The organism is Lyngbya sp. CCAP 1446/10 (assembly GCF_026130175.1).
In the GTDB taxonomy this organism is placed as follows: domain Bacteria; phylum Cyanobacteriota; class Cyanobacteriia; order Cyanobacteriales; family Microcoleaceae; genus Microcoleus.
The window spans coordinates 1-43,686 of record NZ_JAIGNI010000050.1 but is presented as its reverse complement, the minus strand read 5'-3'; the positions used below and the strand labels follow the sequence as shown (position 1 = coordinate 43,686).

General features: G+C 45.2%; 38 protein-coding genes. 22 read left to right on the top strand and 16 right to left on the bottom strand.

Features of this window, described 5'->3' with window-relative positions:
- Positions 1–308: 308 nt before the first annotated feature.
- From K4039_RS19730 to K4039_RS19715, 4 genes are all read left to right on the top strand, one after another.
- On the top strand, positions 309–1,526 hold the full coding sequence (locus K4039_RS19730) for an ABC transporter permease (RefSeq protein ID WP_265237746.1): 1,218 nt from the start codon (positions 309–311) through the stop codon (positions 1,524–1,526).
- On the top strand, positions 1,504–1,710 hold the full coding sequence (locus tag K4039_RS19725) for a hypothetical protein (RefSeq protein WP_265237744.1): 207 nt from the start codon (positions 1,504–1,506) through the stop codon (positions 1,708–1,710). The genes K4039_RS19730 and K4039_RS19725 overlap by 23 nt, the downstream gene beginning before the upstream one ends.
- Positions 1,697–2,917 carry an ABC transporter permease gene (locus K4039_RS19720; RefSeq protein WP_265237742.1) on the top strand — a complete coding sequence of 407 codons (1,221 nt, stop codon included), beginning with the start codon at positions 1,697–1,699 and terminating at the stop codon, positions 2,915–2,917. The genes K4039_RS19725 and K4039_RS19720 overlap by 14 nt, the downstream gene beginning before the upstream one ends.
- A gap of 337 nt (positions 2,918–3,254) precedes the next feature.
- Complete coding sequence (locus K4039_RS19715; RefSeq protein WP_265237740.1) at positions 3,255–4,982, top strand: phosphatase PAP2 family protein; 1,728 nt, start codon at positions 3,255–3,257, stop codon at positions 4,980–4,982.
- Between the two features lie 157 nt (positions 4,983–5,139).
- Here K4039_RS19715 and K4039_RS19710 read toward each other — a convergent pair whose 3' ends face one another.
- Complete coding sequence (locus tag K4039_RS19710) at positions 5,140–8,211, bottom strand: glycerol-3-phosphate acyltransferase (RefSeq protein WP_265237739.1); 3,072 nt, start codon at positions 8,209–8,211, stop codon at positions 5,140–5,142.
- A gap of 135 nt (positions 8,212–8,346) precedes the next feature.
- On the opposite strand from K4039_RS19710, the gene psb35 reads away from it, so the two are divergent.
- The 6 genes from psb35 to K4039_RS19680 all read left to right on the top strand — a co-directional run bounded on the left by psb35 (position 8,347) and on the right by K4039_RS19680 (position 13,389).
- Positions 8,347–8,541, top strand: a complete 195-nt coding sequence (gene psb35, locus K4039_RS19705; RefSeq protein ID WP_265237737.1) for a photosystem II assembly protein Psb35 — start codon at positions 8,347–8,349, stop codon at positions 8,539–8,541.
- Between the two features lie 688 nt (positions 8,542–9,229).
- Complete coding sequence (locus K4039_RS19700) at positions 9,230–10,645, top strand: HD domain-containing phosphohydrolase (protein ID WP_265237735.1); 1,416 nt, start codon at positions 9,230–9,232, stop codon at positions 10,643–10,645.
- Positions 10,646–10,739: 94 nt separating this feature from the next.
- A complete protein-coding gene (locus K4039_RS19695) occupies positions 10,740–11,333 on the top strand; it encodes a pentapeptide repeat-containing protein (protein ID WP_265237733.1) in 594 nt (197 codons plus the stop codon).
- 127 nt (positions 11,334–11,460) lie between these two features.
- A complete protein-coding gene (locus tag K4039_RS19690) occupies positions 11,461–12,216 on the top strand; it encodes a DUF2993 domain-containing protein (RefSeq protein ID WP_265237731.1) in 756 nt (251 codons plus the stop codon).
- Positions 12,217–12,452: 236 nt separating this feature from the next.
- Positions 12,453–12,740: a DUF1816 domain-containing protein gene (locus K4039_RS19685; RefSeq protein WP_265237729.1), complete on the top strand. Its 288-nt coding sequence runs from the start codon at positions 12,453–12,455 to the stop codon at positions 12,738–12,740.
- 373 nt (positions 12,741–13,113) lie between these two features.
- The gene (locus K4039_RS19680; RefSeq protein WP_265237727.1) at positions 13,114–13,389 is read left to right on the top strand and encodes a DUF1816 domain-containing protein; all 276 of its coding nucleotides are present in this window, start codon (positions 13,114–13,116) and stop codon (positions 13,387–13,389) included.
- Between the two features lie 162 nt (positions 13,390–13,551).
- On the opposite strand, the gene K4039_RS19675 is transcribed toward K4039_RS19680, so the two are convergent.
- The 5 genes from K4039_RS19675 to K4039_RS19655 all read right to left on the bottom strand — a co-directional run bounded on the left by K4039_RS19675 (position 13,552) and on the right by K4039_RS19655 (position 18,291).
- Entirely contained in the window at positions 13,552–14,568 is a 1,017-nt protein-coding gene (locus K4039_RS19675; protein WP_265237725.1) for a J domain-containing protein, read from the bottom strand.
- 95 nt (positions 14,569–14,663) lie between these two features.
- Positions 14,664–14,816: a hypothetical protein gene (locus tag K4039_RS19670; protein ID WP_265237724.1), complete on the bottom strand. Its 153-nt coding sequence runs from the start codon at positions 14,814–14,816 to the stop codon at positions 14,664–14,666.
- Positions 14,803–15,087, bottom strand: a complete 285-nt coding sequence (locus K4039_RS19665; protein WP_265237723.1) for a hypothetical protein — start codon at positions 15,085–15,087, stop codon at positions 14,803–14,805. Before K4039_RS19665 ends, K4039_RS19670 begins: the two co-directional genes overlap by 14 nt.
- 801 nt (positions 15,088–15,888) lie before the next feature.
- Entirely contained in the window at positions 15,889–17,178 is a 1,290-nt protein-coding gene (locus K4039_RS19660; RefSeq protein WP_265237722.1) for a glucose-1-phosphate adenylyltransferase, read from the bottom strand.
- A 975-nt stretch (positions 17,179–18,153) separates the two neighbouring features.
- Positions 18,154–18,291, bottom strand: a complete 138-nt coding sequence (locus tag K4039_RS19655) for a hypothetical protein (RefSeq protein WP_265237720.1) — start codon at positions 18,289–18,291, stop codon at positions 18,154–18,156.
- A gap of 62 nt (positions 18,292–18,353) precedes the next feature.
- Here K4039_RS19655 and K4039_RS19650 point away from each other — a divergent pair, with 62 nt between their 5' ends.
- From K4039_RS19650 to K4039_RS19625, 6 genes are all read left to right on the top strand, one after another.
- Complete coding sequence (locus K4039_RS19650) at positions 18,354–19,820, top strand: glycoside hydrolase family 13 protein (protein ID WP_265237719.1); 1,467 nt, start codon at positions 18,354–18,356, stop codon at positions 19,818–19,820.
- 525 nt (positions 19,821–20,345) lie between these two features.
- Complete coding sequence (locus K4039_RS19645) at positions 20,346–22,166, top strand: DUF389 domain-containing protein (RefSeq protein ID WP_265237718.1); 1,821 nt, start codon at positions 20,346–20,348, stop codon at positions 22,164–22,166.
- 199 nt (positions 22,167–22,365) lie between these two features.
- Positions 22,366–23,922, top strand: coding sequence for a sodium:proton antiporter (locus K4039_RS19640; RefSeq protein WP_265237716.1), 1,557 nt, complete (start codon positions 22,366–22,368; stop codon positions 23,920–23,922).
- A 343-nt stretch (positions 23,923–24,265) separates the two neighbouring features.
- Positions 24,266–25,879: a mechanosensitive ion channel family protein gene (locus K4039_RS19635; RefSeq protein WP_265237714.1), complete on the top strand. Its 1,614-nt coding sequence runs from the start codon at positions 24,266–24,268 to the stop codon at positions 25,877–25,879.
- A gap of 146 nt (positions 25,880–26,025) precedes the next feature.
- Positions 26,026–27,138 (top strand): mechanosensitive ion channel family protein, encoded by a 1,113-nt coding sequence (locus K4039_RS19630; protein WP_265237713.1) that lies wholly within the window; start codon positions 26,026–26,028, stop codon positions 27,136–27,138.
- Positions 27,139–27,145: 7 nt separating this feature from the next.
- Positions 27,146–28,798 carry a mechanosensitive ion channel family protein gene (locus K4039_RS19625; RefSeq protein ID WP_265237712.1) on the top strand — a complete coding sequence of 551 codons (1,653 nt, stop codon included), beginning with the start codon at positions 27,146–27,148 and terminating at the stop codon, positions 28,796–28,798.
- On the opposite strand, the gene K4039_RS19620 is transcribed toward K4039_RS19625, so the two are convergent.
- Positions 28,791–29,213: a DUF2358 domain-containing protein gene (locus tag K4039_RS19620; RefSeq protein ID WP_265237749.1), complete on the bottom strand. Its 423-nt coding sequence runs from the start codon at positions 29,211–29,213 to the stop codon at positions 28,791–28,793. The two genes, K4039_RS19625 and K4039_RS19620, sit on opposite strands and share 8 nt — an antisense overlap.
- A gap of 58 nt (positions 29,214–29,271) precedes the next feature.
- Here K4039_RS19620 and K4039_RS19615 point away from each other — a divergent pair, with 58 nt between their 5' ends.
- Entirely contained in the window at positions 29,272–29,850 is a 579-nt protein-coding gene (locus K4039_RS19615; protein WP_265237710.1) for a hypothetical protein, read from the top strand.
- Positions 29,851–29,880: 30 nt separating this feature from the next.
- Here the strand turns inward: K4039_RS19615 and K4039_RS19610 are convergent, their stop codons facing one another.
- The 8 genes from K4039_RS19610 to gor form a co-directional block, all read right to left on the bottom strand.
- On the bottom strand, positions 29,881–30,276 hold the full coding sequence (locus K4039_RS19610) for a VOC family protein (RefSeq protein ID WP_265237708.1): 396 nt from the start codon (positions 30,274–30,276) through the stop codon (positions 29,881–29,883).
- Positions 30,277–30,329: 53 nt separating this feature from the next.
- Complete coding sequence (locus K4039_RS19605; protein ID WP_265237706.1) at positions 30,330–31,523, bottom strand: histidinol-phosphate transaminase; 1,194 nt, start codon at positions 31,521–31,523, stop codon at positions 30,330–30,332.
- A gap of 328 nt (positions 31,524–31,851) precedes the next feature.
- Positions 31,852–32,559, bottom strand: coding sequence for an ROK family protein (locus K4039_RS19600; RefSeq protein ID WP_265237704.1), 708 nt, complete (start codon positions 32,557–32,559; stop codon positions 31,852–31,854).
- Positions 32,560–32,591: 32 nt separating this feature from the next.
- A complete protein-coding gene (locus tag K4039_RS19595) occupies positions 32,592–33,284 on the bottom strand; it encodes a YqiA/YcfP family alpha/beta fold hydrolase (protein ID WP_265237702.1) in 693 nt (230 codons plus the stop codon).
- A 279-nt stretch (positions 33,285–33,563) separates the two neighbouring features.
- A complete protein-coding gene (locus K4039_RS19590; protein WP_265237700.1) occupies positions 33,564–34,052 on the bottom strand; it encodes a Spy/CpxP family protein refolding chaperone in 489 nt (162 codons plus the stop codon).
- Between the two features lie 19 nt (positions 34,053–34,071).
- Complete coding sequence (locus K4039_RS19585) at positions 34,072–34,506, bottom strand: hypothetical protein (RefSeq protein WP_265237698.1); 435 nt, start codon at positions 34,504–34,506, stop codon at positions 34,072–34,074.
- Positions 34,503–35,093, bottom strand: a complete 591-nt coding sequence (locus tag K4039_RS19580) for a sigma-70 family RNA polymerase sigma factor (RefSeq protein ID WP_265237696.1) — start codon at positions 35,091–35,093, stop codon at positions 34,503–34,505. Before K4039_RS19580 ends, K4039_RS19585 begins: the two co-directional genes overlap by 4 nt.
- Before the next feature lie 245 nt (positions 35,094–35,338).
- Positions 35,339–36,682: a glutathione-disulfide reductase gene (gene gor, locus K4039_RS19575; RefSeq protein WP_265237694.1), complete on the bottom strand. Its 1,344-nt coding sequence runs from the start codon at positions 36,680–36,682 to the stop codon at positions 35,339–35,341.
- A gap of 600 nt (positions 36,683–37,282) precedes the next feature.
- Here gor and K4039_RS19570 point away from each other — a divergent pair.
- The 5 genes from K4039_RS19570 to K4039_RS19550 all read left to right on the top strand — a co-directional run bounded on the left by K4039_RS19570 (position 37,283) and on the right by K4039_RS19550 (position 42,948).
- Positions 37,283–40,486 (top strand): NACHT domain-containing NTPase, encoded by a 3,204-nt coding sequence (locus K4039_RS19570; RefSeq protein WP_265237692.1) that lies wholly within the window; start codon positions 37,283–37,285, stop codon positions 40,484–40,486.
- Between the two features lie 27 nt (positions 40,487–40,513).
- Positions 40,514–40,768, top strand: coding sequence for a hypothetical protein (locus tag K4039_RS19565; RefSeq protein WP_265237690.1), 255 nt, complete (start codon positions 40,514–40,516; stop codon positions 40,766–40,768).
- A 7-nt stretch (positions 40,769–40,775) separates the two neighbouring features.
- Complete coding sequence (locus K4039_RS19560) at positions 40,776–41,219, top strand: HNH endonuclease (RefSeq protein ID WP_265237688.1); 444 nt, start codon at positions 40,776–40,778, stop codon at positions 41,217–41,219.
- Between the two features lie 62 nt (positions 41,220–41,281).
- Positions 41,282–41,962 carry a Uma2 family endonuclease gene (locus K4039_RS19555; protein ID WP_265237686.1) on the top strand — a complete coding sequence of 227 codons (681 nt, stop codon included), beginning with the start codon at positions 41,282–41,284 and terminating at the stop codon, positions 41,960–41,962.
- A gap of 221 nt (positions 41,963–42,183) precedes the next feature.
- Positions 42,184–42,948: an ABC transporter ATP-binding protein gene (locus K4039_RS19550; RefSeq protein WP_321161633.1), complete on the top strand. Its 765-nt coding sequence runs from the start codon at positions 42,184–42,186 to the stop codon at positions 42,946–42,948.
- Between the two features lie 80 nt (positions 42,949–43,028).
- On the opposite strand, the gene K4039_RS19545 is transcribed toward K4039_RS19550, so the two are convergent.
- Positions 43,029–43,409 carry a hypothetical protein gene (locus tag K4039_RS19545; RefSeq protein WP_265237684.1) on the bottom strand — a complete coding sequence of 127 codons (381 nt, stop codon included), beginning with the start codon at positions 43,407–43,409 and terminating at the stop codon, positions 43,029–43,031.
- Between the last annotated feature and the right edge of the window lie 277 nt (positions 43,410–43,686).

Genomic DNA, 43,686 nt, shown 5'->3' with positions numbered 1-43,686 from the left:
TGGTATTTATGTAAGTCTTTTAAGATAATTAAATTTTTGTTTGAGTTTTTCACAAACGAACATAAATTTGATTTCCCCAAAATCCATCAATACACCTATACATAGAAAATGATTTAGGATTGCTATAGCGGTTTAATGCTTCTTATGTGCTTCAGATTTAACACATTGACTTTCTTTGACATTGTGCACCCAAGATGATTAGGTCGTCAGTCCTGATTTCCTGAAATTTAGTCAGCCGGCGCTTATTGCTTATCCGATCAACTTAACCGGTGCGCAGTGCGCACCCTACAAACTACTAAAATTGAATTATGGATATTTTTGAAAGTGTCAAAATGGCTGTCACAACTTTGACAGCAAATAAGTTACGCAGTAGCTTGACGATGTTAGGAATTATCATCGGTAATGCTTCTGTAATTTCGATGATTGGTATCGGTGAAGGAGCACAGACATTTATTGCGGGACAAGTTAACTCTCTGGGTTCAAATTTGCTGTTTATCATTCCCGGAAGTCCTGAAGCGCAAAGTCGCCCGGTGATTCCGCCTCAGACGTTGGTGTTGGAAGATGCAGATGCGATCGCCTCTCAAGTTGCTTCTGTCCAAGAAGTTGCACCAACTCTCAATGACAGTCAACTCGTTACTTACCGCAATAAAAACGTTTCATCTTCCATTGTCGGAACTACTCCCGAATTTCTGACAGTCAGAAGCTTTGATGTTGGTAAAGGTCGATTTTTAAACAAATTAGATTTAGAAAGACAGGAAAATGTAGTTGCTTTAGGTTCAGAAGCTGCTGAACAATTGTTTGGCAATACGCAGCCGATTGGTCAATATATTCGGATCAAAAATTCTACTTTTCAAGTGATTGGAGTGATGCAGTCAAAGGGTTCGAGTTTTGGCGACAATCAAGATATGAATGTCTATTTGCCGCTGACAACGATGGCTAATCGGATTGTCGGGCGCTCGTCTCCCTACGGTACTAAGGTGACATTTATTTCTGTGTCTGTGAAAGATGAGAAGTTGATGCGGGCGGCGCAATTTCAAATTGAAAATTTGCTCAGATTGCGCCACAATATTACGAAAGAAGATGATTTTACTGTCCGAAATCAGAAGGATTTAATGAAGACTTTGGGCAGTATTACTGGGGCTTTGACTCTAATGTTGGCTTTTGTGGCGGCAATTTCGCTGTTTGTGGGCGGCATCGGGATTATGAATATTATGCTGGTTTCTGTGACGGAACGTACTAAGGAAATTGGACTGCGAAAGGCGATCGGGGCTTCTCCCCAAGATATTCTAATTCAGTTTATGATCGAGGCTGTAATTTTGTCGGCTGCTGGTGGCGCGATCGGTACTGGATTCGGTATCGGCGGCGTGTTTTTGGTGTCGGCTTTTACTCCTCTGCAAGCTAGCGTGTCTCCAGTGGCGATCGCCCTTGCAGTCGGCGTTTCTGGCAGCATTGGCTTATTTTTCGGCATCGTACCTGCAAAACAAGCTGCGAAATTAGACCCGATTGTGGCACTCAGAAGTGCTTAAGAAGGAAGAAGGAAGAAGGAAGAAGGAAGATGAAAGAAGGAAGAGGGAAGATGGAAGAAGGCTTTACTTTGTAACTTTCCCAATTCCCAATTCCCAATTCCCAATTCCCAATTCCCAATTCCCAATGCCCGATGCCCGATGCCCAATTCCCAATTCCCAATTCCCAAATTATGAATTTTATTGAAAGTGTTAAAATGGCTGGCCAAACACTGCTAGCAAATAAAACTCGCAGCAGTTTAACGATGATTGGGATGATTGTCGGAAACGCTTCGGTAATTGCGATGATTGGTATTGGAGAGGGAGCACAAAAATTTGTAAGTGGACAAGTTCAATCCCTTGGTACAAATGTATTGATCGTGAGGCCAGGAGTTCCCAATGCTAGGCGAAGTTCGATCGCCAGCGCGCCTCAAACATTGATAGTAGAGGATGCTAAGGCGATCGCCTCTCAAGTCCCTTCCGTCCAAGGTGTCTCCGCAGAACTCAACAGTTCAGAGATTGTTCGCTACAGTAACAAAAATGTTTCGTCTCTAATTTTTGGCACGATTCCAGAATTTCTCACAGTCAGAAATTTTGAAATGGCTAAAGGGCGATTTTTGACTGAACTCGATGTTAAGCAAAACAATCAAGTTGTAGTGCTCGGTTCAGAATTGGCCGAGCAACTGTTTGACAATGCTAATCCCCTCGGCGAACAAGTGCGAGTTAAAAATGTCAGTATGAAAGTAATTGGAGTATTCGCGCCCAAAGGCACATCTTTTGGTACGAATTATGATAACTCGGCTGTTGTGCCGATCGCCACAATGGCCAACCGCATTGTCGGGCGGAAATCTCCCTACGGTTTAGCTGTCACTTCGCTGTTTATTTCAATTCAAGATGAGTCGAAAATGGATGCGGCTCAATTTCAGGTAGAAAACTTGCTGAGACTGCGGCACAAAATTAGCACAGAAGATGACTTTACGGTCAGAAATCAGAAAGATTTAATGGCGACAATGGACTCGATTTCCGGGGCCCTGACACTGATGTTAACTGCTGTTGCTAGCATTTCCCTGTTGGTAGGTGGCATTGGGATTATGAACATTATGCTTGTGTCTGTGAGCGAACGGACGCAAGAAATCGGGCTCAGAAAGGCGATCGGGGCTTCCCAACAAGATATCCTGTTTCAATTTATCGTCGAAGCTATAATTTTATCGGCTGCAGGAGGGATAGTCGGTACTTGCGTAGGTGTCGGCGGTATCTTGCTTGTAGGTAATTTTACGCCATTGCAAGCTGGTATCTCCCCTGTGGCGATCGCCCTTGCTGTCAGCGTGTCCGGCACAGTGGGCCTCTTCTTCGGCGTTGTCCCCGCGCGTCAAGCCTCCAAACTCGACCCGATCGCAGCATTAAGAAGTGCTTAACTAATAATCACACATATAATATACTTAAGTAAATACCGAGATCAGTAAATACCTAATGTTACAGTTTGATTCTAACCGCGATATATATATCTTTAAATATTAATAAAACCAGTGGGATTGTACATAGTGAGCAAAATTCATGTATGAGAAATTACAAATAAATCCGGAAACTTTATAAAAATGAGTGAAATATTAAAGATTCAATAAAGTTGTAGTCCGGGTATTTACGTAGTAAGCGGAAAGTCTAATAATATAAATGAGAAGCAAACAGACATGAGCACTTATCAATGCTATGATTCTTTGCTATAATTTAATGAAAAATATCACATAAATACCAATGGCTTCTATTACCAGTAGTCCTAAATTCGACTTTCTCGAAGGAACTTCAGCAGCAGACACAATTAGCGGCTTGGATGGCAACGACATAATTTATGCCAAGGGCGGAGATGACTTTCTTGAAGGCGATCGAGGTAAAGACAAAATCTGCGGCGACCAAGGCAACGATACAATTGTCGGCGGCGCAGACGAGGATATCATCTGGGGTGGCAAAGGCAACGATCTAATTTTGGGCGACTCTGGCAACGATACAATTGTCGGCGGCGCGGGTAGCGATACAATGGCCGGCGGCCCCGGCGATGACATTTTTGCGATCGCGAAATTGAACGGTGGCCCAACGGTAGCAACAGCCGACTACATCAACGACTTCGGCAGCGGCAACGACAAAATTCAATTGCTAGACGGCCTGACATTTAACGACTTAAACATCCAGCAAGGCACAGACGCTAACAGCAACAGCACCGTAATTCAAGACAAACTCACGGGCGAATATTTAGCAGTATTGCCAGCAGTCAACAGCAGCAGTGTCAACCGCGACAACTTCACAACTCACTTATCGGGAAACCCGATCCTCGATTGGAACGGAGTCATGCTCAATGCAGTGCGGACAGCCAACAGCGCGCCTCCCCAAGCCTCCCGCAACATGGCAATGGTTCAGGCAGCCGTTTACGACTCTGTTAACTCCATCAGCAAAAAATACAGCCCTTACCGGATCAGCATCGATGCACCAGCAGGCACATCACCAGAAGCAGCCACAGCAGCCGCTGCCCTCCGCGTCTTAGTCAGCCTCTACCCAGCCCAAGCAGCCACATTCAACGAAGCATACGCATCGTCTTTAGCCAAAATTCCTGATGGTAAATCTAAAGAAGACGGCATCGCCCTCGGACAACAGGTGGCCGACCAAATTATCGCTTTGCGGAGTGCAGACGGCACAAAGACAGAAGTGCCGTACATCCCCTCAACCGAGCCCGGTCTCTGGACGCCGACTACCCCCGGTTTTGCTGTAGGGCTGGCGCCGCAGTGGCCCGGCGTTACTCCCTTTGTTATGACTAGCGGTCCTCAGTTTCGCACAGAGGGCCCCCTCGCCATTGACACCGCCAAATACGCAGAGGAAGTTAACTTCGTCAAAGAAATCGGCAAAAGTGACAGCCTGACGCGCACCCCAGATCAAACTGCGATCGCCAACTTCTGGGCCAACGGTGCAGGTACTTTTACGCCTCCGGGCCACTGGAACCAAATCGCCCAAGATGCAGCGGCTATGGCGGGTAGCTCTCTGGAAGATAACGCCCGGTTGTTCGCCCTGCTAAATTTTGCCCTCGCCGATGCTGCTGTTGTCTCTTGGGATACCAAGTACAAGTACAATTTGTGGCGGCCGGTGACAGCTATCCGCGAAGCTGACAGAGACAACAACCCCAACACGACAGCCGACCCCCTGTGGACTCCGCTGCTAACGACTCCGCCGTTCCCAGAGTACACGTCGGGCCACAGTACCTTTAGCGGTGCGGCAGAGCCTGTTCTGAATGCTGTATTCGGTTCGGATTACGGCTTTGCGGACAAGGGAGATAAATCTGTCAACAGTTTGCGAACTTTTGACAACTTTGCCCAAGCTGCTGAAGAATCGGGGATGAGCCGCCTTTACGGAGGCATCCATTTCATGACTGCTAACCTAGATGGTTTGAGTTCTGGTAGAAATCTGGGGAACTATGTTGTGCAGAATTTCTTACTTTAGGACAGTGGCGAGTCGATCGGGAAATGGAAAATGGAAAACTTGTTATTTTCTATTTTCTAAGTGGGTGCATCTCTAATTTTGCAAATAAAAGAAAAAAGCATTGCACACCTTACCGCTACAAGTAGCGCGTCAAGCCACGCTTTGCGTCCAATACTTACTATTCGAGCAATTCTACAGTGCCGAGATATCCGTCTACCCGTACTTTTTGACCGTCTCGAAAGCGCGTTGTAGCTTCAGCAACATTCATGACTGCGGGAATTTTGTACTCGCGAGCGATAATTGCTCCGTGAGAGAGTTGGCCGCCAACTTCGGCGATAATTGCTGTTGCTCCTAATAATAGCGGTGCCCAACCTGCATCGGTGTAGGGTACGACAACGATCGCACTTTCGCCTAATTCAGTGGTGACACTCCGGCAAATCTTGACAAAACCTTCGACGCAGCCGATACTTGCGGGGATTCCCTGCACGATAGCGGTTGTTGATGTTGCGGGTGCGATCGACCTTTTGGAAGAATTGGGCAGTAAATTGCCGTAGACTACAGGAGGAATCGGGCGATCGCGATCAGTCAACAGTCGATCGCGCCTTTGGCTAATCGTATCTTGAAAACAAACATTTGCAGCGCTGCGAATCCACTGCTGAATCTCCCCAAATTCCAGATAAAAAATATCCCCCGGTTCCTTAAATACTTGCATTTCCAACCCGCAGGCTTCAATCTCCAGAAAAGTCCAGCGCAGGTGAGCCAACAAACGAGCGTAAATTTCGCTAATTTGGCTTTTGACTATAGCTCGTTCCTGACATTTATTTAAGCGCCATTTTTGAGCAAAAGTCAAGCTTAATTTATCAGTTGCTGCCAAATTAGCAACAGCAGGTTTTTGAGCCAGATTTAACAGCAACTTTCGGTAAAATTCCGGCTGTTCCCGCCAAGTAGGAACAGCAATATCCGTTCCCACCTCGCTCAAATATCCGTAAGTATTAAGCCACTGTTCAAAGTTTGCTTGTAAAACCGAATTTTCAGCAAAAAATTGTGCTAACTGTGCGGTTGAAACAGTTTCGCCCAATTGCAAAATAGCACTTGTTCGCAATTTTTCAGCCAACTGCTGTAAAGCTCGCACCGAAGCGATTTCAGGAGCAGTATCATTGTCTAGCCATTCATCGTCAACTCGAAAAATTGATTTGCGAATTGCCAGCCCGATCGGCCCTAATATATTGTAGTAAGTAATCGGCTTCAGCCACTCCTGAATTTGCTCAGATTTATCCAATAACTCCGACAAATACTGATAATTGGGCATTGGGCATTGGGCATTGGGCATTGGGCATTGGGAATCGGGAATTGGGCATTGGGCATTGTTACTATTATCAACTGCCAACTGCCTACTATCAACTGACTTCTCCAGACTTTGGAGTGCGGGGATAAAAACAGAAGTGCGATCGCCCTCAAAATCTGCATTTAGCGCCCGCTCCCGCTGCAACAAACGCCACAAACCGGGCAAATTGGGCAAAATCTTCCCCAAAGGCGGCTTACCCATCTTCTGCCCTCTGAGCAAAAATTCCAAACCCTGCTCCGGCAATCCCATCATCCGAAAAATTTCGCCCAACAAAGTCGCGTTAAAATAGGCGTGGGAACCAAGCAAAGTTGCTGTTTCATTAAAATTTAGATTGGCAGCTCTTTCCCCTAAAACAACCTTAAATATTTCTCCCCAAACCCCGCAAGTCAGCGGCCGATTAATCGACCAAGTTAGCGGGCGAATTGCACCGGGAATCACTTCTGCCGCAATAGTCCGCGTCCAAAACGGCTGCAAATTAGTAATCGGGCGGCTTTGCAAAATCCAAACTTTTTCCCCATCCCAACTCCACTCAATATCCTGCGGGATGCCATGAAAAAAGGCTTCGATGGCTTGCGCTTGTTTGACTAATTCTGCGATATTTTTTTTATCAATAATTGAACTAAATTCTAGGGCGCTTAAATTTTGATCTAAAGTTTCAGGTTGGCTAAAATCCACTTCCAAATGAACCGGAGTAACTTGCCCGCCGACAACAGATTCCGCACCTCCCGGCAGAGCTTCAATAATAATTTGAGAACCGCCATCTAAAGGATTGCGGCTGAACATAACTCCGGCAATTTGGCTTTCAATGTAAGGCTGAATCAAGACAGCCATTTGAGTATCGGGGAGTTGTCGCTGGCGGCGGTAAGCCACAGCTTCGGAAGTCCAATAAGACTGGCGGCAGCAATTAATGCCGTCGAGCAATTCTGCTTCAGTGAAAACAGGCCCGATGGTTTGATATTGTCCGGCGGCGGAACTAAAATCGCCATCTTCTCCCGCAGCAGAAGAGCGCACAATTATGCGGTTGGGGATTTTTCCTTTGAGGTTTTGGATGACAGAATTACTGATTGAATGGCGATCGGCATTTTCCTCATTCCCTTTTCCTTCTTCCCTCTTCCTTCTTCCCTCTTCCTTCTTCCCTCTTCCTTCTTCCCTCTTCCTTCTTCCCTCTTCCTTCTTCCCTCTTCCTTCTTCCTTCAAAAATGGCAAAATCCAGCCCGAAGGAACATTAAAACCAGCGCGTTTTAGCTGAGACAACTTAGCCGCTTTATCGCCGCAGATTGCGGCATCCAACGAGTCATCTAGAGAAAACAATTGTTCCGATTTAGATAAAGCCATATCATCACCCTGACGGATATTAATCGCTGCTAATAAAACTCCCAATCCTGCCGCTGCTAAAAATTCCGGCAAAGATTGACGCCACACCCAAACCCAGATGGGCGTGCACAGACAGCCGCAGCGGGAAGCAAATAGTCTCGCCCGATCGCCCTTTTGCCACCACCGCCGTGCCAAACCCCACACCAGCAGCCCCCAGATGCCCGACGAGACAGCCACCGGCGGCGAAAATACCAAAAGACCCCAAACGGCATTAGTGACACCTCCACCTCCGGCGATCGCATATCTAGCAGCGACTAGAGGAATCAACAGGGCGATCGCAATTTCCGGTGCATCCGGGAAGTAAAATCGGCCCGCCAAAACCGGCAAAATACCCCGGCCAACTTCCGCCAACACCGCAGCAATCCCCGCCAATTTCCCGCCGTGAATGAAAGCAGCCGAAACACCAACATTCCCCGTGCCCAACCGCCTCAAATCACCGCCGCCCAACAGTCGCACCGCCCAGCTAGTAAGCGGCAAAGCACCGAGGGCAAAACTGGCAGCTAACAGCAATGCCATTGTCAACAGCACCATAAACCAGCCCTCAAATTCCCATGTCTAAGTATTATGGCTGCAATTCACTCGCTTTTTCAGCCTTCAGATATATTGCGCGATCGCCCAAAGCACCTAAAATGATAAAGAAGTAAAGTAAATAAGGATTTAAACCTAATGGCAGAACCCAACCTAATTATTCCCATCTCAGTTCTTGGTGTTGGATTTGTAGCTGCGGTTAGTATCGGCTCCATTGCGTGGTACAACTCCAAGCGTCCCCCCGGCTGGGAATCCAAAGAGCGGCCTGATTTTGTTCCGAAAGTTGACAAAGACGATTTGATTGCTGATGTTTCTGATTCCAAAGGTAAGTAAAATCTAATTTCTTGAGACTGAAAAAAGATTTCCGAGGACTTGTGCATCAATGAAAAAACTTTGTGATTGCCAGCCGCAGCGCCGCAGTTTCAAGGGTTGAATTTTCCATTTTTTGCACGAGTTCTACCCTTAAGTAGCAGGCTGCATCAGTTCCAACAATTGCTCGAATTCAAAAAGTGTTATTTGTGCGATCGACAAAAAAACCGATACTGTGCCACCGAACCCCGTCGCGAAAATATCTAATTTTTATAATTTTGTTGCAACTCCCAAATTTGTCTGTGGAGTAAATCTTAAAAATTTAAATTTTAAACTGTTTTGAGTCAAGTATAAAAATCTCCAATCGACGCACCGCACGAGAAAACAGAATTGAGTTGCACTCAACAAAGACAAGATTCAATTATCTGCGTCCATCTGTGTTTATCCGCTTGAAATCTGCGGTTAACAGATCGAATATTCATGCACATAAAGTCTAAACTCCTTGTTGACAGAAACTGGCAATCCAGAGTTTTAACGTTTATTGTCAGCAGCAACTTTTAAATTTTTGAGTTTGCGGCTGATGTATTCAGATAGCGATTTTTCTGAGTCTGGGAGTGGCAAACCATCAAAAATAGGGATTTTTGGCCAAAAGTATTTTTGAGAAGCCCGATCGCCCGCTACAATAAGTTAAGAGCCGGCACCGCATTTTGCAATGAATCCAGAATCAACTCTCGCCAGACTACAAGCTACACTTCCCGATGGAAAACTGCCTTCTAGCTACGGGGTTTACTTCAAAAACACCCTAGTAGCCCTGTGTCACGCCCTAGAAGACCACATCTTGCAAACCAGCGGGGGGGAGGACGATCTCGCACTCAAACCACTGGTATTGGTGACATTTCAGCAGGGAAAATGGTATTTGCAAGAAGCCGATCGCTACTTCGATATTGCTAAGGCTTCTCGACAGGTTGTCATCGGTGCAGTAGCCGACAGCGGCTTCGCTACCCACAAAACAGGTCAATTAGAAAATGTATCTTTAATAGAACTCGATGAGATCGATCCCATCATCCAAGAATGGAATTTAATCATCCTCGCCCCGACTTATAAAGCAATGGTGCTTTGTCGCGAACTTTCCACCGAAGAATATTTGCCAGAGGGCAAGCCAGAAGTTGATACAGAGCGAAAATTCTACGGTTTGTGGTCGTTTGACCAGTCCTTGGTGTCGGCGTCTGCAGAAATTTTTATAGCACAAACACGACATTATAATTCTTCCCTAGCCGACAGTTTGCAGGAAATTTACCAATCCATTTTGGCAACCAAAGGCCCGCCCTTGGCAGACATTAGCGGCGTAGTATCGCGGATCGTCACTTACCTGCAAAGTTCTCAGCAGCAAATGGTGGCAATTAACCGCCAAACCCGCGATTTGTGGGAATTGGAAGGTCAAGCTTTGCGCGTCAGCCGCAATTTGAACGCTAACAAACTGCAAGCTTTCCTGCGGATGGCCCAGCGCGTGGACGAACGCGATAGCTCAAATCCCGCAGCTTCTTTGCAGGTAGCGGCGCTGTCCGAAACTTTGGGTCAATTGCTGGATTTGCCCGCTTTGCAGTTGCGCCGGCTGCGGCTGGCCGGATTGCTGTTTCGAGTCGGCTTGGTTTCGGCCCCAAATGAAGTATTCGATCGCACTCCCGATCAATTCGACCAATCAACTCTATCATTTTGGCGCGATCGCAGTTTCATCGGTTGCCAACTTTTGCAAGCAATGCCGGAGATAGCACCAGTAGCCGAAATTGTCAAGCACGAACTCGAAAAATGGGACGGCAGCGGCAGACCCGAAGGTTTGCGAGGCGAAGAAATACCTATAGCATCGCGGATTTTGGGATTGGTAGCTTATTATCAAGAACTGACTCAACCGCGGGGCGATCGTCAGGCTTTAAGTTTGAGCGCAGCTTTGGAACAGTGCCGCGAACAGTCTGGTACTCGTTTCGATCCGGCTTTGGTGGAAACTCTCAGTAACGTCGTCAGACTCACAGAAATGGGTTTGATGGAGTTACCGAGCCGCCCCAGCCAATTGCCGAATGTCTGGTTGGAAGAATCGGGCGATCGAACGACCGCCGCCGTCCCGGCATTATAGTATCACTGGACTGTTGACTGTTGACTGTTGACTGTTGACTGTTGACTGTTGACTGTTAACCAACAACTGACAACCCACAACTGACAACTGACTAATGACTAACGACCTCGAAGCCATACGCAAAGGCAAAATTCTCATGTTGGCCGGCAGAGATTTAGCCGGCACAGACTTAGCGGGAGCCAATCTCGCCGGCGCCGACTTGTCTCAAGCCAACTTAGCAGGAGCTAATCTCGCGGGCGCTAACTTGCAGCGGGCGGTACTGCGAGCAAACCTCCGCGGCGCTGACTTGAGTGGTGCAGATTTGCGGGGCGCAGATTTTCGGAATGCCGATTTGCGCGGAGCTTCTTTTGCTAATGCTTTAGTGCGCGAGGCAAGTTTTGGCGGTGCTTTTTTGACAGGCGCTTCGATCGGCAATTTGGATTTGAGCGGTGTCGATTTGCGCGGGGCAGATTTGCGGGGCGCAGCTTTGGCTAGGGCAATTTTGCAATCCGCCGATTTGAGCCATGCTAATTTGTCCGGTGCTGATTTGTCCGGCGCTGACTTGGAAGAAGCCATCTTGAATGGAGCCGTACTGCGCGGCGCTAACCTAACGGGGGCTAATTTGCTCTGTGCTGCGATCGAACAAACCCTTTGGGATGGAGCGTTGCTCGATCGCGCCTGTCTCCAAGGCACTCCCCTGAACCCTTAAATTTCAAAAATATTCCTTTCTAGGCATACCCAAAATAACATCACCTTATAAAGTGAATAAGCACAAGCTATTTTAACATTTCTTAATGGGAGGTTATAATGGCGACTGTAGATCAGCAAACGCATAAATGGTAGCAGCTTTGTTTAGCGGTACATCCTTTCAAGGTCAAAATGGCGATCGCCTTGTCAGCAAAGTAGCAGGAGCTGCGATCGCGGCCTTATTCAAAAGTTCGGAAAAGGCCGAAGCCAACATCCGAGTCGAACCAGTAGCCAAACTCTTGCAGGGAAGCATCGACGGTTTCGACTTCATTGGCAAAGGTATGTTGATGTACAACGGCCTTCGCATAGAAGTGATGGAACTCTACCTGCAAGCACTCTCCATTGATTTTGGGGCGATTTTTGCAGGAAGCGTGAAATTGCGGCAGCCTACCCAGGCAAATATGCGAGTAGTTTTAAGTCGATCGGATTTAACCACCTCATTCAACACACCTTTTGTAGTTGAAAAACTCCAGAAGCTGAAATACCAAGAGCAATCTTTGCACTTTCAAAACACAGAAGTCAGCTTCGGAACAGACAAATCAATTCGGCTTCAGTCTGAAATTGCCGTAGGCGATGCCAGCGAACCCGTCAACATAGATATTACAGCTCAATTGCAAGTAGAAGACCGACGCAAAATCCAATTTGTCAGCGTTACATACGGAGGCGACCAGCAAGCAGTAGACTTGGGTCAAGCTATAATTGCCCACGTAAATAACCTGCTAGACTTAGACAAATTTGCCTTAGAAGGCACTCAACTGCGAGTAGACCGCTGCCGAGTTCAAAACGACGAGCTAGTTTTTTACGGTTGGGCTGGCATCGAACAGTTCCCCAAAGGCAAGCGTTAAGCCTCAGCCTGCTCAGCTTTGCCCAACAATCTAGTTGGGAAAGAGAAAATTTTTTAGTTAGCAAACAACCCGCGGATGCGGGTTTTGCTTTGGATTTTAGATTGGAGGAAAAATTTCAGATCTAAAATCTAACATCTAACGTCGATCGACTCAAAATCAGCACTGAGGTTGATTCGATCTGGCAAATTATTTTGATACATTTAAACGATCGATTAAATCACCCCTCAAGAATAAAGATGCTCGGATTTTATTTGTTTTGTATCTACGTAGCAGTTTTGTCCGTGCTTGCTAGACCCAGCCACAGCGGGTCTGAGAAATGGTGGGTAGAAATTGTCACCGATTTGCCCCACTGTACCTACTATTTTGGCCCCTTCGACACCGAGAAAGAAGCTTCCAGCAATACTCCGGGCTACATCGAAGACTTGGAAAGCGAAGGAGCCAAAAGGGTTAGCATCCGCATCAAACGGTGTCAGCCTTCCGAGCTCACCATTTGTGATGAATTCTCAGAAGGTGTCGCTGCTTAAGAATTTTGATATTCCTGACCACAGAAACCGCGTTTTTTGACGAAAATACTCCGTCTATCGCGAGGGGTATCGGTTAAACAACCTGGTTTCTGAGCGTCAAGAGTGCGTAAGTTCTGTGTTAGTTTTTCATTAACTGAAGCCTCAACAATAATATTAAGCATCATCTTGTCCTAGTCCTTACCGTGCGGACTTTGTATTTGTAGTGGTGGTTTAAAAGTCGGCTTCTTCTCCACCAAAATGCTGATTGTAAGCAGAATTAACTGTCAAAAATTACCAGGGCTAAATCAGCACAGAGTACGATCCGATCGATCCCGTTGCGTTGATAAATTGAGATAGAACAGTAAAAACTACTTAAATCTTCCCAGAGGTAAATATGTTTGAGCTCTCTATGTTCGGTATGTTTTTCACGGCATTTTGGGTGCTAACTCAACCTGCTAGCAGCACTCGACCTAGCGAATGGTGGGTAGAAGTTGATACAGATTCGCCAAAGCGTACCTATTACTTTGGCCCCTATGACAGCAGACAGGAAGCTTCTAACAGGTCGAACGGCTACATCCGAGACCTGGAGAACAAAGGAGCTAAAAAAATTAGCATCAACATCAAACAAGGTAGCCAACCTACTCAGCTAAGAGCTAGCGAAGAGTCTTGAGAAGTTGGGAAACTGCCAATTACGGGCGAATAAAATTTGACTTGTTAACAGGTTTTTTTTCAAATGAGATCGCGCTTTCATACAGGAGGGACACAGCATGGTTGTGTCCCTTTAAAATTTTTAAGAACTGGTATTATTTGCGCCCGGTAAATGCAAGTTTTTTCAAGGGAGCATTTGGTTGAGATTACTGCGAGGATTAAAAGTACGATTGGCTTTGATTTTCTCGTAAAACTCTCGTTCCTCAGCGGTGAGTTCTTTCGGCGGGACGATCGCAATTTTGACCAACAAATCAGTCCGTTCATCCTTCTTCGGTTTCGGCCATCCTTTCCCGCGCAACCGCAAAGACTGACCCGATCGCATCCCGGCTGGAAATTTTACAGTTATCATACCTTCAGGCGCCGGCACTTCAATCGAAGCTCCCAACACCGCTTCATCGGGAGTTATCGGCACTTCGCAGACCAAATTTTCTCCCTCAAACTGGAAGAAAGCGTGGGGTAAAACTTCTAACTTTAAGTACAAATCTCCCTGCTGCTTCGTGTACGGGTCAACTTGACCTTTACCTTTTACCCGAATTTTGCTGCCAGTTTTCACTCCCGCAGGAATCGAAACTTCGCCCGTGGCGACTCGCTTGGAAGTTCCCCGAAATGCTTCCCCCAGAGTCAGGGAAATCGTCACCTCAGTGTCGCGAGTGCCCCCTGCGCTGCGGTTTTCGTACCCCGCAAAATCTTCAAATCCGCCAAAACCGGTCGGCCCGCCGGCGCTGGTGCGCTGGTTGCTATAATTCCACTTGCTGCTACGGCTACTACTACCACCCGCACCACTGGCCGCGCGCCCCAGCAAGGCATTGATAAATTCGTCAAAACTACCGTACTGGCTGAAGTCAACACCACCAAAGTCTACATTCGTGGCGCCCCCTCCTGGCCATCCGCTGGGAGTTGCAGCCGCTTGCTTCCAGTATTGACCGTATTGGTCGTATTTTTGGCGTTTTTCTGGGTCGGAAAGCACTTCGTAAGCTTCGTTTACTTCTTTAAAACGAGCTTCGGCTTCTTTGTTCCCTGGATTCATATCCGGGTGATATTTGCGGGCTAGTTTGCGGAAAGTTTTTTTAATTTCATCAGCGCTGGTGGTTTTGTTGAGTCCCAAAATAGCGTAATAGTCTTTAAAATCTGTTGCAGCCATTAAGTAATCCTCTCTTTATTAGTTATTAGTTGTTAGTTGTTAGTTGTTAGTTGTTAGTTGTTAGTTGCTAGTTGTTAGTTGTTAGTTGTTAGTTGTTAGTTGTTAGAAAGAATAAATCCCAAATTAGCAGGATGGCGAATTATAGCAACCGCACCCGACAGTAAGGACGTTCTCGCGTTGCACCTCTTCCTTCTTCCCTCTTCCCTCTTCCTTCTTCCTTCTTCCTTCTTCAAATTATAGGTTATCAAAGGTTTGGACTCGATCGAGTTCGGTTGTTGCTTTGCGGGACATCGCAATTTCCGCACCCCGCTGCTGTTGGAGATTTTGACGAGTTGTGCGTCTTCGCGATTTTGGTGTGGCTGCGAGATTAGATGAGAGTTGAGGCGGGCCGGAGAAAGCTGCTGCGGTTGTGCGATCGCCCGTTGGGTTGACTGGCCCTGGCGATCGATCTTTTTTTGGGGTGCGCGGTGCGATCGAACTTTTCTTCTCTAGCTTTTCACCCAATGCAAATCCTAGCACGTTCTCATCAGCAACTCCAGTCCAATCTGCTACCTAAATTTTGACTCAATTATACCCTAAAGTGCGCAGTAATTCAACAACCCTTCGAGATATCTTTTCCTCCCCAGACTGGTGCTATACTATTTATTTTGAAAGCCTCTGCATAGATTTATGTCACAAAAATATAACATAATCTCTCTGCTTTTTGTTAACTAGAACACACACTTTTAGAAAAATTAAGATAGGATGGTAGCTCAATAAGTTATTAACGTTACGAGAGTGCAGCTACCATGAATTATTTGCTAAGTTGGCCTTGCGGCTGCTGCGACGATTGGAAAGAAAATTCCGAGAGTTGTGTTGTACTCAGAAACGGGCAGCGCATTTGTCAGTCGTGCTACGATCGCAAATACAATAATCAGAAGCTATCGGCCCGACGCAGGCGATCGAACATATCTGTATCACCGCAGACCGTAACAGAGACTGTCCCTTATTAATGCGCCTGAGTTTGAATAAAGCCAAGTATTTCGACAGCCTTGCACCAGAAGTTGCCATTAATAAGCTGTTCTACATTTAAATTGTGTGTGAAAAATTAATAAAACTCTTGTGGTACGTTGCTCCGACGCCGTTCCAAATATACCATTCAAATGCGCGACAGCTTAATGAACTCAAAAAATAATTGCGTCATCAGTCATCAGTCATCAGTCATCAGTCATCGGTAATCTGCCACTAATTTAGTTATTTATCATCAGTCACTTGAAAAGCAGGTAACAGATTTTAACTTAAAAAACTAATGACTGACAACTAATGACGAATGACTAATAACTAAATGATAGTTCCATCAAGAATCGTGGCATTTTTCAGGACTACGACAATGCCGCTGCGGATATAAAAACCTTGGTTTTCGCGGTTAGCTTCTTCCACTCGGTCTTTATTAATGATTTGAACATTGCGGCCGATGCGGGCATTTTTATCCACAATCGCGCGGCGAATTGTAGTATCTGGGCCGATACCGAGGGGAACTCCGCCATTGTCTAAACTCGAATGCCGTTCAGCGTCTGGTTCGTAGAAGTCAGCACCCATAACCAGGGTATCTTGAATCGTACATCCAGCTTCAATGCGCGATCGAACTCCCAACACAGAATGGTCGATGCGGCACTGCTTGAGAATGCAGCCTTCAGCAATAATCGATTCGGTGATGTGAGTATCCAAAAGCTTAGTTGGCGGCAAGAAACGCGGGCGAGTGTAAATCGGCGCCTTTTCATCGTAGAAACTGAAAGGAGGCTTAGGCTGTTTTGTCAGCGCCAAGTTAGCATCGTAAAAAGCCTCAATGGTTCCGATATCTTCCCAGTAATCGTCAAACAAATAAGCTTGAACGTTATGATTTTTTGAAGAATTCGGAATAATCTCTTTACCAAAATCAGTTTGGTTTGGAGATTCTTTCAGGAGTTTAATCAAAACTTCTTTTTTGAAGACATAAATCCCCATCGAAGCAATGTAAGGATTTTCTTGAGCCTGCTGCGCTGTCAGTCCCAGTTTAGTAGTATCCACCTGCATTTGTTTGAGCGCATCGCCTTTTGGCTTTTCGCTGAAAGAAGTAATGCGGCCGTTGTCGTCGATTTTTGTCAAACCAAAATCCGAGGCCCGCTTCTCGTCCATTGGTAAAACCGAGAGAGTGATATCGGCGTTGGTTTCTCGGTGTCTCTTCACAAACTTCTCGTAGTCCATGCGGTAGAGGTGGTCGCCTGAAAGAATCAAGTATTCGTCAACATCCCACTGTTCTAGCAGCGAGAGATATTGGCGAACTGCGTCTGCTGTCCCTTGAAACCAGTTGGGGTTTTCCTGGGTTTGCTGGGCGGCGAGCACTTCGACAAATCCCTCGGTAAAGCCAGAAAACTGGTAGGTACGAGAGATGTGGCGGTTGAGGGATGCCGAGTTGAACTGGGTGAGAACGTAGATTTTGACTATTTCGGAGTTGATGCAGTTGCTGACAGGAATATCGATGAGGCGATATTTGCCTGCGAGGGGAACTGCGGGTTTGGCTCGCAGTTTGGTTAGGGGGTAAAGGCGGGTGCCGACACCGCCACCGAGGATGATGGCTAAGACTCTTTTCAAGGAACTTTCTCCCTAGGATCTATTAACTCTCCAAGTCCAGTGTCCGATGGTGAGGGCTTCTTGACAAGGGGGGGAAGGAGGAAGTTTTGAGTGAGGAGTTCAGTCGCTTGCGCAGAAACCGGGTTGTTTAATCCAAATACTTCGTTCAAACCCTCAACAAAACTTAAAAAACCAGGTTGATCAGAGTTGGAGTGCTTCTGGGACTGGAGTTATGAGTTTTGAGTTTTGAGTTAAAATACTCATCAAGGAATAATGGATATTTAAAAAAGTTTTGAGTTGTGAGTTAAAATACTCATCAATAAATTAAGGGCAGTTTATTGAAAGAATAAGGTTCGGGGTTTTGGTTGTTAATTACAAGTTGTCTGGGTTAATTCCCCGTTATTTGACATCCTCCCCAGGGCTAAAGCCACGGGGATTCCTCACGACGCCACAACATATAAATAGGAGAATGGTCGCCGAATGGGGTTGACGATTCATCGGAGATTGCTACGTTTAAAAGTAGTCTGACATCGCCTCCACGTCCGTTTTAAGTCTCGGAATGTCCTTCCGCGACTGAGTAAATGAAAATGAATTGGTTTGTTTTTGCTTCCAGGTTGGACTTTCACCATTGCCCTTGCAGCTTTCTCTACGCCTGCTCTCACGCCTTGCTGTTTCAACGTGTCTTGAGCCTAGAGGGGGTATTTTACGCCAATATTATTTTAACATAAAGTGCCAATTTGTAGCGCACAATGCGGCTAAAGCCGTGGCATTGCTCTCAACGGCGACTGAAGTCGCAGCAGGCTCGACCCCACGCATGAATGCGGGGGCACGGCGCCCCGCTCTTCGGTCAATTTCTCGATCGAGCCTCGATCGCACTTATTGTTTTTGTTGTAGACCGATCGCACTTTGTCAAGAGCGCTCTTGTTATGCTTGAGTTTGATCCCGTGGTTTTTGCTGGCGCTCCTCTTCTCACAGGCGAGTCCAACTCCACAGCAGTCAGGAAGCGCCACCCGTCGCGACGATCGAGTTATAGGGTAGAATCTGTTTTAAATTTTGGATAGACTGCAAATTTGTGTGATATTTGGCGATCGGTCGATCGACCAAACTTGACAAGCCGTGTCTATTCTCTACCAAAAGCTAGATCCACTAGAAACCTCTGATACTGTAGCCTAAGCCGTAAAAGACAGGAAAATTGTATGCAAATCCAAACGCCAGACTGGGTTAAACACGCCGTATTCTACCAAATATTCCCCGATCGCTTCGCAAAAAGCAAACAGCCCCGCAAACGCCTGCTGCAAAACTTCATGTGGGAAGAATGGCACGAATCCCCCACCCTCCAAGGCTACAAGGGCGGCGACTTGTGGGGCGTTATGGAACAGCTAGACTACTTGCAAGACTTAGGCATAAACGCGATCTATTTCACCCCGATATTTCAGTCAGCGAGCAATCACCGCTACCACACCCACGACTACTATCAAGTCGATCCAGTGTTGGGCGGGAATCCAGCATTTAAAGAGCTTCTAGACGCCGCCCACGCTCGCGACATCAAAATCGTCCTCGACGGCGTATTCAACCACGCCAGCCGCGGCTTTTTCTTCTTTCACGACATCCTGGAAAACGGGCCCCATTCTCCTTGGCTCGATTGGTTTCAAATTGAAGGCTGGCCGCTATCCGCCTACGACGGCAATTTCCCAGCTAATTATGCCGGTTGGGACGGCAATCGAGCGCTACCTGTATTCAATCACGACAATCCTGAAGTGCGAGAATATATCATGGAAATCGCCGAATATTGGATTAAATTCGGCGTTGACGGCTGGCGGCTGGACGTTCCTTTTGAAATTAAAACAGAGGGATTTTGGCAGGAATTTCGCGATCGAGTGAAAGCGGTTAATCCTGAAGCTTACATTGTCGGCGAAGTTTGGGAAGATGCCAGAGAATGGCTCGACGGCAGTCAATTTGACGGAGTGATGAATTATCTGTTTGCTGCGCCGACTATTGCTTTTGCTGCCGGCGATCGAGTAGATCTGAACCAATTAGAAGGTCGCTCTTATTACCCCTATCCGGCGCTGTTTGCCAAGCAGTACGGCGAGAAGATTCAGGAAGTTTTGGAATTATATCCGTGGGAAATACAGCTAACTCAACTAAATTTGTTGGCCAGTCACGATACTGCGAGGTTGCTGTCAATTTCTGGAGACGATCGAGCTAGTGTAGAAATTGCGACTTTGCTGCTGTTAACTTATCCCGGAGCTCCCAGCATTTATTACGGTGATGAAGTTGGTTTACCCGGTGCTTTAGATCCTGATTCTCGCCGCAGTTTTCCCTTAAATGCTCACTGGGAACTTGATGTTTTAGACTATCACAAGCAGTTGATAGCTTTGCGCCACAAATACGCCGCCCTCCGCACTGGGACTTACAAAATTCTGTTTGCTGAAGGCACGGTTTACGTTTTTGCCCGAATTTTGGAGGATGAGGAAATAATTGTGGCTGTGAATGTGGCAACTCAAGAGGTAAAGCTGAGTTTTGAGACTCCCAGTTTGAAATCTCCTCACGAGAAATTGCTGTTCGGTAAAGGAGAATTTGTTTGGAAAGGTGAAGGGGAAACTCGGCAGTTAGAATTGAGTCTGCCGGCGCGATCGGGTTTAATTCTCGGTTCAGCTAATTAGTGCTTTAGACATTTGAAACCAAAGAAACCGGGTTTTTGACCTAATTTATGGAAAACCAAATATTGAAGTTAAAAACCCGGTTTCTGATATTGATCCAAGATTTCTGATTGATGAGATTGCTGGGCAAAGTGAAACGTAGGATTCGTTTCTCCTGATATCAATTCCGGTAACAACGGAATGATATGGAGGAGACGGCAATGCCGTGTCCCTACCCAAAATAATCTTGTAGGGACACGGCACTGCCGTCTCCTCATTTTGGCGAATAATTGCGATGCAACCGGAAACGATATGACATCTTGCACAACAAACAAAAACTGGAAATAGGATTAAAAATTTAGGATAAAAACTTAGATATTTGGTCTTATTCCCGGTTTTTATAAGTTTATTGAAAATAGTGCAATATCTCAGTTCCTCTCAACCCAACCTACACAAACTGCCTCTTGTTGATGCTCCCACCACAAAGACAGGCATCAATGCACTACACTAGGTTATTGAAAAATATCTATTGTTTTCTCAGGATATGTAATGCAGCGCCTAAAGATATTAGCGCAGTTCTCTCGGTTGAGACGCTGGTTTGCTCAGAATTTAGGGGTGAGCACCCTTCGCAAAGAACAAGTCTATTTGGACATTGCTCAATCGGTGACGCTGACAGATGCCAGCTATTGGATTCAAGTGTTATTTTCTGCTGGGATTGCTACCCTGGGACTGGTGTTGAATAGTCCGGCCGTCATCATTGGCGCGATGCTGATTTCACCTTTAATGGGGAGTATTTTGGCAAACGGGCTGGCTTTGGCTGCTGGGGATGCGATTTTGGCGCTGCGGGCTCTTGTTAATTTAATTTTGAGCTGCGGGCTAGCTATTTCCTTTGCGGTTGTGTTGGTATTGATTTTGCCATTTCAGGAAATGACCGACGAAATTCTGGCGAGAACTCAGCCAAATTTGCTGGATTTAGTGATTGCGCTGTTTTCTGGGGCTGTGGGGGCGGTGGCTATTTGCAAGGAGGCTAAGGGGGTTGTTACGTCTATTCCGGGGGTTTCGATCGCAGTGGCGCTGATGCCGCCGCTTTGTGTTGTGGGTTATGGTATTGCAACGGCGGTGAGTGTGAGTCCTGGAAGCGGGTTGGCGGTGGCGCGGGGGGGAGGGCTGCTGTTTTTTACCAACTTAGTCGCTATTACGTTTATGGCGATGCTGGTGTTTTTGGTTCTGCACATTGATAGTTTTCCGGTGCGCGAGCGAGTGCGTTTGTGGCGGGAAACCAATGGAGAAAGCATTTGGATGCAGTCGTTGGTCGCTCGAATTCCGGCGTCGGAACGATTGAAGCGCATCGGTAGTTTGCCAAGTCGCCTGCTGCTGATTTTGATGACTATTTCATTGACTTCGATTCCTCTATATCAATCTTACAATCAACTTAGCGACGAAATCTCTCGCAAGCAGCAAGAAAATCAACTGCGTAATAACGCTACAGAAATCTGGCAAAAAAACTTTGGTAACTTTGCTGATGGCAAAGTGCGATCGTACATCAGTCAACTTTCGTTTCGAGAACAAAAGCGTAAATTGGTCGCTCAACTTCAGGTGGTTACTAGCCAGGTTTACACGGAAGCGGAACGAGAGCAATACAAGCAATTGCTGTCAGCGAAGCTGGGGAGGCCGTTGGAGTCAATTTCTCTGAATCTGATTCAAATTCCTATAGCTTCTAGCGAGCTGTTAGCAACAAAGGTTTCTGAAAAAACAATCAAGCCGGAGCCTCCTCCGACGGTTGCCCAATTGCAATCGAGTTTTTTGAACGCTGTGGAGTCTGCCCTTGATTCTCTGATTTTGCCTCTCCCGGCTCAATTGATCAGTTATCAGGCGATTACGAGCCAGGTGACGCCGTTAAGGATTCAGATTGCTTACTTTAGTCCGCGGGATCTCGATCGCGACGGCCAAGCGCTGCTGGTGGAGGATATCCGCAGTCAATTAAATTACCCGACAGCGGAGGTCAATTTCAATCGGATTGCGCCGATCGCTGGAACGGTTACTTTTGCGCTAAATCAAGCTCAAATTGCAGCAAATCAAGTTCAATTGCTCGATCGACTGGGTAAGACGGTACAGCAAAATCCTAAATTGCAGATTGAAATGAGTTCCGGCCAAGCGCCCTCGGAAGTTGGAACGCCGGCGATCGGGCGATCGGTGGCGGTTCGCAATTATTTGCAAACAAAATGGCAAATTAAGCCCGATCGCTATATTACTAAAACTGCAACTGCAACTCAACCAATTGTCCAGTTGAAAACAGTTCTCCAAAAAACGCCCCAAAATTCCTCACCTTCTGTTCAGCAGGATTCAGTCGAAGGAGAATTGACGCGCTGAATGTTTTTAACACTGGTGTCGAAAAGACGGTTCGTAGTGCGGACTTCAGTCCGCGACAAGACAGCGGACTAAAGTCCGCACTACGAACCAATCTGTTAGTAGTGGGGACTTCAGTCGGCGACAAGAGAACGGACTAAAGTCCGCACTACGAACCAATCTGTCTATGCAATCCGATCATTACAAATAGGAATTTTTTTAAATGATAGAAACGAGTCTACAAGAAGTCGGAATTGAAGACAATTTGAAGCAATTTTTACTGGTGCTTTCAGTGTCTTTGAGTGTGGCAACTCTGCCACAAATTGTTAGTTGGTTGCGCCGAATTCCCTATACGCTGCTGCTAGTAATTGTGGGAGCTGGGCTAGCTTTGGTCGATGTGCGATTGGTGAATCTTTCGCCTGAATTGATTCTGTTGATTTTTCTGCCACCCCTGCTGTTTGAAGCTGCTTGGAATTTGAAGTGGTCGAGTTTAAAACAGGATTTAATTCCTATTTGTCTTTATGCTGTTTTCGGTGTGCTGATTTCCATTGCTGGTGTGGCAATTGGTTTGAATCAATTTGCCGGTCTTTCTTTGGGAACTGCGCTGATGATTGGGGCTACTCTTTCAGCTACCGATCCGGTTTCGGTGACGGCTTTGTTTCGGGAGTTGGGGGTTGAGAAGCGTCTCAGCACTTTGATGGAAGGCGAAAGTTTGTTTAATGACGGAATGGCGGTTGTAGCGTTTGGATTTCTGGCTGCTTTTGCTCAGGGAACTGCTAAGTTATCGCCGGGGCCGATCGCGCTTCAGTTGATAACCGTGGTGGGGATTGGGCTGGGGGTTGGCGGGCTGATCGGGTTTGCGATTTCTTATCTGACGCAGCGGTTCGATTTACCTCTGGTGGAGCAGTCTCTGACGTTGGTTTCGGCCTACGGTACTTATTTGATTGCGGAGGATTTGGGCGGATCGGGGGTGATTGGGGTGGTCACGACGGGGCTAATTTTGGGCAATTTTGGTTCTCGCATCGGGATGAATCCTCGCACTCGGATTATTGTGAGTGAGTTTTGGGAATTTTTAGCTTTTTTTGTGAATTCGATTGTGTTTTTGCTGATTGGGGATCAGATTCGGTTTGGGAGTTTGGGCGAAAATTTGGATGCGATCGCGGTGACGATTGTGGCGGTGATTGTAACGCGGGCGATCGCCATTTACGGACTGGGGAGTCTCAGCAACCGTTTTGCGGCATCCGCCATTCCACTACAGGAGCAAACGGTGCTGTGGTGGGGAGGGCTACGGGGTGCGGTGTCGGTGGCTTTGGCTTTGAGCGTACCTGAAGGTTTACCGGGCCGGGAGGTGGTGATTGCGACGGTTTTTGGGACGGTGTTGTTTACTTTATTGGTACAGGGACTGACTATTCAGCCTGTTCTGAAAAAACTGGATCTGCTGGGGGATGGGCCGATGCGCGCGGAGTATTTGGAGGCGATCGCGCGTCGGGCCGCCCTGGGTAGGGTGTTGCAACGGTTGGCTGAGATGGAGGAACAGCCGGGGATCGATCGGGAGTTTTATGAGTATCAAGAATCGCTGGTTAAGGGCGAGTTAATGAGGATTGAGGCGGAGGTCGATCGGCTTCAAGATGAATATCCGGATCTCAGTACGTTTATTGCTGAGCAAATTCGAGCGGAGTTGCTGGCGATCGAGGCTGACACCTATGCTGAGTTTGTGCGATCGGGTCGCTTAAATCAAGAACTGTCTCTATTTTTGGGAGTTGAGAATATAGGGGAGTAATTAGCGAATCGCTCAAGTTATTTAATTGCCATTCCTAACAGTGTTAAGGGAACTGAACGGGTAACTGAATCAGTTCAAGCCGTTATAATGCAAAAGTAATCTGAGTATCAAGTACAAAAGTGCGCTGGCTGGGTATTCCTCAAGCACTGCCGCGCCGTTAATCCTTCTGATGGTTGCACTCATGGGCTTTGTCATCAATAGACCTCTTGCAATTCCCTTATATCTCTCCAATGATTCTTGTAAAACGGGCATCCAGCTTGTTCAAAAACTTGCTTTGCGGTGAGGTGTATTAGAAGCGTAGCATCGCGGAATATCAGAAGTGAAGCATTGAAATCGGTAAAATATGTTAAATCGTCGGCAATTTTCATCTGTTCGTTACCAAATACTGGGAATCATCACAGCCTTGGCGCTGACCATAATTTTGCTAGCTGGGCCCGTTCAAGCCGCTCGGACGGCGACATCTATTGTAGTAGATGGTCGTCCGCTTTTTAGCGTCAGCGATGCTGACTCATTAACAGCCGTCGAACGTGCCGATTTGCTCAATTTGCGACTCAAACAAATTGAGCAATCTCAAGAAACAGTTGAAGTCACAACAGAAGTTCGCAATCAATACCCCACCATTCTGGTTAATGGCAAATACTTGCTGACAGTGACTCAATCGGATCTGCAAGAAACTCGCACGCTTACCGAACAAGCTAATCTTTGGGCTGAACAACTCCGTCAAGCTTTGCAGCAAGCTCAAGAAGAAAAAAGCGCCGAATTTATCAAAAATATGCTGCTGCTGACAATGGCGATTGTAGTGCTGGCGATCGCCCTTCACAAAGGATTGGGATGGCTGTGGCGATCGGTAAAACAAGCAATTATCCAGCGATTTGTAGAGCCATCAACAGCAGAAGCTGCGGTTGCTGACTCCCCCAAATCTTTGAACTTATTATTGATCTTGACTTTGCTTGCAGCTAGGACTGCGCTTTGGATTGCCACCGTCCTTTACATTACCAATTTGTTTCCAATAAGTCGGAGTTGGAGTTACACTCTGACCAGCGGTTTAATAACCAGTTTCATTTCTCGATCGCTCTCTGTAGGGCGCAACAATTACTCCGTCACTGATCTGTTGTTTTTAGCTGCTCTCATCCTAGGATGGGTCGCCCTGAGCGGTACTATTTCAAATTTCTTTAAACTGCGAATTTTGCAAGTCACCCGCATCAGTCGAGGGAGTCAAGAAGCTGTTGCTGTGATTTCCAAATACTTGCTGATTGTTCTGGGAACGATCGTTTTGGTGCAAGTATGGGGAATCGATTTGAGTTCTCTAACAATAATCTTTAGTGCGTTGGGAGTTGGTATCGGTTTTGGGTTGCAGGACATCGCTAAAAACTTTGGTAGCGGTCTGATTTTGCTGTTTGAACGTCCGATTCGGGTAGGCGATTTTGTGAGTGTAGGTAAAATTGAAGGCACTGTTGTCCGAATTGGCGCTCGCAGTACAGTGCTTCGCAACCTCGATCAAGTTTCCATTATTTTGCCAAATTCCCGTTTCTTAGAGGATGAGGTAACTAACTGGAACTACGAGAATGCTGTTTCGCGGATCAGAATTCCGGTTAATGTTGCCTACGGCTGTGATATCAGTGAAGTTAAGGCAGCGCTGCTCAAAGCTCCGAAGGGGCATTCTGATGTATTGAATACTCCAGAACCGATTGTTTGTTTCTTGGGTTTTGGTGAGAGTTCCTTTAATTTTGAACTCCGGGTGTGGATTGCTGAACCAATGGTACAGTATCGCGTCAAAAGTGATTTATTGTTCCGTATTGAAGAACTGTTTCGAGAGCGTGAAATCGAAATTCCGTTTCCTCAACGAGATCTGCACCTCCGCTCTGGGAGCATCCCTTTGACTTTATCACCGCAACTAGAGGCAACCTTACGAAACACTTTACTCAAGTCGGAAAATAACTCAGTTGCCCCTAAATAACTTAAACTAAATTATTCCTTCTTGCTTCTTTTTTCTTCCTAATGACTAATGACTAATGACTAGATTCGCGAGATTTTAAGCTCGCACTAATAGCAACTGTCAACTGTCAACTGTCAACTATTTATTATAATACAGTTAGTTTGACCATGACAACAACAATTAATGCGCTATTTATGTTCGCACAACTGCCTTTAAATAATGGCGATCGCTTTTTGCAAGTTATCCTGATTTTTCTAGCCGGAGGGATTGGGGGATTAGCTGGAATGATAGCGATCCCAACCTTGAGATTAATATTAGCTTGGTTTGCCCCAAGCTTATTGACAAAAACTTATATTGGTGTATTGCTTGCATCTAGAAACCTAATTTTAATATTATTAACTCTGTCGGCGATGGAAGTCATGTTAGTTGTAATCCCTCACACTCAATGGCTAAAATTGATGGAGTTTTGTTTTAGTGCCGGCATCACTTTCTCTGCCGGTTGGCTAGTGTCAAGTTTATTTCGAGAAGTTTTTAATAGCACAATTTTAGGCGCAACCTTTGACTCCAACCCTAAAGTAAGAGGCGAGTCTATCTTTTTAATTCGCTATCTGGGAGATTTTGCGATCGCTGTAATAATAATTTTAGTCTTTTGCATTAGCCATAATATCAATGTTGGAGGCATACTTGCTAGCTTGGGGATTGGAGGTGTTGCTATTGCCTTTGCTGCTCAGAAAACTTTAGAACAATTTTTAGGAGGAATTGTATTAACTCTCGATCGCCCTTTTCAAGTTGGAGACTATATTGGTTTATCCGACGGGCCTATGGGCAAACAAGGCACTTTTGGACGAGTAGAAAGTATTGGTTTAAGGTCAACAAAAATTCGTACCTCTGGTAAAGGTACTCTCACAGTTATTCCTAATAATTACCTGACAGAAGTTACCATAGAGAACTATACAAGCGCCAAGAAAGTCATGTCGATTATGATGCTAGAGTTTCCCGAACAGGTATCTGCTCAGGAGCAAGCACTAATCCGCCAAACCGTGATGGAGAGCACGATGGACATTTTTGGTTTAGACTGGCGCAGCACGGAGGTTTCTTTCAGTAACAACCAAGCCCAAATTTCTTTTTTCATTTTGGGTTCTAATGAATTATCTATGGACTTGAGGCGGCAATTGCTGGATCTAACTACCCAACAAATCACCAAACAACTCCAAAAACATCATATTTCTTTTACCATTAACCAACCAACGATTTATGTGGATGCTCCAATTCCTATTTAAGCGACCAATGAAGCTAATCTTCTTATTTGTAATGGCTTTGTTTTTGGCGACTTTTCCGATGAGTTTTTCTCTAAGTGCTGACGGCCCTCATTCTCCTGTAGTAGTTGATGGCATTCCGCTATTTTATTTGCAACCTGTCGATCGGTTTTCAGCATTAGATCGTACCGAATTTGCCAATAATTTACTGGCTGATGCGATCTCTAATGATAAAGTCATAAATTTCGATGTGCGTAACGATCCTAATACAAGCGCTACCTCAATTTCTTTAAACAAGAATTACCTGTTGACAGTTACAGCCAACGATGTTTTACCAAACTTTTCTTTGTCTCAACAAGCTAAGGAATGGGAAAATATTCTAGAAAAGGCGGTCGCTAAGGCTAAAAAAGAACGAACTTCACAATACATTTTACAGCGAAGTTTGTGGATTTTAATTGGCATAGGAATTATTATAATATTGCGCTTTTTGTTGGTAATTGTCGCCAAAATAGCTAAGTGGGAAACTGGTATTTTTACAAAGGTTTTTTTTGGTTTGGCCTGGTTAGCGATCGTCCTAGTGAGTTCGGAATGGTTCCCGGTATTGCGAAGTATTCGTTATCAGATTGTTTCCCCATTTTCTCAGCCCCAGTGGCTGATATTTTTAGGAGCATTAGGAGGGTCTTTTGTATTTAGTCAATACGCTCCAGCCTTACTGAGATTTGCCATCAAAAAGCTAGATATCCAATCAGCAGAAAATATTTATCTGGAAATTGTTCAACCGAGCGATCGCCTTGTGCAATTTTCAGTCCTCTGTATTTGTATCAGTTGGTCTCTGAACTTACTGGAAACATTAGTACCAGTTGTGTATGGGCTGCTCAAACCGATTGCTAATTTATTTGTAGTTGGCTGTTTGTATTGGTTATCCACAAAACTTACTAGCCGCTACCTGCGTACCTATGGATTGAAGTTTGGGGGGAAATTTAATCCCAGTAGCGATGATGCAATTTTAGTATTTGAGACTGTGTTTAATGTCTTTATCTTTATTGTAGCACTGGTGGCATTTGCCCGCAGCGTAAACTTTGACTTGATTGGTTTGGTTGCTAGTTTGGGGTTAGTTGGTTTAGCCGTCGCCTTTGCTGCCCAAAAAATTCTTGAACAACTCATTGCTACTTTAGTATTGTATTTAGATCGCCCTTTTGTTACTGGTGACTATATCCGTCTACCCGCTGGAGATTTGGGGAAAGTAGAAAGTATTGGCTTGCGATCGACAAAAATTCGTTCCCTCGGTACGGGTACAATTATTGTGATGCCCAACTCTATCTTAGTCAGTGTAGAAATTGAAAACGTTACTCTTGCCAAAAAAATTATGGTGTTACTGTATATGGACTTTGCAAGTGCTTTAGGAGAACGAGAATATGCCCTAGTGCAGCAAGCTATCATGGAAAAAATTGCTTTTTTATCAGGAATCGATCCTAACAGCACAAATATTGCTCTCGCCGATGGATCGGGAAAAAGATTAAGGGTGAGTTTGGCAATTTTAGGCTCTCAGGATAATGCGATCGAGGTGCGTAAACGCCTACTAGAGTTAGCAAGTGCTGAAATTGCTAAATCTCTTGCAGTCCACGGTATTGTGTTTACGATGGAAAATCCTACGGTTTATGTGCAGTCCCCTGCTACTATTTGAAGACAACGCTGCCCTTACGGAAAAACTGCTTTAAAATTTCTCCGGGATTTCTGTCCCAAGTGTCGATATGTTGGTAAATTAAGCCGTCCTCATCCATTTTGTAGGTAGAGTAGCCGTTAAAGAAAATCTGAGCTTTCCAGGGTACGCGCAGTGTCCCGTGCACAGTCCAATTTGCCACAATAGTATCAGGGGCTGTCTGGCTTACGTCGTGGAGGTCGAAGTAAATCTCGTTAAAAAATAGCTGGCCGTGAAATCGCAAAGTCCAAAAGATAATGCGGTAGTTGATTTTTCCTTTAAATTTGTTGACTGGATCTTGAAAATAGATGGCTTTTGTGTAGATGTCGTAGGAGATGTCTTTCTCAAACAGCGTCGGGAGATCCGCTTTCAGGGTGTCTACTACTTGTTCTACCTGCATTTGATATTCGATCGCGCTCAAGCTACCACCTTGTGACAGTATTAATTTATAAGTTTAAATGAATAATCTCGATCGATCGCTGGAGTATCGCAGATTTGAGATTTCATCCAGTTCTGATTTTAACTCTAGCGGTATTGTCCGAGCCCACCTTTCTGCTGACCCGGACTTGGGACATCGAAACCTTGGCACAGATTTGAATGAACACCCCCACTCCTCTGACATTCTCGCAGAAATCAACAGCGGCAAGCTGTTGATGGTAGATAGCCGTCGCCGGAACGGTCTAATTTTGATTAAACGCTTTCACGCAGAGTTTGCCGGGCCGGGGGCTGCGGTTGGCGGTGCTTTTGATGTTGATTCTGTGCGGGCGATTCCGGTGGGGGATTTTTGTTTGGTTTGTCCTCAATCTCCCGAAGAAAAACAGAAAGCTTTTGAAATTCGGCGGCATTGGGTGCGGTTAACGGAACAGTTAACGGCAAAGCCTGTAGCTTTGGAACGGGCACAAATGATTTTAACTCAGTTTGAACAATATTTTGATGGGGAAACAGTGGCACAAATTCCCGATGAAGCTTTGGCACTTTTAGTAGGCGTATTTCCCCAAACTATTCGCGCGGCCAGACAAGGAAATGATGAGTTATAAATTGGTGTACATACCTGATGCGGCGCGCTGCTACAAGCTCCACTCGGCATTTTGCAAAACGACTCGATAGCCATCTGGGTCTTCAAAAGTCACTCCATTTTTGTCCCAGTAGGGGTTGTATGAGTTTACAGGCTCAAATCCAATTGCTTTCATTCGCTCAACAGCCTGCTGCCATTCTTGTTGGTTAGGAAGGTAAAAGACAATAATATTGTCTTGAGTTGGAGCGCCACCTACAATATGTCCCCGTTGATGGATGAATTCAAGGTGGTGGCTTTCTCCTGGCATCCCAACCATTACTCCGTCAAAACCTTCATGGTTTTCAAAACTATCGAGGATTTGCAGCCCTAAACCCTCTGTGTAGAAATGAACAACTTGATCAAGGCAATCAGTTGGACGAGCAACCCGTAAAACCTTTCCTTTAAGCATATATATCTTCTCCAAAGTTATTTTTGTGTTAAGCAAAAACTGGATACCGAATATTATGAGTTGTCAAAAATTTCTGCAATGCGATCGCAAGTTCGCTGATTTTCATCGGGACTCCCTACCGTAATTCGCAAACCTCCGCCTGTGTGCCGAATCAAAGTACCTCTAGCTTTTAGCTGCTGCATGATTTGTTGGTGTGCCTTTTCTGCCGATTCGCCCTCAACCGATTTAACCCGCAGATAAACGAAGTTCGCCGCACTTGGCCAAACTTGCAATTTTTGATACTGAGTTAGGGCTGCAATTAATTTGGCTCTTTCTGCAATGATTTCGGGAATTACTGCTAGCAATAACTGCCGCTGCGCTAGGGCAAACTCGGCCGCGGTTTGCGAGAAAGTGGGAAGGTTGTAGGGGAGGCGGATTTTTTCTAAGGTGGCTGTGAGTTCGGGATGGGCGATCGCATATCCGACTCTCATTGATGCTAGTCGAAATGCTTTGGAAAATGTTCGCAAAATTATCCAATTCGAGTGTTGGTGCAATCTGTCTGCTAAAGTATTTTGACTGAATTCAAAATAGGCTTCGTCAATTACTACTAAAATATCTTCGGGCAAACTTGACAACCATTCTATTTCATTGGTTGTTAAAGCATTGGCGGTGGGGGAATTGGGATGGACGACAAAGACGACGCGCACGGGGGGATTTTGATTTTGGTCGTTAGCGCAGCCCTCGGAGAGGATCGCTCTTTTTGCCGCCTCAATATCAATTTCAAAATTATCCTCTTGTCGGGCAACACTGACAACGGGAATGCCGAGGGTTTGGGCGATAATTCCATACATCGAAAAGGTGGGATTGGCGACTAAAATTGAGCCTTGGCCACCCAGACAGGTTGCAATTAAGAGCGATCGAATTAGTTCGTCGGAACCGTTGCCGACAGAAATATTGTCGGCTGTAATGGCGGTTTTTGGCTGTGTAACGCCCTCTGGGCAGATATTTTGAGATGATTCGTTGACGTATTGGGCGATCGCCTGTTTGAGTGCTGCGTGGCCTCCGTCGGGATAGCGATTTGTTTCAATTAACTGCTGGTAAGTCCAAGCTAGCTTTTGTTTTAATTCTTCTGGTAAGTCGTAGGGGCATTCGTTGGTGTCTAGGCGATCGATTACACTTTCGGAGTGCGCCGATTCTGTTGATGCGCCGCCCGGATGGGGAGTGTAGGCGGTAAGTTCGGCTAAGTCTTGGCGGATAAAAGGCAGCATAGTATGATTTCGGGTCTGAGATTGTAGATTGTCTAATTACGATTTAGTTTGACACTATTAGGGTTATTAGTCATTAGTCTCTAATATCTAGTTGGTAAACTCTTCATTCTCACAAATAAATATAGCCTTTTTCAGAAAGATGAGGTACGCGAACGGCATAGGGCATAGGGCATAGGGCATAGGGCATACCTCACTTTTTCGAGAACCGCTATAAATAACTGATGACTAATGACTAATGACTAATGACTAATGACTAATGACTAATGACTAATGACTAATGACTAATGACTAATGACCAATGACCAATGACCAATGACTAATGACTATGTTAATCGCGCCACAAAGCGATGCCGCCCAACAAACCGCTCACATTCGGCACTATGTTAACCAGTGATGGTAACTGTACAACAATCTTTTTTGTATTGCCACCGCCGATATAAAGGCGATCGTAATTAAAGAGATTTTGCAAAGACACGAGGGCTTTTTCCAGACGGCGATTCCATCTTTTCGCGCCGATTGCATCTAATGCCGATCGCCCTAATTGCTGTTCGTAAGTTTCCCCTTTGCGAAACGGGTGATGTCCTAATTCTAGATTTGGCACCAAAATACCATCGACAAATAAGGAAGAACCGAAACCGGTGCCGAGGGTAATTACTAATTCTACCCCCGTCCCAGCGATCGATCCCAATCCTTGAATATCGGCATCATTCGCCACTCGCACAGGTTTTCCCAAGCGATCTTTGAGGGTAGTTGCTAGGTCAAAATCTATCCAAGACGGATCTAAATTTACTGCGGTTTTGATGACACCGTGACGCACAACGCCGGGAAAACCCAGGGATACTCGGTCAAATTCGCCTTGTGCGCTGGCTAAAGAGGCGATCGCCTCTAGTACCGGTTCCGGTTTCGGCGGTTGAGGCGTTTCTAAACGGCTGCGTTCCGTCAGAGGTTCACCTTCAGCGTCCAAAACCATAACTTTGATGCCGCTTCCGCCAATGTCAACGGCTAAGGTGCGAGTCGATGAATCTTGTTCAGTCATTTGATTGTTGAGACTTGCAAGTTGGTCAAATTTTAATTTTTGAATTGGCAAAACTTTTGCATCGCTTCCCAAATTTCCCCTAGGACATTTCCCAAAGAATGATCGTCTTCTAATTCGATTAATTGCACCCAGGGACGGTCAGCGGCAAAACTTCTGCTAGCTTGAATCGGTATGATTGTATCATGCTTGCCGTGAAGAATTAACGTAGGGACTGACCGCATTAATTTTTCTTCAGGGTATTGAGCCATATCTGCCACAAACTGATAATTTAGCGGCAGATAGCGCTGTTCGCCATAATGATAAACTGGTAAATACTCGTCGGACTGCCACTTTTCTAACTTTTGCTGTCCCAACAGCGGCAGCCAGTGAGAGAGAAATTGAAAAGCCGGCGCTAACAAAACTATTCGTTTTACCGATAATTGTCGCTGGGCCAACCAAGCCGCTGTCAAGCCGCCAAAACTTGACCCAATGATTGTAACTCCCCCTGGATTATTTACATTTTCTGCCGGAGATGGGGAGGATTGGGTTTGCCAAAATTCTGTTTCTATTTGGTTTAATTGGCGGGTGAGGGTGAGGCTGGAAAAATCGTTTTGATTGAGATCGGGAGTTTTGAGATCGATTCCTAGGGAAGAAAAGTGCGATCGGAAATATTTAGCCTTAGCTGAATCTGGACTTGAAGCAAATCCGTGTAAATAAATGTAAGTTGAATCGTTTTGTAGATTCATCCAGAAAATTTTATGAAATTTACCAACTAATTATTTTAACTTAAATTAGTAAGGTACGCAATTCTTTTGTAGGGTGTGCACCGCGCACCGGTCGCTATAGCTAGCGCGTCAAACCACTTTTCGCCTAAGTCCTATTGATCTCTAGCTGCTTACAGCCAATCCTCCTGTGTGCAGTGCCCACCCTACAATTAACTTAATTAGTAAGGTGTCCAGTGCGTACAGGAGGATTATTAAGGTGTGCAATGCACACCCTAGGATTAACTCAAAATTACTTGTATTTTACTGCGGTTTTTGGCTGTTTTGCCTCCGGGTTTTAGCAGCTTCCCTGCGCTGCTGCATCATTTGAGATAGTTGGCTGCGCTGTTCGGGGGTGAGCACTTCTCGCATTCCTAGCATACTTTCAAATTGCGCTTCTTCTAACTGCTGTCTCAATCCCATGATTTGACGGTTTTTATCGCGCATTTGGCTGGCATTTGATGTCGCACTAGACATCATTGTTTCCAATTCTTGTCTGGCTTGGCGGACGGCTTGCATTCGCTGGGAAACTTGGTCTTTGTAGCGATCGCGCACAGCCTGCATTTTCTGCTTTTGGTCAGCGCTTAAATTGAGTTGCTCGAACAGCCCGCCTTTCTTGCCAGCGGGTCGATTGGGAGGCTGGTTTTGGGCAATTGTTTCTGCTTTGGCGGGGGCAGAAACGGCTGTCGCAGCGGCTGTAGTGCCGAGGGTTAACATTAAAACTGCTAGGGCAGAAATTCGGCGAATAGACATGAAAATTACCTCTTTGAGATTAGTTATTTGTTGGCTGTTCGCTGTCAGGGGTGACAGCGTAATTAAACAAGTCAGTTGGCGAGCGTTCCAGCAAGTTGTCCGCTGAAGGCTCCTTCAATACAGCCTCCCAGTTATTGACCAGAAATGCTTCTAGGTGTGCCGCCTCATCCTTCTGATGTTGTGCGGTAACTAAGACGCGATAACCCGATCCAAAAACTAGCAGACTTGCAGCGATCGCAGTAGGAAAAGCCCATTTGGGAAAACGGAGGATTTTTGACTTTTTAGTAGTCTCGCTCGCTCGCGCTTCTCCTAGATGATTTGACTCTACCGTCGCCTCATTCCTGTCTATTGCTGCTAAAAGTTTTAGCTCAAAATCTGGGGCAGATTCCGGAACATCTGGGCGATATTGCTTTAAAAAATTAACTAATTTTTCGTCACTATTTCCGTCCTTCATAGTTCGTGAACTCCCTGTTTTTGCAAAAATTGCCGCATAGCATTTCTGGCATAAAACACGCGAGATTTGACAGTCCCTGATGGCAGTCCCAAAATTTGGGATACTTCTTTTTGCGGGATATCTTCTAGGTCGTGCAACACCAAAACGCTGCGGTGTTCAAAGCTCAGTTGCTCCAGTCCCTGCTGCACTAAATCTTGATAGTGTAACTGCATCAAGTCGGAGCGGTGATTGTTGACAATAACTCGATCCATTGTTTCTTGATTTTTGAGCTTGGAGTCAAAAGAATGCTGTTTAGCAAATGCTTGTCTTTGGTCGGAAGCCACATTCCATGTAATTCGATAAAGCCAAGTAGCAAAATTTTCCTGTTGCTTGAGTTTGGGTAATCCTTTCCAAACCCGCAGGAATACTTCTTGTGCTAAATCGTCTAGCAGTGACGGGCCACAAAGTTGGTAAAGGGTTGACCTGACTTTGTGTTGGTAGCGTTGGTAAAGGTATCGAAAGGAAGTACGATCGCCCTTTAAGCATTTATCAACTAAGTCGGAGTCGGAACAATCATCGGTTAAAACATTGGCTGGCACACCTAACACCTGTGAAGTCTCCCCCACCTGTTCGTTATCTGAAGGCTTTAGACAGGACGATCTCGAAAAAGGTTCAAATTATTTAAAATTCTTTTTTAATGAGGTGGCAGGTAGATCAGACAGGTAGATCGGACGTACGGTTGAAACCGCGCCTATACAGACAAAACCCGGATGGTGCGCGGGTTGAAGATCGTCTTCAGTCCGCGGAGGCGGACATTGTTTGTGTAGACGCGGTTTCAACCGCCGTCTTTTCTTTACCGCAGAGTCACAAACTCTTCAGCAGTCGATGGGTGAATGCCAATAGTCACGTCGAAATCTTTCTTCGTCGCTCCCATATTAACAGCGATCGCCATTCCTTGAATAATCTCGCCCGCGTCTTTCCCCACCATGTGTACGCCCAAAACTCTGTCAGTATTAGTTTCAACAACTAACTTGACAAAAATCTTTTCATCTGCACCTGTCAAAGAGTGAAACATCGGTCGAAACTTGGCTGTGTAGCACTTAATAGAGTCGCCAAATTTAGCTTTCGCTTGCTCTTCGGTTAAACCGACTGTAGCAGCTTCCGGCTGGGAAAATACGGCTGATGCGACATTTTCATAACTAATTGCTCTCGGATTGTTGCCAAATTCCGTATCGGCAAAAGCGCGTCCTTCGGCGATCGCAATTGGCGTTAAATTAATCCGGTTGGTGCAATCTCCGACGGCAAAAATGTGCGGTTGACTGGTGCGGCTGTCTTTCGTAACTACGATCGCACCTTTTTCGGTTTCAACTCCCGCATTTTCCAAACCCAATTTTTCCAAGTTGGGCCAGCGTCCAGTAGCGCACAAAAGCGCATCAACTGTCAAGGTTTCTTCGGATTCTCCCGACAAAGTTAATTTTAAGCCTTCCGGGGTTTTTTCAATTTGGGCGATCGAGCTTCCCGTCACAAAATTGATCCCGTGCTTAACCATTCCTTCCTGCACGTTAGTGCGAATTTCTGCATCGAAGTCATTCAAAATTAAGTCCCGCCGGATGATTTGAGTTACTTGACTTCCCAAACCGTTCATAATGCAGGCAAATTCAACCCCGATGTAACCTCCTCCCCAAATTGCCAACCGTTTCGGCTGCTCTTTTATCAAGAAGATTTCGCGGGAAGTAATGGCGTGTTCGATTCCAGGAATCTCGACTCTGTGAGCTTGGCCACCGACTGCAATTAAGATTTTAGCAGCGGTGTATTTTTTGTCACCAACTTCGACGGTGTGGGCGTCGATAAATTTGGCGTATCCTGAGATTAATTCCACTCCAGCTTTTTCAAGGAAGCTGATGTGCAGTTTGCTCAGCCGCCGCACTTCTGTATCTACGCTGGTAACGAGTTTTTCCCAATCGAAACTGCTTTCTACTGGGCTCCAACCGTAGCCGATCGCATCTTCGTACAGGTGCGAAAATGTAGAGGCGTAAACCATGAGTTTTTTGGGGACACAGCCGCGAATTACGCAAGTGCCGCCTACTAAGTCATTTTCGGCGATCGCCACTTTCGCTCCGTAGGATGCCGCGCGCTTGGAACTAGCCAATCCGCCGGAGCCCGCACCTATCACAAACAAGTCGTAATCGTATGTCATAATTATCGTTAGTTTCCTATCTCAATTTTACCAATTTTACGCTTTACTTTTCTTAATGATATCTCAAAAATTTTTTGTTTTTTTTGGGGTCAACTACTTTACTTCTTCCGTTTGACATGGTATTATTAGATAATAGAAATCTGTGCGTTAATTTTAAAATTGCTCACACTCCCATTATTAGAGTATAGCACAAGCAAGTCGCTAGAAATATATAAAAATGTAACTATTTTTAGGCGGCGGCTGATGAGGGAATTGAGAAAATTGGTAATTGCTTTAACCGAAAAGACCGCCAGGGGTTTAAACCCCTGTCTAATAGCCAAAGTCCTCGGTCGAGGACTGATGAGGGAAGGATGAATTCTTTAGTTTTATTAAAGGACGTTTGGATAGGACTGATAAGTTTTTCAGTCCTCTTGAGAGGACTTTCGCTATGAGGCAGGGATTTAAACCCCTGGCGGACTGTGGGTTAAACGCAGAACCGACTGCGAGTTTAACATTTTGGTTGACAACAATCGCACTGGAATTACCCTAAAGTTTTTTGAGCTTCACAAATCATTGATAATTGCTATATTATAAACATAAATTTATTTTCGGGCTAGCTTTATGATCGAGTGGCTGGTACTCTGGGGAGCAACGGAAGCAGCAGGCATTATCGTCAAACCCATCTTAGAAGAATTAGTCAAAGACGGCGCGAAGGATTTTGCTAAAGATTTTTTTAAAGATTCCCTAAAAAACGTCATATTTGGCGAAAAAGACCCGCGACAAGTCGCTGCGGGCAAAGCGCTGAAAAAGTTTTTGGAGTTAGTACAACAGCAGTTGAAAATCAGCGGACTTTCCCCAGAACAGATTAAGCTGTATATTAAAGATGTTAAAAAGTTTATCAGCAACAAGTCAGTTAAGGAAATTTTGGGTAAGGGCTTTGAGAGCGATCGCGAATCCCTCGATGCAGAAATTCTCGAAACAACCTGGACTCAACTAGATTTAGCTGCTTTACCCGCCAGATTTAAGTGGCAAACCATCGCCAATCAGTATCTCGCCGAAGTTCAAGAAATTCTCTTTGACTCAAAAGATTTGCGGGATATCTTGAATGCTCAAAATCTGGATAGCATTCAGAAAAATACTCAAGAGATAGCTGGGATTATCCCCGATTTTGACTTGAGGCAATATCAAGAGGCTTTGTGCGAACGTTACAGCAATCTAGATTTAAGCAGCGTCGATAGCAATACCTACGATTATCGGGAAAAGCTGAAAGTTTGGCAAATTTTTATTGTGCAAGATGTGCGCTTAATTTACGAGTCATTTCTGCCGCAAGCTTACGAAATTCCCAAGGAACATCAACGGCGGTTGCAAGATTGCGATCGATTAGACGCGATCGAACTAGAAAATTTAGACAAATATCGACACGGTTATTTATCTCAGCCAATCGTCTCGGTGTTAGATGTGATCAATGACAAGTCAAATTATCCCTACATAGTGATTTTAGGCGATCCGGGTTCGGGCAAATCTACTCTGTTACAATATTTAGCATTAACCTGGGCGCGATCGCCTTTAAATAGCGTAACATCTCTCCCGATTCCGCTGCTAATAGAATTGCGGATTTACATTCGCAACGTGGAATTAGGACATTGCCAGAATTTTCTGGAATTTTGCCATAAAAATTCCGGTTTTATTTGTGACTTGAATCAGCATCAATTGCAGGAAAAGCTTAAAACCGGCGAGGCTGTGGTGATGTTCGACGGGTTAGATGAAATTTTCGATTCGGGGAAACGAGAAGATGTAATTACGGCGATTCATCGGTTTACCAATCAGTATCCGCGCGTGCGAGTGATTGTCACCTCTCGGATTATTGGTTACAAACCTCAACGGTTGCAAGATGCGGAGTTTCATCACTTTATTCTCCAAGACTTGAATCCGGCACAGATTCAGGATTTTGTGCACCGCTGGCATGAGTTGACTTTTACGGATGCTAGGGAAAAAGTGCGAATTTGCGATCGGATGAAAAGAGCGCTAGAGTATTCATCAACGATTCAAGATTTAGCGGGAAATCCGTTATTGTTAACGATTATGGCGATTTTGAATCGCAGTCAAGAATTGCCGAGAGACAGGGCAGAACTTTACAATCAAGCTTCGCGGGTATTGCTCTATCAATGGGATGTGGAAAGGTCTTTAGTAGAGGATAGCAGGCTCGATCCAAAAACGATCGATGCTAAAGATAAGCAAGAAATGTTGCGGCGAGTTGCTTGGAAAATGCAGGCAGCACCTGAAGGGTTGTCTGGCAATATTATTAGTGCGGAAGATTTGGAGGATATTCTGACAGCATATCTGAAGAATAAAGATTTTGACCAACCGAGAAACCGGGCGAAGTTAATCATTCATCAACTGCGAACGCGCAACTTTATTTTATGTTTTTTGGGTGCGGATACTTACGGGTTTATACATCGAACTTTCTTGGAATATTTCTGTGCGTCGCAAGTGGTAGAGAGATTTGAGAAGACGCGAGAACTTTCTTTAGATGAGTTGAAAACAGAGGTTTTTGGCCCGCATTGGCATGATGAATCTTGGCAGGAAGTTTTGTGCTTGATTGCAGGATTGATTGATGGACGGTTTACAGGGAAATTGATTGAGTTTTTGATTGAACAGTCTGAGGAATTTGAAAATTGTCAGAGCCTGTTTTTGGCTGCAAAGTGTTTGAACGAGGTGAGAAATAGAAAAATTATTGCTGGGATTGATAGTGAATTTCTTGAACGTTTAAAAGAGTTAACGAAGTGCCCTCTCAGCGAGCATAGCATAGGTTTTCATGTAAATGGCAAAGAAATTGAACTAATTAGGGAAATTCATACTCAAGCAGTAAGTGCGATCGCCTTGACTTGGAAAGATGACCCTAAAACCTTACTTTGGCTCAAACAACTGGCTCAATCTGATGGTGAAAATTGGGGTGTACGATATGCCGCAATCCAAGCATTAGCATGGGGATGGAAAGATGATTCCGAAATCTTACCTTTCCTCAAACAAATGGCTCAATCTCAAGATGACAATTGGGCCGTGCGACAAGCAGCAGTCCAAGAATTAGTACGTGGCTGGAAAAATGACTCAGAAACTTTACCCACTCTCAAACAAATAGCTCAATCTGATAATGATGATTACCTTGTGCGGCGTTTAGCAGTCCAAGAACTAGCATACGGATGGAAAGATGATCCTGAGACATTACCTATCATCAAACAAGTAGCTAAATTTCGCGGTGGTTGCGTTGTGCAAAGTGCAGCAGTCAAAAAATTAGTGAGATGGTGGAAAGATGACTGCGAAACATTACCTATTATCAAACAACTAGCTCAATATGGTGAGGATTCAAATGTGAGAGAAGCAGCAATTCAAGAATTAGCACGGGAGTGGCAAGATGACCAGGAAATCTTAGATATTCTCAAACAACGCGCTCAATATGATGATGATTCGGATGTCCGAGAAGTAGCAGTCCAAAAATTAGCACGTGGGTGGAAAGATGACCATGAAATCTTACCTATTCTCAAAAAATGCGCTCAATATGATAATGATTCAAATGTACGAATTGCCGCATTTTTAGAATTAGTACGTGGGTGGAAAGATGATCATGAAATCTTACCTATCCTTAAACAATGCGCTCAATATGATGATGATTGGACTGTGCGATATACAGCAGTCCAAGAATTACCACGGGGGTGGAAAGATGACTCGGAAACATTAGAAATACTTCGCGATCGATTTGCCAACGATCCAGATGAACAAGTCCGCAAGTTTGCCGAGGAACAATTGGCAAAACTAGACAAGCTGTGATATAAACAAAAAAAGGAGAAACAAGTTATGACCGTAGCCACTAAAATCCCCCAAGCTTATGCAGAAATAGTTGAGTTTTTTGCTGCTGGCGCTACTCCCGAAAGCATTCTCAACTTTCAACTATCCGAAGAAGCAAAAGAGCATATCGCCGACCTAATTTATGCACACAATAACGAAGGTTTAACCACTGATGAAAAAAGTGAATTAGACAACTATCTAATCCTAGAACATCTGATAACTCTTATCAAAGCAGTCGCTCACAAACACGTCGTCAAAGAGTAAGTTTTTTATGCCTCGTCCTTACATTAATGCCGAACTTAGGCGTTTAGTTGCTCTCCGTGCCGATCGCATTTGCGAATACTGCCTCATTGCAGAGACAGACAGAGCATCAGGCTGTCAAGTTGACCACATCATCAGCGTCAAACATGGTGGAGAAACAACAGCCGATAACCTCGCCTATGCTTGTGTTTTCTGCAACCTCCAGAAAGGAACAGATTTAGGATCAATTGTTTGGCGCACTGGAGAATTGGTGCGTTTTTTTAACCCGCGTAGAGATTTTTGGGGAGAACATTTTCGCTTAGACAAAGCTGCGATTCAACCACAAACAGATATTGGAGAAGTAACAGCACGAATTCTAGAATTTAATCACAATGAGCGGATTAGAGAGCGACAAATCTTCATAGACTTTGGTGCATATCCGTCACCAGCCGCGCAACAACGGATGACCCAGTAAATCAAGAAACATCACCCAATAATAGTATAATTAAGATCGGATAGTTTTCGGAGACAACCACTATGCAAGTCACGACCGAACAAATTATTTATCCATCCAGCGACGGCCAACCAATGGCAGATAGTACGACTCAATTTGATTTAATGGTCAAAATTCAAGAGGGTTGCGAGTCGCTGTTTAAAAAAGATCCAAACGTATTTGTAGCAGCAGATTTACTGTGGTATCCGGTTGAGGGAAGAAATGACATCTTTCAAGCACCGGATACAATGGTAATCTTTGGCAGACCAAAAGGTGACAGACTTTCCTATCTACAATTTCGCGAAGATCATATTGCTCCTCAATTTGTGTTTGAGATTCGCTCTTACAAAGACACTCAAACAAAAATGGACGAGAAACTTTCATTTTATAATCGCTATGGAGTTGAGGAATATTACGTTTACGAGCTAGAAAACAAAGATTTGAGCGGTTGGCAAAGAATGGAAGGAAATTTAGAAGTAATCGATCAGATGCGGGGATGGGTAAGTCCGAGATTGGGAATCCGATTTGAGTTGGGCGAAGATGGGTTAGAAATTTATGAACCTAATGGACAAAAGTTTCTTTCCTATTTAGAATTTGTGGAACAGATAGAATTAAACCGTCTGCGTAGAAAACAAGCAGCTAAAATATCAGAACAAGAACGTCAAAGAGCCGAACGTTTAGCAGCAAAACTGCGCGAATTGAACATCGATCCCGATCGCATTTAAGCGACAAATTGTTTAATTTAGGACTTATTCATTAAGACCAAAGAAACCGGGTTTTTTATCGTTTTTGCTGGCTATAACGAATTGTTTTCGCGAAAAAACCCGGTTTCCGACCCGCCCGTGCGTAAGTCCTATAAGCGTCCAAACGATCACCCTTCCACCCGCCAAAACCTCTCAGAAGTGTTAACTTAGTAGTACGTTGTGTCGATCGCACATAAAAACAAATGCCTGAACTACAAACCCAGACCCACCAAGACCTCCAGCAGCAAGACACCTCAAAACCCGTCATCGTCGGCCTGCAAGACGTAACAAAAGTTTACGGCATTGGCGACCTAGAAGTGCGCGCCCTAAATGGCGTAAGTTTGACAGTCACGCAAGGAGAATATTGCTCGATTATGGGCGCATCGGGTTCTGGCAAATCTACAGCCATGAATATTATCGGCTGTCTCGATCGCCCTACGAGCGGCAGTTACTACCTAGACGGCGTAGATGTCGCCCAAATGCCCGAAGCAGAATTAGCCGGAATTCGCAATTTAAAATTAGGTTTTGTCTTCCAACAATTTCACCTGCTAGCTCAATTAACAGCCTTAGAAAATGTCATGTTACCGATGGTTTATGCAGGCATTCCCGCAGCCGAAAGACGCGAACGGGGCGTAGACGCTTTAACGAAAGTAGGCCTGCAAAGTCGGCTGCAAAATAAACCGAATCAACTATCAGGAGGACAGCAGCAGCGCGTAGCCATCGCCCGCGCGATTGTCAACCGTCCGGTATTGTTGCTTGCAGATGAACCGACTGGTGCATTGGATACTAAAACCACTCAAGAAGTAATGGATATTTTTACAGAATTTAATGAAAGCGGCATGACTGTGGTGATGGTGACTCACGAACCGGAAGTGGCGCGTCAAACTCGCCGCGTGGTCTGGTTCCGCGACGGTGAAGTTATTCATAATAATCTCGATCCGGCAGAGCTTTCTCACGCAGTATTTTAAAATTTTGTAATTAGTTATTAGTTATTAGTTATTGGTTATTGGTTATTTGTTACCTGTTACAAATAACCAATAACCAATAACTAATTAAAAGCACTCGGAAAAGCAGCCCAAACTCGATCGACAAAATCTCTAAGTTGCCGAGACGCGATCGCGCTATCCTTCTTATCAGAATCCAGAGACTGCAACTGAGTCAACAGCGAAATCACCTCAGTATCCAGCGCCGCCCGAAACAAACTCAACGGCCAAAGCAAATCAGCACCATCTCGCAAATCCGATAAAGTGTATTCTTCCGGCCACTTTTGCGAGAAATCCTTCCCCGATACCAATCCAACCAACATTAGAGGGCGCACCCAACAAATTTGACGTGCTTCAACCACTTCAATCACCTCTGAATGCAGGCACGCATTTCCACATTCTAAACTGACAATTTGACCGGGTTTAAAGTTCAAAGCACAATCCATTAATGCTGACCCTTAATACAGACAATAACAAGCAAAATAAGTGCCACAACTCTCTACAGCACCAAAAAACATTATATCACCAAAAAACGAGAGGGAAGCCCCTGGCTTTAGACATGAGGAGGAACTCGGTAGCGGTTTCAACCGCCTTCAAATTTTTTTTTGTATTGGTTGTTTTGTAGGCATACTTTACCCTGGAATTGCGAATACTATGCTAATATAAACCAAGGAGGAAAACAGAATGTATGGATGCCAGCAAAATCTAATCAGTCCAGGCAAA

Coding starts and splice junctions, on each gene's coding strand:
- K4039_RS19730 (WP_265237746.1), top strand. CDS start 309: ATGGATATTTTTGAAAGTGTCAAAATGGCTGTCACAACTTTGACAGCA.
- K4039_RS19720 (WP_265237742.1), top strand. CDS start 1,697: ATGAATTTTATTGAAAGTGTTAAAATGGCTGGCCAAACACTGCTAGCA.
- K4039_RS19715 (WP_265237740.1), top strand. CDS start 3,255: ATGGCTTCTATTACCAGTAGTCCTAAATTCGACTTTCTCGAAGGAACT.
- K4039_RS19710 (WP_265237739.1), bottom strand. CDS start 8,211: ATGGTGCTGTTGACAATGGCATTGCTGTTAGCTGCCAGTTTTGCCCTC.
- psb35 (WP_265237737.1), top strand. CDS start 8,347: ATGGCAGAACCCAACCTAATTATTCCCATCTCAGTTCTTGGTGTTGGA.
- K4039_RS19700 (WP_265237735.1), top strand. CDS start 9,230: ATGAATCCAGAATCAACTCTCGCCAGACTACAAGCTACACTTCCCGAT.
- K4039_RS19695 (WP_265237733.1), top strand. CDS start 10,740: ATGACTAACGACCTCGAAGCCATACGCAAAGGCAAAATTCTCATGTTG.
- K4039_RS19690 (WP_265237731.1), top strand. CDS start 11,461: ATGGTAGCAGCTTTGTTTAGCGGTACATCCTTTCAAGGTCAAAATGGC.
- K4039_RS19685 (WP_265237729.1), top strand. CDS start 12,453: ATGCTCGGATTTTATTTGTTTTGTATCTACGTAGCAGTTTTGTCCGTG.
- K4039_RS19680 (WP_265237727.1), top strand. CDS start 13,114: ATGTTTGAGCTCTCTATGTTCGGTATGTTTTTCACGGCATTTTGGGTG.
- K4039_RS19675 (WP_265237725.1), bottom strand. CDS start 14,568: ATGGCTGCAACAGATTTTAAAGACTATTACGCTATTTTGGGACTCAAC.
- K4039_RS19650 (WP_265237719.1), top strand. CDS start 18,354: ATGCAAATCCAAACGCCAGACTGGGTTAAACACGCCGTATTCTACCAA.
- K4039_RS19645 (WP_265237718.1), top strand. CDS start 20,346: ATGCAGCGCCTAAAGATATTAGCGCAGTTCTCTCGGTTGAGACGCTGG.
- K4039_RS19640 (WP_265237716.1), top strand. CDS start 22,366: ATGATAGAAACGAGTCTACAAGAAGTCGGAATTGAAGACAATTTGAAG.
- K4039_RS19635 (WP_265237714.1), top strand. CDS start 24,266: ATGTTAAATCGTCGGCAATTTTCATCTGTTCGTTACCAAATACTGGGA.
- K4039_RS19630 (WP_265237713.1), top strand. CDS start 26,026: ATGACAACAACAATTAATGCGCTATTTATGTTCGCACAACTGCCTTTA.
- K4039_RS19625 (WP_265237712.1), top strand. CDS start 27,146: ATGAAGCTAATCTTCTTATTTGTAATGGCTTTGTTTTTGGCGACTTTT.
- K4039_RS19620 (WP_265237749.1), bottom strand. CDS start 29,213: ATGCAGGTAGAACAAGTAGTAGACACCCTGAAAGCGGATCTCCCGACG.
- K4039_RS19615 (WP_265237710.1), top strand. CDS start 29,272: ATGAATAATCTCGATCGATCGCTGGAGTATCGCAGATTTGAGATTTCA.
- K4039_RS19610 (WP_265237708.1), bottom strand. CDS start 30,276: ATGCTTAAAGGAAAGGTTTTACGGGTTGCTCGTCCAACTGATTGCCTT.
- K4039_RS19605 (WP_265237706.1), bottom strand. CDS start 31,523: ATGCTGCCTTTTATCCGCCAAGACTTAGCCGAACTTACCGCCTACACT.
- K4039_RS19600 (WP_265237704.1), bottom strand. CDS start 32,559: ATGACTGAACAAGATTCATCGACTCGCACCTTAGCCGTTGACATTGGC.
- K4039_RS19595 (WP_265237702.1), bottom strand. CDS start 33,284: ATGAATCTACAAAACGATTCAACTTACATTTATTTACACGGATTTGCT.
- K4039_RS19590 (WP_265237700.1), bottom strand. CDS start 34,052: ATGTCTATTCGCCGAATTTCTGCCCTAGCAGTTTTAATGTTAACCCTC.
- K4039_RS19585 (WP_265237698.1), bottom strand. CDS start 34,506: ATGAAGGACGGAAATAGTGACGAAAAATTAGTTAATTTTTTAAAGCAA.
- gor (WP_265237694.1), bottom strand. CDS start 36,682: ATGACATACGATTACGACTTGTTTGTGATAGGTGCGGGCTCCGGCGGA.
- K4039_RS19570 (WP_265237692.1), top strand. CDS start 37,283: ATGATCGAGTGGCTGGTACTCTGGGGAGCAACGGAAGCAGCAGGCATT.
- K4039_RS19565 (WP_265237690.1), top strand. CDS start 40,514: ATGACCGTAGCCACTAAAATCCCCCAAGCTTATGCAGAAATAGTTGAG.
- K4039_RS19560 (WP_265237688.1), top strand. CDS start 40,776: ATGCCTCGTCCTTACATTAATGCCGAACTTAGGCGTTTAGTTGCTCTC.
- K4039_RS19555 (WP_265237686.1), top strand. CDS start 41,282: ATGCAAGTCACGACCGAACAAATTATTTATCCATCCAGCGACGGCCAA.
- K4039_RS19550 (WP_321161633.1), top strand. CDS start 42,184: ATGCCTGAACTACAAACCCAGACCCACCAAGACCTCCAGCAGCAAGAC.
- K4039_RS19545 (WP_265237684.1), bottom strand. CDS start 43,409: ATGGATTGTGCTTTGAACTTTAAACCCGGTCAAATTGTCAGTTTAGAA.